Raw genomic sequence first — 47,043 nt, forward strand, 5'->3', positions numbered from 1 at the left:
ACGGCGCAAATTGCTGCCGATCAGCTATGACATCAGCCCGCAACAAGGGCTGCAAGTGCCCTTGCCCATGGTGATGGGGCAATATCAGCTGCGCGGCAGCCGCATGCGCCTGCAGATGGACTTGCTGCACGAAATGGATTTGCTGAACTTGCTGGACGACTTGCGCCAGGCCGGCTATTTCGCCGTGCAGGATTGCACGCTCAAGCGCCATGCGGCGGCCGGGGCCGGGCCGGGCAGCGGGACGGCGCCCACCCTGGGCGCCGAATGCGAGCTGCTGTGGCTGACACTGGGCAGCGCGGCCATACCCGAACTGGGGCGGCCATGAAGCGCACCCTCGTCCTGTGCGCACTGCTGGCCGGCACCGCGCTGGCGGTCCAGGCGCAGCCACCGCAGCTGGGGCGACTGTTCCTGTCACCCGAACAGCGCGCCCAGCTCGACGCGCAGCGCTACGGACCGCCGGCGCCCGATCCGGCCCTGGCGGCGCCCCCACCGCCGCCACCGCCGCCACCCGCCCCGCCCGTGGAATTGAATGGCGTGGTACAGCGCAGCAGCGGCCGCTCCACCGTCTGGTTGAACCAGGAAGCGCAGAACGAGCCGCACAACCGCCTTGCCAGTGGCAAGCCCGGCACCTTGACCCTGCGCCTGTCGAACGGCCAGGTGCTGCTGCTGAAACCCGGCCAGCGCTACGACCCGGCCAGCGGCACGGTCAGCGAAGCGCAGGAGGCGCCGCCATGACGCCATGGCAAGCTCATTGGCAACTTCATCGCCAACCGCCTCGCCAGCGGGGCGCCGCCCTGCTGTTGCTGGTGGCCGTGCTGGGCCTGGGTGCGGCCAGCCTGCTGATCGGCGCCTTCGGCCGCAACACGGGCGAGGCCGAACGCCAGCAGCGCACCCTGGCCACCCTGGCGCAGGCGCGCGACGCCTTGCTGGGCTTTGCGGCGGCCAATGGCCGCCTGCCCCGCCCTGCCGCCTCCGCCCTCGACGGCCGCGAACGCCCCGCCGACTGCGCCGGCGACGCCGAGTGCAGCGGCTTTTTGCCATGGGTCGCCTTGGGCGTGACGGGCGTTGACGCCTGGGGCAAGCTGCTGCGCTACAGCGTCACGCCGGAAATGGCGCGCGCACCCATCGTCTCGTTTTCCGCTGTCGCCAACCGGGTCGTCCTCACGCGCGACGGCGGCGGCAACTTCGCCTACGTGGCGGGACAGGACCTGTGCGACGTCAGCGCCCAGTGCCTGCCCGTCGTGCTGTTCTCGCAAGGCAAGGAGCATTACGGCACGGCCGCCAGCGGCGTGACGCAGATCAATACGGCACGCGGCAATCTCGACGAAGCCACGAACGAGCGCGCCAGCCGCGGTTTCATTGCCCGCCCCGCCACCGACAATGCCGCGCTGCCGGGCGGCGCCTTCGACGACATGCTGACCTGGATTACCTTGCCCGCCCTGTACCAACGCATGCGCGCCGCGCGCAACCTGCCATGAGCCCCCGCCCGCCCCCTTCGCGCCGCCAGCGCGGCTTTTCCCTGATCGAGATCGCCATCGTGCTGGTCATCGTCGGCCTGATGATAGGCGGCCTGGTCACGCCCTTGACGGTGCAGCTGGAGCAGCGCAAGGTGGCCCAGACGCAACAGGCGCTCAATGATGCGAAGGAAGCGCTGACGGGCTACGCGCTGCGCTACGGCTACCTGCCGTGTCCCGCCATCTCCGCCATGAGCGGCCTGGAAGACCGGCGCGGCGCGCGCTGCACGGGCGAGAAACGCGCCGGCTTCCTGCCGTGGGCCACCCTGGGGCTGCTTCCGGGCGACAGCTGGAACAATCTGTTCCGCTACAGCGTGACGCCGGCCTTCAGCGACAGCGGTCAGCAGTTCACCCTGGGCACGCCGCGCGACATCAGCATCGTCACGCGGCAGGGCGGCGCGCTGCTGCAGGCGACGGCCCTGAACGACATCCCCGCCATGATCATGTCGCACGGCAAGAACGGTTTCGGCGCCACGAGCGTGCAGGGCCAGCGCCAGGCTGTGCCTTTCGGCAACAATGTCGACGAGCGCAACAATGCCTCGAACGCCACCACCTTCATCAGCCGCGCCGCCAGCGGCCCGCAGCAGCCGGGCGGCGAGTTCGACGATATCGTCGTCTGGCTGTCGCCGAACATCCTGTTCAACCGCATGGTGGCGGCGCAAAGGCTGCCCCGTTGATGCCCATGTTTTTTCCCGCCCTCACCATCGCCCGCTACACGCTGCTCGAAGCGCTGCGCAGCCGCCTGCCGTGGCTATGCATGCTGGCCGCCTGCGGCGCCGCCGCCCTGGCCGGCTTCCTGCAGCAACTGGCCTTGACGGAAAGCGGCGCCGTACAGGTGGCGCTGCTGGCGGCCACCCTGCGCCTGGCCGGCGTCTTCCTGCTGTCCACCTTCATCATCACCAGCATGGCGCGCGAAGCGGCCGAGCGGGGGCTGGAACTGCTGCTGGCGCTGCCCATGCCGCGCGCCGCCTATCTGCTGGGCAAACTGCTGGGCTATGCGGTGCTGGCGGCCGTGCCCGCCTTGCTGTTCGGTCTGTTGATGGCGCTGTTCGCCGCGCCCGCGCACAGCGCGCTGTGGGCGCTGTCGCTGCTCGGTGAATTGTGGATCGTCGCCGCGTTCAGCCTGCTGTGCGCGGCCAGCCTGCAACAGGCCCTGCCGGCGCTGGCCGCCACGGGCGGCTTCTATGTGCTGGCGCGCATGCTGGGCAGCCTGCAACTGCTGGCGCACGGGCCGCAGGCGGGCGACTCGCTGGCGCAGCGGGCCACGGCCGGCGCCATCGACGTGCTGGCCCTGCTGCTGCCACGCCTCGACGCCTTTGCGCGCACGGACTGGCTGCTGTACGCCACCGGCGACTGGCAAGCCCTGGCCGGGGTGGCGGTGCAAACGGCCATCTATGTGGCCTTGCTGGCCAGCTGCGCGCTGTGCGACTTTTACCGGCGCAACATCTGATGGCCGCCGCCCAGCGCCCCTGGAGCAGCGTGCCGCGCACCCTGTGCTGGCTGCTGGCGGCCTGCCTGCTGCTGCAGCTGGGCTGGCGCCTGGCGCAGCAGCAGGCCCCGGCACAGGCGCGGCCGCTGCCCGCCGCACCACCGGCCGGCGTGGCGCGCCTGGCCAGCCTGGGCGAGCCGCTGGCCATGGCCAAGGCCATGCTGCTGTACCTGCAATCGTTCGAGGATCAGCCCGGCGTCAGCCTGCCGTGGCGCGAACTCGACTATGACCGCCTGGCCGGCTGGCTGGAGACGGCGCAAACGCTCGATCCGCGCAGCAACTACTCGCTGATGGCCGCCAGCGAAATCTATGCCGGCGTGGCCGACCCGCAGCGCGCGCGGCGCATGCTGGCCTTTGTCGCCGCCAGCTTCGCGGCCGACCCGCAGCGCCGCTGGCCCGCCATGGCGCAGGCGGTGCTCGTGGCGAAGCACCAGCTGCGCGACCTGCCGCTGGCCCTGTCATATGCGCGCGCGCTGCGCCGCCTGGCGACGGGGCCGCAGGTGCCACCGTGGGTGCGCGAGATGGAAGCGTTCATCCTGGAAGACATGGACCAGCTCGACAGCGCCCGCCTGGTGATCGGCGGCCTGATCGCCAGCGGCCAGATCAGCGATCCGCGCGAGCTGACTTTCCTGGCGCGCCGGCTCGACGAACTTGCCCAGAAGAAAGCAAAGGCCGCACCATGATCCTGCCATGCGCGCCCGGCATTAAATGCAGTAAACTGCCATCCCAAGTTGTCGCACTTTTTTTCAAGGAAACCCCATGCTCCCACGCCGCCAGCACGGCTTTACGCTCGTAGAAATCGCCATCGTCCTGGTCATCATCGGCCTGCTGCTCGGTGGCGTGCTCAAGGGACAAGGCTTGATCGACAGCGCCAAGGTGAAAAACATCATCCAGCAGTCGAATGCGCTGACGGCCGCCGTCAACGCCTACCAGGACAAGTTCCGCGCCCTGCCCGGCGACGATATCCAGGGCACCACCCACGTGCCCAACTCGGCCGGCAACGGCAATGGCGACGGCCAGATCGGTGACGGCCAGCCGCGCGAATTCACGCTGGCGCCGCAGCACCTGGCGCTGGGCGGCTTCATCACGGGCTCCTACAACGGCACCTCGCAATTCATGACCAGCGCCCAGGGCGGCGCCGTCTACCTGTACAACGATGAAGTGGGCGGGCGCGCCGGCAACGGCATCCGTTTCGACAACCTGCCCGAGAGTTACGCGGAACAGATAGACAGCAAACTCGACGATGGCGTGGCCAGCACGGGCAGCGTCCGGGCGAACATGCCCTATGGCAATACCGGTGCTATCATCCCCCGCACCGCCGTCTTCTTCTGACACGCCAGTCACTATCAAAGGAATACCATGTCATTACACCGCAAACGCATCGTTTCCCTGGCCGCCGCCGGCGCCTTGCTGGCCGGCGGCGCGCAAGCCCAGTACGTGGGACCGACGGCCGGCCCGGCCGCGCCCGTCAACGTGGCCGCCATCCTGAAACATCCCGTCGACGACCAGGCCGTCGTGCTGCGCGGCCATTTGCTGCGCAAGGTCGGCAAGGAAAAATACACGTTCTCCGACGGCACGGCGGAAATCCGCGTGGACATCGACGACAAGGTCTTCATGAACCGCAAGATCGACGCCAAAACCCAGGTGGAAATCCGTGGCGAAGTGGAAAAAGACTTCATGGAAAGCCCGGAAATCGATGTCGACGTGCTGACCGTGCTGCAATAAGCATCGCCGCCTTCCCGCCGCCACGGCGGGAGGGACATCCCCTCCTTTGTATGCCTTGCGCAACCTTTTTTCCATCACGGAAACTAGGCTTGTCAGAACAATCAATTTCGTCTAGCATCTTTTCATTCAAGGTCAGCCAGCGCCAGCGTCAGCCTGCCTGTCGTCTCATCCATTCTGGGAGCTTTCCGGGTGCAAGATTTGCCTTCGATACGCTCAAGAATTTCATGGCTGGTGCTCGCCTGGGTCATGCCGACGGCGCTCGTGTTCCTGCTGCTCGTGGCGCAAAGTTACACGCGCGAACGCGACCATGTCGTCAGCGAAACGGCGCAGGCGGCGCTGGCGGTCGCCGCCGCCATCGAACGCGACTTGAGCGGCGCCCAGATGGCCGCGCGCATCCTGGCCGCCTCGCCCGCCCTGCAAACGGACGATGTCGGCGCCCTGCGGACCCTGGCCGGCAGCCTGCTGCAGCCGGGCCTGGCCGTCAGTGGCTTCATCGTCTCCGACGCCAAGGGCCGCCAGTTGCTCAATACGACATTGCCCGCCGGCCAGGCGCCGCCTCCGCTGCCGCAAAAATGGGTCGCCAGCATGGAGCGCACGCGCGACCAGGGCAAGGCGCGGCTGACCAGCCTGGCAGAGACGCCCGACGGCGTGCCGCAACTGGCCCTGAACCAACCCTTGCCGCGTGACCAAGGTCCCGCCTATGTGCTGACGGCGCTGTATCCGCCAGACTACCTGTCCGTGCTGCTGCGCGAACTGCGCCTGCCGGCCTACCTGGACGCGGTCCTCATCAATGCCGACGGCATCAACGTGGCGCGTACCCTGACGCCGCAGCGCTATGTGGGCCAGCGCAGCGCGGCGCCCCTGCTGGAACGGATACGCCATGCACGCGAAGGCGTGCTGCGCCATGCCACCCTGGAAGGCATCGACGTGTATGCGGGCTTTCGCCGCGCCCCGGACGACGCCTGGACGGTGGCCGTCACCATGCGCACCAGCACGGTGGCGCAAGCCCTGCTGCGCTCCGTGATCACGGCTTCCCTCATCCTGGCGCTGCTGCTGGGCGCAGGCTTTGCCCTGGCCTGGCGCGTGGGCGGCCGCCTGGCCAGCACCCTGCAGGAACTGACGCAGCAGATCCACGCGCTGGCGCAGGGCAAACCGCTGCTCGCGAACCGGCACGCGGACCGCGAATCGGCCGACATGGCCAGCGCGCTGGGCGCGCTGGAACGCGACTTGCGGCGCCACCGCACGCAGCTCGAAAGCCTGGTGGCCGAACGCACGCTGGCCCTGGAAAAATCCACGCGCCTGCTGGAAACCGTGTATGCGACGGCGCCGATCGGCATGCTGTTCGTGGACCTGGACTTGCGCATCGTCATGATCAACCACTATCTGGCCGCCATCAACGGCGCCAGCGTGGCGCAGCACCTGGGCCGTCCCGTCGGCGCCATGCTGTTCGACGACGCCGTGCGCGCGGACGTGGAACGCCGCGTGCGCCAGGTGATCGGGACGGGTCAGCCCATCGTCGACATCGAATTGCAGGGTCATGGCGGCCAGCAGCGCGAGCAATTGAGTCACTGGATCGTCTCGTACCACCCGATCTTCGGCCCGGAACGGCAGTTGCTGGGCGTATCGGGCCTGTGGCTGGACATTAGCGAGCGCAAGCGCAGCGAAGCGGAATTTCGCCGCTCGAAACACCTGTTTGGCACCATCATCGAAAACATCCCGGCCATGGTCTTCGTCAAGCGGGCCGACAAGCTGAGCTTTGAAATGATCAACCGCCACGCGGAACTGACCCTGGGACGCTCGCGCGAGCAATTGCTGGGCAAGACCGACCACGATTTCTTCCCGCCGCAGCAGGCGTCGGCCTTCGTCAGCGCCGACCGCAAGCTGCTGGCCACGGGGCAGATGGTGGAAATCGAACAGGAGGCGATCAACACGGCCGACGGCACCACGCGCCACTTCACCACGCGCAAGGTGGTCTTGCGCGACGATGCGGGGCGCCCCAGCCACGTGCTGGGGGTGTCGATCGACATCACGGAACGCAAGCGCGCCACCGAGGTGCTGCACGCCACCACCTTGCGCCTGGAACAGAGCGAGCGCTTCATCCGCACCGTCACCGACAACCTGCCCGGCATGGTGTCGTACTGGGGTGCCGATTTGCGTTGCCGTTTCGCAAATAATTTCTATAACGAATGGTTTGGCCGCAGCAGCGCCGAGCTGGCCGGCATCCACATGTGCGAATTGCTGGGGCAGGAACTGTTCGACGCGTATGCGCCCCACGTGGAAGGAGTGCTGGCGGGCCGGCCGCAAAGCTTCGAGCGCGACCTGCTCGACCCCGCCGGCCAGGTGTGCCACACGTGGACCAATTACATCCCCGATGTCGACGACGGCGGCGGCGTGCGGGGATTTTTCGTGCTGGCCTCGGACGTCTCCGAGCTCAAGCGCACGGAATTGCGCCTGCATGAACTCAACGAGCAGATGGTGCGCGCGCGCGACAAAGCCGAGGCGGCCAGCATCGCGAAGAGCGAATTCGTCGCCAACATGAGCCATGAAATCCGCACACCGATGAACGCCATCATCGGCCTGGCGCGCCTGCTGGAAGAGTCGCCGCTGGAACGGCGCGAGCGCAGCTATGTCGGCAAGATCCAGATGGCCACGCAATCGCTGCTCAACATCGTCAACGACGTGCTCGATTTTTCCAAGATCGAGGCGGGCCAGCTGGTGCTGGAACAGCGCCGCTTCCAGCTCGAACGCATGCTGGGCAGCGTAGGCGTCTTGCTGGCCAGCAGCGCCTGGGCGCGCGGTGTGGAACCCGTGTTCGTGCTCGGCCCCGGCGTGCCTGACGAACTGATCGGCGACGCCCTGCGCGTGGAACAGATCCTCATCAACCTCGTGGGCAATGCCGTCAAGTTCACCTCGCATGGCGAAGTGGTGCTGACCATCAACAAGGCAGCCGAGGATGCGGCCGGCGTCACGCTGGAGTTTTCCGTGCGCGACACGGGCATCGGCATCGGCGCGGCCGAGCAGGAACGCATCTTCGACGCGTTTTCCCAGGGCGACACCAGCACCAGCCGCAAATACGGCGGCACGGGACTGGGGCTGGCCATCTGCCGGCGCATGGTGGAATTGATGGGAGGCAGCCTCAGCGTCACCAGCGCGCTGGGCCAGGGTTCCGACTTCCGCTTCAGCTGCCGCTTCGACAAGGTCATGCCGCCGTCCGAACCGCCGGGCAGAAGCGCGCCCCGGGAGCTGTCGCTGCTGATCATCGACGACAACGCCAGCGTGCGCGCCATGCTGGAAGACTGGTGCGCGGCGCAGGGCTGGCACAGCCGCAGTGCCGACGGCGGCGCGGCCGGCCTGGCCCTGCTGCGCGCCCACGCCAGCGGCGGGCCGGCGGCGGACATCGTCTTGCTCGACGCGGCCATGCCCGGCATGGATGGCATTTCCATGCTCACCGAGGCGCGCGCCGACGCGCCGCTGCCGCTGCCGCCCGTGATCATGCTGGTGGCCGACCAGGATAGCGAAAACCTCGAACGCCTGGCCGACAGCCTGATGCTGGCCGGCATCGTCTCGAAACCGGCCACCCCGGCGCGCCTGCTGGCGGCCGTGACGGCCGTGCGCGAGGGCCGCGGCACCCCTTCCGCGCTGCCCGTTTCCACGCCCTTGTCGGGTTTGCTCAGCGGCATGCGCGTGCTGCTGGTGGAAGACAATGAAATCAACCAGGAAGTGGCGCAGTACATTTTGCTGCACTCGGGCGCGCGCGTGGCCCTGGCCGCCAACGGCAAGCTGGCCGTCGACTTGCTCACCAACACGCCGGATGCCTGGGACGTGGTGCTGATGGATTTGCAGATGCCCGTCATGAATGGCTATGACGCCACGCTCGCCATCCGCGCCCTGGGCTTGCCGGATCTGCCCATCATCGCCATGACGGCCAACGCCATGGACGAAGACCGCCTGCGCGCCATCGCCAGCGGCATGAACGCGCATGTGGCCAAGCCCATCGATGTCGACGAGATGATCCAGACCCTGACCCGGCTCGTGCCCCTGGGGGGCGGCGACAACGCCATGCAGGCAGGCAACGCCGTCGCGGAAACGCCGGACCTGCCGGACACGGTGCCCGGCATCGACCTGGCGGCGGCCCTGCACCGCTTCGGCGGCGACTACGGCGCCTTCCTGGCCCTGCTCAAGCGCTTTGAAAATTCGCAAGGCGACGCCGTCGAGGAAACCCGGGGGCTGCTGGCCGCTGGCCAGGCGCGGCAGGCGGCGCAGTTGTTGCACCGCGTGTGCGGCGTGGCCGCCAACCTGGGCGCCACGCATGTCGCCAGCCTGGCCGCCGAGACGGAAAAAGCGCTGAAAACGGGGCAATCGCATGCCACGGCCGCCTTGCTGGGCCGCCTGGAACACGCGATGGCCGAAGTCATCGACGCGGCGCGCACCCTGCCCTCGCCCCTGCGGCGCGGGCATGCGGCAGCCCCCGCGCCCGGCGGCGTGCCGGTCGACTTGCGCGCCGGCCTGGCCGAGCTGCTCGTCCTGATCCACAACAATAACCTGAAAGCGCTGGCGCAATTCCACGCCCTGCACCCCGCCCTGCAACAGGCGGACCGGGAAGCGGCCCTGGCGATGGCGGACGCGATTGAAACGCTGGATTTTGCCGAGGCGGAAAAACTCGTGCTCGATCAGCTGAAACGAGAGGAAAACAAGTGAGCTGGACCAACCTTGCCATGAACGGGCGCATCCTCATCGTCGATGACGCCATGGAAAACATCCAGATCCTGCACCAGCTGCTGCGCGAGGAACACGACGTGCTGTTCGCCCTGAGCGGCGACAAGGCGCTGGAGATTGCGCATAATCAATTGCCGGACCTGATACTGCTCGACGCCGTCATGCCCGGCATGGATGGCTATGCCGTCTGCGGCGCGCTGCGCGAGTCGGCCGTCCTGCGCGCCATTCCCGTCATCTTCGTCACGGCCCTGAACCAGCCCGAGGACGAGACGCGGGCGCTGGAGGCGGGCGCCGTCGATTTCATCACGAAGCCGTTCAACGCCGCCGTCGTGCGCGCCCGCGTGCGCAGCCAGCTGACCATCAAGCGGCAGGCCGACGCCATGCGCGAACTGTCGCTGACGGACTCGCTGACGGGCGTGGCCAACCGGCGCAGCTTCAACGAGACGATGGACAGCGAATGGCGGCGCTGCGCGCGCGATGGCGCGCCGATGGCCCTCATCATGGCCGATATCGACCATTTCAAGGATTACAACGACACGTATGGCCACCAGGCGGGCGACCTGTGCCTGCAGCAGGTAAGCGCCGCCCTGCGCCGCTGCGCCGTGCGTCCGCCCGACCTGCTGGCGCGCTACGGCGGCGAGGAATTCATCATCCTGCTGCCGCAGGAAACGCGCGACGGCGCCGAAGTGGTGGCCCAGCGCATCCTCGACGAGGTGCGCGCGCTGGACATTCCCCACGCCCGATCGAGCGTCGGCCCGCACGTCACCGTCAGCCTGGGCATGGCCAGCGTCATGCCCACCGAAGGCATGGACCCCAGCGCCCTGATCCGCGCCGCCGACGCCCTGCTGTACCGCGCCAAGCATACGGGGCGGGACAGGTATTGCGCCTCGGACGGGGAGTGAGCCGGCAGGCTAGCCATCCATGGCGCAACAGCATCCGCCACTGCGTCAAAATGACGCAGCGTTTCCATTTTGACGCAAATCGACCTATACTGAAGATGGAAAACCAGCCGAAAACCAAAAGTTGACATATCGATGCACGCGTTCAGCCGCGAAAGGCACTACCTATGAGCACAACGGAAACCAGCGACAGGATCACCAACCGCATCCCTCAAACCATCACACTGAAGCTGCAGGAGGCGGCGGCATTAACCGGCGCGACACTGAATCAGTTCATGGTGCAAGCCTCCCTTGAAAAGGCCGAAAGGATCATCGATCGGGAAAAGACCATTCATTTCTCGAAGAATGACGCTGCCATGATCATTAGTTTGTTGGATAACCCCTCCCCACCCAATGCTGCGCTGATGCGGGCGTTTGAGAAATTCAAGCAAAGGGAAATTGACAATGGCAATCAGAATAGTCCCGCTGGAAACGGTCCACGAGGTAAGTGACTTTGACTGCGGAAATCCTGAGCTGAACGTCTTTCTGCAGGTGACAGCAGGACAACATCAACGAAAATCCATCTCCAGGACCTATGTCCTGGTTGATGATGGTGCGCCCATGGACGTGATGGGTTTCTATACGCTGGCGGTGAGAAGAATGGTGGCCAAAGATACTTTGCCACCGGAGATTGCCAAAAGAATGCCGCGCGAGGTGCCCGGATTCTCGCTGGCCCGACTGGCGGTACGCAATGACATGAAAGGTCGCGGACACGGCGAGTATCTGCTATGTCATGCGCTGGACCGCGCAGCGCGCGTCGCCGGCGAAATTGGCGGATATGCGCTATTTGTCGATGCCAAGAACGACACAGCGACGGCATTTTACAGAAAATACGGCTTCACGCCCTTTCCGGACAACCCGCTCATTCTATGCATGCCGTTTGCGCAGGTGCCGCGCTAAACCTGGCAAGCCCGTCATTTCCCGTCAGGGATAACAGCGCATCAAAAACTCCGCCACGCACACGGGTTTCACATCGCCTTCGCGTTCCATGGTGACGGCCCAGTTCACCTGCGCGCCTTCCGGTACGTCCTCGACGGAGAGGATGTCGAGCCGCGCGCGCAAACGGCTGCCGACGGGCACGGGCGCGGGGAAGCGCACTTTATTGAGACCATAGTTGATGGCCATGCGGATGCCGGCCATGTGCAGCGCCCCCTGCAGCATGGCCGGCAGCAGGGATAAGGTCAGGAAACCGTGCGCCACAGTGCAGCCGTACGGCGACTCGCGCGCGCAACGCTCGGCGTCCACGTGGATCCACTGATGGTCGTCCGTCGCGTCGGCAAAGGTGTCGATGCGCTGCTGGGTGATGGTGAGCCAGTCGGAAACGGCCACGTGCTGGCCCGCCAGGGCCTGGAAACCGGCGATGCCGGCGATATCACGCATGGCCCTGCTCCTCTTGCTCCACCGGGCGGCGGCCGAACATGCCCATGCCCTCCACCGTGGTGACCACTTCGCCATGCTGGTTGCGCACGCTCCACACGGAAATGACGATGCCGCGGTCCGGTTTCGACGTCGACGGGCGCACTTCCTTGACCTGGTAGCTCAGGTGCAGGGTGTCGCCCGCGCGCACGGGTTTCAACCAGCGGATGCTGTCCAGGCCGGGCGAGCCCATGCTGGACGAATGCTTGAGCAGATTGTCCACCACCAGGCGCATCATCATGCCGCAGGTGTGCCAGCCGCTGGCGATGACGCCCTTGAAGATGGTCTTTTCGGCGGCCGCATGGTCGACGTGAAACGGCTGCGGGTCGAAATCCGTGGCGAAGGCGATGATTTCCTTCTCCGTCACGTGGCGCTGGCCCAGGTCGATTTCCAGGCCTTGCGTGAAGTCTTCGAAATACCAGTGCTTGGGTTTGATTCCGGTCAATGCGGTCATGCGGTCTCCGTCGGCAAGAAGCCCGGCTGGGCGATAAAGCGCGCGATATGGTGATCCACGTCGCCCAGGGTCAGGGCGATCATGCTCAAACGCTTAAAATGGTGGGCGGCAGGCAATTCATCGGTCACGCCCATGCCGCCATGCAATTGCACGGCTTGCTGGCCGACGAAGGTGGCGGCCAGTCCCACCCTCGCCTTGGCGGCGGAGACCGTGCGGCGGCGATCTACCGCGTCGGCGCTGTCGGCCTTGGCGGCGGCCAGCATGGCCATCGAACGGGCCTGCTCCAGGTGGATGAACATGTCGGCCATGCGGTGCTGCAAGGCCTGGAACTTGCCGATGGGCGCGCCGAACTGCTGGCGCGTCTTCAGGTAGTCCAGGGTGGCGGCGAAGATGGCGTCCATGGCGCCCACGGCTTCCGCGCACAACAGGGCGGCGCCATAGTCGAGCGCCGCGTCGAGCACGGGCCAGCCCTGCCCCGCCTGGCCGATGAGCGCGTCGTGGCCCAGCACCACTTGCACGAGGGTGACGGTGGCGGCGCGCTGGCCGTCGATGGTGCGGTAGTCGCGCACGGAAACGCCGGGTGCGTCAACGGGCACGAGGAACAGCGCAATGCCGTCCGTGTCATCTTGGGCGCCGCCGCTGCGCGCCGAGACGATGAGAGAGCCCGCTTGCGCACCGTGGATGACGACGGTTTTCTCGCCGTCCAGCACGAAACCGTCGCCGCTGGCCTTGGCCGTGGTGGCGATGTCGTGCAGATCGTGACGCGACTGCCGCTCGCCCAGCGCGCAAGCGAGCTTCAGGCCGCCGCCGGCGACCTGTTCCAGCACGCCGTCGTGGCCACCCGCCAGAGTCAAAAAGCGCGCCCCCAGCACGGTGGCCAGATACGGTTCGACCACCAGGCCGCGGCCCAGTTCCTGCATCACCAGCAGCATGTCGACGGCCGTGCCGTCGAAGCCGCCCACGGCGGCGGGCAGCGGCAAGGCCGTCATGCCCAGCTCGGCCAGGGTGGCCCAGGCCGCGTCGGACGTCCCCGTGGCCGAGTGGACGATCTGCTTGCGCGTTTCAAACGGGTAATCCTTGTCGACCCAGCGCCTGAGCGCATCGGCGAATTGCTGCTGTTCCTGATTAAAATGGAAGTCCATGTCGTCTCCTTCTGCCTTACAGGCCCAGAATCATCTGCGTGATGATGTTTTTCTGGATTTCATTCGAGCCGCCATAGATCGATGTCTTGCGGTAATTGAAGTAATACGCGGCCAGCGGCGCGGCCAGGTCGTCGCCGCCTGCGCCGTGCGGCGCGCCGCCGTCGAGGTAATCGGGGTCGAAGGGCAAGGCTTGCGGGCCGATGGCTTCGACCATCAGTTCCGTCAACTGCTGCTGCAATTCCGAGCCGCGCACCTTCAGCATCGACGCCTGCGGTCCCGGCCCCTTGCCTTCCTCGCTGATGACGCGCAAGACCGTCATTTCCAGCGCCATCAATTCGATTTCCAGGGTAGCGACCTTGGCCGCGAAGGCGGGATCGTGCAGCAGCAGCGCACCGCGCTTGGTTTGCTGCATGGCCAGTTGCTTGAGGAAAGTCAGTTCGCGCTTCGAGCGTCCCACGGCGGCGATGCCCGTGCGCTCGTGCCCCAGCAGGTACTTGGCGTAGGTCCAGCCCTTGTTTTCCTGGCCCACCAGGTTGCTGACGGGCACACGCACATTGTCGAAGAAGACTTCGTTCACTTCATGTTCTTCATCGAGCATGATGATGGGACGCACGGTGATGCCCGGCGTTTTCATGTCGATCAACAGGAAACTGATGCCTTCCTGCTTGCGCACCGTACCGTCCGTGCGCACCAGGCAAAAGATCATGTCCGCGTGCTGGCCCAAGGTGGTCCAGGTTTTCTGGCCATTGACGATGTAATGGTCGCCGTCGCGCTCAGCCGTGGTTTTCAGGGAAGCGAGGTCGGAACCGGCGCCCGGCTCGGAATAACCCTGGCACCACCAGTCGTCGCAATTCAAAATGCGCGGCAGGTAGTAGGATTTTTGTTCGGCGCTGGCGAACGCCATGATGACGGGCGCCACCATGTTGACGCCAAACGGCAGGATGGGCGGCGTGGCGGCGCGCGCGCACTCGTCTTCCCAGATGTGGCGCTGCACGGACGTCCAGCCCGTGCCGCCATATTCGACGGGCCAGGCCGGCGCGGCCCAGCCTTGCTGCGCGACTATCTTGTGCCAGCGCACGTAATCGTCGCGGTTCAGGCGCAAATGCTGGCGCACCTTGCGCTGCAAGTCCGCCGGCAGATGGGTGTCGAGGAAGGCGCGCACCGTGTCGCGGAACGCCATCTCCTCAGCCGTGTATTGCAGGTCCATGTCTGTCTCCTTGTTCTTATCGGTTGCCGTGATGCCTGCACGCAAGGAAGCTCAGCGCACAAAAAAGCACGACCGTTCTCAAGGATTGTACAACAGATTGGGAGCGGCGCCAGGGGTTTCACGCGGGCTGGCGCGGCAAGGGGGAGTGGCTGGGATAGGCTGGAATCGGTAGGCACCGGCAAAACTCGCCAGTAGATGGCCAGCGGCCGAGGCTAGCAATTTACCGCGCCGGAGTCACAGGATGTCCCCCGAAGTAGCCATCCCGTGCAATGCCAGGCATTCCGTCGCTTCGCCAACGTGGCGGCAACATTGCAAAGGCCGTCGAATCACTGCGAGCACCAAGCCGATTCTTCTTTCTTCAGGGGGCCGGGAATCGCATAAGCATGATCTATTTCACACGCAATTCATCCATGGCCCGATACACCCTCCCCCATACATCGCGATTTTTAGCGATTTGCAATGGGGTCAAACCGTCAATGGCCGGCGCATTGATATCCGCGCCGGATTCAACCAGAAATTTCACGAGCAAGACATTTACTCCGTCCGCGGCGTAGTGGATGGGTTGCCAGCCATTCTTATCCTGGGCATCGATCTTCGCGCCGGCCTCCAGTAATATTTTAACAACCTCCTCATGTCCCATGGTATGGCTGCGTTCATATCCCTTATTCACAGCAAAATGGATAGGCTGGATGCCCTTCTTATCAGCATGATCAATTTGCGCACCGGCTGCCAACAGCACCTTGACCGCCTCTGCATTTCCGCTGTAACAGGCGCCGAATAATGCTGTCTTGCCTTCATTGTCAGTGGCGTTCACATCCGCAGAAGCGCCAATCAGCATCTGCAGAACCTCCAGGTTGCCTTTCCTTTCAGCGGCATGCATGAGGACAGTATTTCCTTGCTTCCCGCTTTTTTGGTTGACATCGGCTCCAGCATCTATGAGCGTCCTTGCCAGCTCGGTGTAGCCGCGCATGGCGGCGAAATCAATGGCGCGCGCCCCGTACTTATTGGCGGCATCGACGTGGGCACCTTGCTGCAGCAGTCGTAGCACTTCTTTGGTGTCACCCTTGTAAGCCGCTTCATTGAGATCATTGTCAAGTGATACGTCTGCATAAACGGCAGACGATACAAACGCCAAGCATGACAGCATTACCGCGACAATTGACCTTATTTTTGACACATTCATATATTTTCGTTTTCCTTGAATTAATATCCGTACGGCAAATCACCGACACTGCCAAAATTATTGCGTCAATAAATTATTGCACTGTGGAATTATTGCATTCTACGCAATACTCACGTGTGTGTCCATCGCCAACATGGCAGGCTCAGTTTGCGTACCCGGAGGTGCGTGACAGGACGGCCTCAGGGGCAGTCCCTGCCTTGCCATCAATGCGCGAAATGAAGCTGCCTCCCTGTCCACAGGGGCGTCGCTTGCCGATATGCGATACGCAGGCCCGAAGTCGGCTTCAGGGCGACAGTGCCTGCCATAGGGACTGGCAAGCTGTTCCCACGCATACGTTTTCCAAGGCTCTGTCATCGGCAAGTAGGGGACATGCCGGAATCTTCGCTTGGCTGTGCTGTCTGACTCTGCATACCCACCACTCCGGGAGCAGATCATGCAGCCAGCCGAATGGATCAGCTTTATCGCGCAGTTTGCGCAGTTGAACCGGCGCCAGCGGCAGGCAGGCATGGCCCTGCTGCGTGGCAGCACGCCACACGACGCGACCGTCGCGCTGCTGGAGGGCGTGGCGCAGCCGCGCTTGGCCTGTCCCGCCTGCCACTCGCCCCATCTGCACCGGCATGGCCATGCGCACGGCTTGCAGCGCTACCGCTGCGTACCTTGCGGGCGCACCTTCAATGCCTTGACGGGGACGCCGCTGGCCCGCCTGCGCCATAAATCGCTGTGGCTCGATTATGCCGACTGCCTGCTTGCATCGGATTCCGTGCGCAAGGCGGCGCTACAACTGGGCGTACACCGCAACACCACATTTCGCTGGCGCCACCGATTTTTATCGTTGGCAAAAACGGACCGGCCGCATGGCTTGCATGGCATCGCCGAGGCCGACGAGCTATATGTGCTGGAATCGGAAAAGGGGGCCAGGCAGATGACGCGTCCGGCCCGCCGCCGGGGCGGCCATGCGCAACGGCGCGGCATCTCGAACGAGCAAGTCTGCATCCTGGTGGCGCGCGACCGCACGGGCCAGACGCTCGATTTCGTCGCCGGCAAAGGCGCGCTGACGAAGGCGCAGCTGCACCGCTGTTTGTTGCCCGTCATCGACAAGGATATCCTGCTCGTCACGGATGGCCATGCCGCCTACCGGGCGTTTGCCAGCGAGGCGGGTATCAGCCATGAGGCCGTCAACCTGCGCGCCGGCATCCGTGTGCAGGGCGCCGCGCATGTGCAGAACGTCAATGCGTATCACAGCCGCCTGCGCGAATGGTTACGGCCGTTTCACGGCGTGGCCACGCGCTACCTGCCAAACTACCTGGGATGGCGCTGGATACTCGACGCCAGACGCATCCGCTCACCCGAAATGTTATTGAAAGCAACGCTGGGGGCATTCCCACATTTGACGGTGGCATAGCCTTTTCCAAAGACCATGGGAATCGCGGAAGATGGGCAAGCCGCTTTCCGCGCTGATGCCCGAACCTGAGCGAACCACAATCTTATCGGGTTGCACTTCTGGCTTCATATCGCCTGAAGAAAAGTATAAAAAAATAACAATCTGGCGCGTTTAGCAGATCCACTCACCGCCGAATCACCCATACAAATGCAGCAGCACCTGCACGGCGACGATCTTGACGATGGTCATGCTGGGGAAAATCATCGCGTAGCCGAGGTTGGGCCGGTCCGACTTGGCCAGGCGGTTGGCGAACACCAGCACGGCCGGGTTACCCGTGGCGCCGGCCGCGATGCCCAGCAACTCGGGGAATGGCAGGCGCAGGAAGACCTTGCCCAGGATTACGACGAGGGCCACCACCACCAGCACCGTGGCGGCGCCCAGCACCAGCATGGGCAAGCCATCGGCGCCCACCTGCTGCACGAAGGGCAAACCGGACGCCATGCCGACGGCGGCGAGGAAGATCGTCAAGCCATAGTTGCGCATGACCAGGTTGGCCGACAGCGGCAAGCGCCAGCTGATCCTGCCCACTCTGCCGAGGCGCCCCAGGATCAGCGCCATCACCAGCGGGCCGCCCGCCAGGCCCAGGCTGAACGAGCCTATCCACGGCAAAGGGATAGGCACCAGACCCAGCAATACGCCCAGCACCATGCCCATGCCCAGCGACACATAGCTGAACTCGGCCGTGGCCGTGATGGAATTGCCGAACAGCTTGCGCACGTCGGCCGCATGTTTCGCCGGCGCGATGGCCATCACCCGGTCGCCGAATTCCAGGGTCAGGAAGGGATGGGGCAGGATCATGGCGTCGCCACGGCGTATGAACGCGATCTGCAGGGGAAAATCCTTGGACAGCTTCAGTTCACCCAGGGGCACGCCGACGATTGCCGCGTCCGACACGAACACTTCCGTGCCGTCGAACACGCTGCGGTCCTTCATCAACCGGCCCGGGTCCAGGTGGCCCAGCGCCGTGCGCGCCGCTTCCACGCCCGCCACCGTGCCCGACACCATCAGCGCATCGCCCACGCCAAGCACCAGGCCAGGATCGGGCAAGCGGTTCTGGTGGCCCTGGCGCACGCCGATCACTTGCACGCCCGCCAGGGGGCCATCGGCCAGTTCGGACAGGGCCGCGCCCGCCAATTTGGCTTCATCGATGGTAATTTCGGACACGACGATGGGCGCCGGCGGCGGCGTCAGCACGGGTTTTAATATCCGCCCGGCCAGGTACAGGCCCAGCATGGGGCCGACGACGCCGAACGGATACGCGACGGCATAGCCGACGGCCGCGTCGCCATTGCCGTGCGACGCTTCCAGCGCCGCCTGCAGGGCGGCCGTGCTGGTCATGGCGCCGGCAAACACGCCGCTGGCCATGCGCAGCGAGATATCGATCCACTGCCCGCCCCAGACGGACACGGCCAGGCCGCCCATGACGGCGGCAAAGGCGATCAGGTTGTGTTTTTGCCCCGCGCCGCGCAAGCCGGCGAAAAACTGCACGCCATACTGCACGCCGATTCCATACAGGAACAGCAGCAAGCCGATGGAGCCGACCATCGGCGGCGGCACGGCAGCGGGAGCGAACGCGCCCAGCGCCAGCCCCGCGAACAGCACGCCGCCCACGCCCAGCGAAAAGCCGAACACGCTGATGCGCCCCAGCGCATACCCAGCGCCGATGACGAGAAACAGGGCGAGGATGGGCGTCGACTCCAGCGTGTGACGAAATAATTGAAGCATCAGGCAACCTTGGTCTGGGGAATGCCCAGTTTAGCATGCACAAAAGCAACACCATGTCTGGATAACAAGCAAGCGTGCGCAGCGACATGCACCGTAAAAAGGCAAAAAAAAGCCCGCTGCGGGAGCGGGCTGAATCTAATTCCTGTGAGGAAGTAGAGGAGACAGGTGCAATCATGCCGCATCGCATCATATAAATCTAATTGTATGTTGTGATGATAGAAATATGCTTTATCAATATCTGACCAGGCAGGGCCAGGTTCCCGAAGCGGATTTCTTTACACTTCCTGCGAACTGGCAGGTTGGGCCGAATAAATAGCCTGAAAAATCAAGCACCTGCGGAGCATGGCACATGACTTGCGTGGCTCTGCCTGGCGCACCAGCCCAGCAGATCGCTAGACCTGACGCCACTTCGATGCCATGCAGCCCGTCCGGAGGATTTATGCCCCGCAATTTCCCACTCAAAGCCAGCATGTTTTCCTGGATGCGGCAGATCTTGCGCACTTTTATCTTGTTGTGGTGGCTGTGCGCGGCATCGCTCGCCGGCGCGGACGAGCCGCCACTGCCAATCAAAGTAATGCCGCTGGGCGATTCGCTAACGGCCGGCTATCCCTTGCGGCCGGAGCGCAGCTACCGGCTGAAGCTGCTCACCGACCTGCTCGCGGTTGGCAAGAAAATCGACTACGTCGGCGCCGGCCATGACCCCGCCGACCCGCCCAATTACCTTGCCCATCAAGGCGCTGTGGGCGCCACGGTTGACAATATTACCGGCACGGCTGCATGGAACACCTACAAGCCGGCCATCATCCTGCTAATGGCCGGCACCAACGACTTCAGGCAGGTCGACATCAGCAGAGGAGGTCTCGGAGGCCTGGGCACGGTCGCCCTGGGCAGCGCGCTTGCTACGCTGATCAATAAAATCAACAAGGACTATCAGGACCGCGGACAGAAGGTGGAAATCTTTATCTCATCCATCCCGCCGATAGGCTATCCCCGCGAAGGCACAGGGCCGACGGTAACGCGTACCCTGCTCGATTACCTGAAAGCACAGGGACTCTCCTTTGAAATAGTCGGCGGCCAAAGCGGCGCGGTCGATCAGGCGAAGTTCACCAGCGCGGTGACCGCCTTCATTGGCCGCAGAAAACTGAACCCTGATCCGGGCAGTATCTTCAAGGCGGCCGATGCGGACGGCGATGGTAGCCTGACGGCGACCGAGTACGAGGCTGCGCTTCGCTTGCTGGGCGAATTCATTGTGAACAAATACATCAACGACTACAACAACGAGGTCCGCATACTGGCAACGGAGCACAGCAACACCCATTTTGTGGACGCCGGCTCGCAACTGACGCTGGCGGACTTCACGGATGGCACCCATCCGGCCACCCAAGAGGGTTATGACAAGCTTGCGCCCGCCTGGTTCGCCTCCCTGCAGGCATTTTTCGCGAGCAATACGCATTACTGGATCAATGGCAGCGGTTTCTGGGAAGACGGCAATAACTGGTCCGACACGCTGGACGGGCCAGGCGGCGCCGGCCAACCGACGGGCGGGACAGTGTATCTGTTGCAGCATGACGATATCGACCGGACCGTAACACGCGACAGCGCCGCCGCGCCGGCCCAACTGCTCGACCTCAGGATCGATGCCACCGGCGCCGGCAACATGACGCTGCGCGCGCACGCGGACCTGAACGCCATTCGGGCCGCCGTCGGCATTGCCGGCAAGGGGCGGCTGGAACAGACCGACGGAACCATGATCACGCCGACCCTGCTGCTCGGTGCAAGGGCGGGCAGTTCCGGCGCCTACGTGCTCGACGGCGTGGACTCCACGCTCAGGGCCGAGACGGAGGACATCGGCTTTAACGGCAGCGGCAGCTTTACGCAAGACAATGGCAGCAACGACGTGCTGCGCCGCTTGACCCTGGGCTACAGCGCTGGCGGTTTCGGCAGCTACACCTTGAACGAGGGTGTCCTGACAAGCAACGAAGCAGTGGTGGGCATGGATGGCACTGGCGTGTTCATCCAGAATGGCGGCACCCACCGGATCGAAGCCAAGGTGCCGATCGCCAGCGGGATGGAAGGCACGCTGAGCATCGGCGCCGGTCATAGCAGCTACACGCTGGCCCGCGGCGCCCTGAGCGCGAACTTTATCATCAACAACGGCACCTTCGACTATACGGGCGGCACACTGGAAGCCTGGTTCGGCAACAGCGGCGTGTTGCGGCTGCGTGGCGTACGCCAGATTATCGGCAATTTTTCCCTGTCGATGTTCGGCCAGATCCAGATGCCGGACGCCTTTACCAGTGGCACTCCGACGCGGCTCGAGGTCGCGAACGGTGCGGAGCTGGAGGGCAAGATCTACGTGACGCTGGCGCCCGGCGTCACGCTCCGGCCGGGCGACAGCACCGAAATCCTGCGCGCGGGCGGTGGCATCTCGCCAGTGCCGGGCGTGCTACGCCTGCCCGTGCTTCCCGGCAAACTCATCTTGCGCGGAGAGTTAGTCGAGCAGAACCACGCGCTGCGCATCACGGTTGGCGAAGTCAACTGTGCCGATGTGGAGCTGGTGCGTCGGATGCTGGGACAGCGCGGCCCCCTGCTGGACGGCGACGTCAACGACGATGGCGTGGTCGACGTGCGGGACCTGGCCATTATGGCGCACAAGTTGCCGGCAGGCGCCGCCTGCCCGTTTTGATCCAAACCGAACCTGAAGAGGAGCACGACATGACCACCCGACTGACATCGATTTGCCTCTGGGCCCTGGGGGCCTTGCTGGCCTGTACCATCCAGGCCAGCGCCGCTCCGCTCATCGACATCGAGCCCGAGACCCTGTTCGTGTCGCATAACCAAAGCTTTGGCGTCTACATCGTGATCCATGGCGCCACCGACCTGTTCGCCTTTCAGTTCGACATGTCGTTCGATCCCAGGCTGCTATCGGCCACCAGTGTCGCCGATGGCGGCCTGCTGTCCGTCGGCGGCCCTACCATCTTCTTTCCCGGCACGATAGACAATGTGGCGGGACGCATCTCGTTCACGCTGGGCACGCTGACCGGCAACCTGCCCGGCGTGAACGGCACCGGCGCCCTGGCGGGCATCGAGTTCCGGTCGCGCAACGCCAGCGGCATTGCGACGCTCAAGCTGTCGGACATCATCCTGCTCGATTCGAACCTGGCCGACCTCGACTTCGTTCCGCCGGTGCCCGCGCCGATCGCGGTGTTGCCGGAACCGGGCACGCTGGCGCTGCTGGCGCCCATGCTTCTGGGCATGGCCTGGGCGCTGAGGCGCCGCCACAATCGCTTATCGGCATGACCCGCTCTGCGGAGCGCCATCCTTTGCTACCGGGCCGGCAAAAAAAAGCCCGCTACGGGAGCGGGCTGAATCTATTTCCTTGGAGGAGATAGAGGAGACAGGTGCAATGATGCCGCATCGCAGCATCCGAATCCAATGGTATGTTGTGATGACAGAAATACGATTGTTCTATATCTGATCCATGCCGGCCTCCCCTGCCCCGCCATCCTCAGGCCGCGTGGTCGGCGCGCAAGGTTTTCGCCGCCGCCACCATGTTCGCCAGCGCAGGAATGACTTCTTTCCAGCCGCGCGTCTTCAGGCCGCAATCGGGGTTGACCCACAGGCGCTGCGCGGGGATGCGCTCGGCCGCCTTGCGCATCAGCATCACCATCTGTTCCTGGCTCGGAATGTTGGGCGAGTGGATGTCGTAGACGCCGGGGCCGATGTCGTTCGGGTAATTAAAATCGTCGAAGGCGTCCAGCAATTCCATGTCCGAGCGCGATGTCTCGATCGTGATGACGTCCGCATCCATGCCGGCGATCTGCGCGATAATGTCGTTGAATTCTGAATAGCACATGTGCGTGTGGATCTGCGTCTCGTCGGCCACGCCATTGGCGGCGATGCGGAACGATTCGACGGCCCAGCGCAGATAGTCGGCCCATTGCGATTTGCGCAGCGGCAAGCCTTCGCGCAGCGCCGCCTCGTCGATCTGGATCACGCGGATACCGGCCTGTTCCAGGTCCAACACTTCGGCGCGCATGGCCAGCGCCAGCTGGTGGCAAGACACGGAACGGGCCTGGTCGTCGCGCACGAAGGACCAGTTCAGGATGGTGACGGGGCCCGTCAGCATGCCTTTCATCGGCTTGTCCGTCAGCGACTGCGCGTAGGTGCTCCACTCGACCGTCATGGCGCGCGGGCGGCTGATGTCGCCGAACAGGATGGGCGGCTTCACGCAGCGCGAACCGTACGATTGCACCCAGCCGAATTGGCTGAAGGCATAGCCGTCGAGCTGTTCGCCGAAGTACTCCACCATGTCATTGCGTTCCGCCTCGCCATGCACGAAGACGTCCAGACCCAGGCTTTCCTGTTCCTGCACGCAATGGGCGATTTCCGCCCGCATCAGCTTTTTATAGCTGGCTTCATCGAGCTGGCCGCTGCGCAACTGGCTGCGCGCCTGGCGGATTGGCGCCGTCTGCGGAAACGAGCCGATGGTTGTCGTCGGGTACAACGGCAGTTGCAGCAGCGCAGCTTGCTTGGCGGCACGCTCGGCAAAGCCGCTGGCGCGCTGGCCCAGGCTGGCGTCGATGCGGGCCACAGCGGCCTTCACGTGCGGATTGTGCACGCGCGGCGACTGGCGGCGCGACTGCACGGCGGCGAGATTCGCGTCCAGCGCCGCCTGCACGGAGGCGCGGCCCTGGTTCAGGGCGCCGGCGAGGACGCGCACTTCATCGAGTTTCTGACGGGCAAAGGCCAGCCAGGAGCGGATCTCCGTATCGAGCTTTTGCTCGCTGTCCAGGTCGACGGGCACGTGCAGCAGCGAGCACGAGGGCGCGATCCACAAGCGCGATCTCAGGCTGGCGTAGACCGGTTCCAGCCAGGCCAGCACCGCGTTCAAGTCCGTCTTCCAGATATTGCGGCCATTCACCACGCCCAGGGACAACACGCTGGCGGCAGGCAACTGGGCGATGACTTGCTCGACTTCCTCGCGGGCGTTGACGGCATCGAGGTGCAAGCCCTGGACCGGCAATGTGCATGCCAGCGCCAGGTTGTCTTGCAGCTTGCCGAAATACGTGGCCAGCAACAGTTTGACGCTGTTGACCTTGCTCAAGGCCTCATAGGCCGTGAGCAGCGCCTGCCGCCAGGCGCCGTCCAGTTCCGTGACGAGGATAGGTTCATCGATCTGCACCCACTCCACGCCTTGCGCGGCCAGTTCCCGCAGCAGTTGCAGGTAGACGGGCAGCAAGCCTTGCAGCAGCGCCAGCTTGTCGGAATCGTCCTTGGCCTTGCCCAGCCACAAATAGGTGACGGGACCGATCAGCACGGGCTTGGCTTGCACACCGAGCTGGCGCGCTTGCGCCAGTTGCCGCAACAGGCGGCTGCTGTCGAGCTTGAATTGCGTGTCGGCCGCGAATTCCGGCACGATATAGTGGTAATTGGTGTCGAACCATTTCGTCATTTCGCCGGCGTGGACGCCGCTGCAATCGCTGTCGCTGGCCGAGCGGCCACGGGCCACGCGGAAATAGTTATCGAGCGCCGCGCCTTCCATGCCACGCACGCGCCGCGGCAGGTTGCCAAGCGCAAAGCTCAGGTCCAGCACCTGGTCGTAGAAGGAAAAGTCGCCCACCGGCGCCAGGTCCAGCGCGTTCTGGTCTTGCCAGTGGCGCTGGCGCAACTCGGCGCCCAGGCCTTCCAGCGCGGCCAAGGTGCTGTTGCCCTTCCAGTAGTCTTCCAGGGCGAATTTCAGTTCGCGTTTGGCGCCGATGCGCGGGTAGCCCAGATTGTGTGTCGTGACGGTCATGAAGGTGCTCCTTATGAAGTATGCACCCATCATAGAAGGTTCCAGCCATTAATAATAATGATGATATTTTATACATCCATGAATAATACTCATGTGAAATCACGTTCGAACGCATCTGGCCGACTTGCGCGGATCACGGGCAAAAAAAAGCCCGCTGCGGGAGCGGGCTGAATCTATTTTCTTGGAGGAAGATAGAGGAGACAGATGCATGATGCCGCATTGCAGCATATAAAACCACTTTATATTCGTGATGTCAGAAATACGCCGTAGTGATATTAGGGGCAACAGATCATTCCATGTAGCAACTTTTATGCCGCCGCTTCCGTTTTCCCGTCGCCGGAACGCAACATATTCTTGATGCCGCGCAAGGCTTGCCGCACCCGCGCCTCGTTTTCGATCAGGGCGAAACGCACGTATTCATCGCCGTATTCGCCGAAACCGATGCCGGGCGACACGCTCACCTTGGCTTTTTGCAGCAGCAGCTTGGCGAACTCCAGCGAACCCAGGTGGCGATACGCTTGCGGGATATGTGCCCAGATATACATCGACGCTTTCGGTTTTTCCACCATCCAGCCCGCCTCATGCAAGCCTTTGACCAGCACGTCGCGGCGTCGCTGGTACTGGGCGCAGATATCCGTCACGCAGCTTTGGTCGCCTTCCAGCGCGGCAATGGCCGCCACTTGCACGGGCGTAAAACTGCCATAGTCGTGGTAACTCTTGATGCGCGCCAGGGCCGCCACCAGTTCCGCATTGCCGACCATGAAACCGATGCGCCAGCCCGCCATGTTGTAGCTTTTCGACATGGTGAAAAACTCGACGGCCACGTCGCGCGCGCCCGGCACCTGCATGATGGACGGCGCCTTCCAGCCATCGAAGGTAATGTCGGCATACGCCAGGTCATGCACCACCAAAATATTGTGCTGCTTCGCCAGCGCCACGACTCTTTCAAAAAATTCCAGCTCCACGCACTGCGCCGTGGGGTTCGAAGGAAAGCCTAGCACCATCATCTTCGGTTTCGGGTAGCTTTCGCGGATGGCCCGTTCCAGTTCGGCAAAGAAATCCACGCCCGGGCCCATGCGCACCGAGCGGATGTCGGCGCCCGCGATCACGGCGCCCCAGATGTGGATCGGGTAGCTGGGGTTCGGCACCAGCACCGTGTCGCCCCGGTCCAACGTTGCCAGCATCAGGTGGGCCAGGCCCTCCTTCGAACCGATGGTGACGATGGCTTCGCTGTCCGGGTCGATGTCGACCTCGTAGCGCTTCTTGTACCAGTGCGCAATCGCGCGGCGCAGCCGGGGGATGCCCTTGGAGGCGGAATAGCCGTGCGTGTCGGGGCGTTTCACCGTCTCGACCAGCTTGTCGACGATGTGGGCCGGCGTGGCGCCATCGGGATTGCCCATCGACATGTCGATGATGTCCTCGCCACGGCGGCGGGCGGCCATCTTGAGCTCGGCGGTGATATTGAACACGTAGGGGGGAAGGCGATTGATGCGCGAAAAGCTGCGCGGAGCTTGGCTGTCGGTCATGATGATCTCTGTACGTAAGCGCCCGGAACCGTCCGAGCGACGTTGGCGCAGTGGCTGCGCCTGGGAAAATACTAACCCGGCTTTGTCGACATTGGCAAGGCCGATTCGGACAGGCTACAATACGCGCTGATCGAAAATGAGCGCACCGGTTGGTAACCCGGCAAGTGCCCGGCACCGTCCGGCATGCTCCCACCCACGCGGACCCACGGCGCTGACCCTTGGCTGCTACACCAGCCGGTGAGGTGTTCTGGTTCGTGCATTTTCCCGCCGCGCCATCCCTCCCCTGCGTCACTTTAGGAATGAGACGGATGGCAACACACGACACCGCAGCAACCGGCATGACCCTGGACCGCGCCGGCATCGAGCGGCAGCTGGCCCTGCCCGTGCGCCACTTCATCGATTGCGCCTTCGACGGCGAAGACCTGTCGCGCCTCGACTTGCAGGGTTGCACCTTCGAGCGCTGCACCTTTGCCGACACCAATATGTTCGCCAGCAAGCTGGCGCGCAGCACCTGGCGCCGCTGCCGCGCGGGCAGCGCCGATTTCGAATCCGTCGACGCCGTCGACGCCACGTTTGAAGGCTGCGACCTGAACAACACAAAATGGCGGCGCGCCAAGCTGGCCTCGGTCACCTACCGCGGCTGCAAGCTGACGGGCGCCTCGTTCGAGGAAGTGACGCACCTGGGCCTCACCTTCGAAGACAGCCTGCTGGTGGGCGCCGACTTGCGCGGCTTCTCCTTCCGCAAAGCCATACTCAAGCAACTCGATTTTTCCGACGCCTACCTGGCCGGCTGCGACTTCCGCGAAGCCGTCTTCGAAGGCGGCAGCCTGCGCAACGCCACCATCAAGCTGGCGAAGTTCCAGGGCGCGGACTTGCGCGGCGCCGATATCGACGGGTTCAAATTGAGCGAAGCGTCCTTGCTGAAAGGCGCCGTCATCACGCATGCGCAGGCGGCCAACTTCATGCGCGCGCTCGATCTCGTGGTGATTTGATGTAAAAAGGCAAAAAAAAGCCCGCTGCGAGAGCGGGCTGAATCTATTTCCTTGGAGGAGATAGAGGAGACAGGTGCATCTTGCGGCATCGCGGCATATCACGCCACTTTATATTCATGATGATAGAAATTCCTGTCAGTGATAATGAGCCGCCATCAGGGTTTCACGCCGTGCGACGCGTGGCTTGCGGCAAAAACTCTCCCAGCCACACCAGCAGGGCCATGCCTGGAAACGCCATGCCGGCCAGCAAGGTTGCTTGCCAGCCGTAGCTGGCATACACCCAGGCGCCGATGGCCGAGCCGGCCGCGCCGCCGGCGAAGAACAGGGCGAAATACAGGCCGTTCAGGCGACCCCGCACTTCCGCGCCCAGGCTGAAGATGGCGCGCTGGCCCAGCACCAGATTCGCCGCCACGCCCATGTCGAGCACGATGGAGGCCACCACCAGCAAGCCCAGCGCCACGTGCTTCGATGTTGGTACGAACATCGGCAAGGCAAACGCGACGATGCCCAGCGCCAGCGCGGCGGCCGTGGCAGGCAAGGTGTGGCCCGCATCGGCCAGGCGGCCGGCGATCGGCGAAGCGACGGCGCCGGCCATGCCCACCAGGGCGAAGATGGCGATGCCCGTTTGCGACAGGCCGAACGCGGGGCTGGCCAGCACCAGCGGCGTGACGGTCCAGAACAGGCTGAAGGCGCCAAACAGGCCTGCGTGATAGGCGGCCCGGCGGCGCAGCACGGGCGTGCCCAGCAGCAAATGCCACAGCGAAGCCATCAAGGCCGGATAGCGCATGCTCGACACCGGCTGGCGCACGGGCAAGGCGCGGCGCAGGACGGCAGCCAGCGCCAGCATCAGCACGGCGGCGCCGCCGAACACCACATGCCAGCTGGCGTGGGCCGCCACCAGCGATGCCACGGGACGGGCCAGCATGATGCCCAGCAACAAGCCGCTGACGACCTTGCCCACCGTTTGCCCCCGCGTCGCTTCCTGCGACAGGTGGGCGGCAAACGGCACGATCACCTGCGCCGCCACGGAGCCAAGGCCGATGGCCAGCGCGGCGGCCAGGAACACGATGGCGCCCGTGGAGAGGGCCGCCACCACCAGGGCCGTGGCCGTCACCAGCAAGGCGGTGACGATCAGGCGGCGGTTTTCCAGCAAGTCGCCCAGGGGCACGACGAACAGCAGGCCCAGGGTATAGCCCACTTGTGTCAGGGTGACGATCAGCCCGGCCGCCTTGGCCGACAGGCCCGTCGAGGCGCTGATGGGCCCGACGAGGGTTTGCGCGTAATACAGGTTGGCCACGATCAGGCCGGAAGCGATGGCCAGCAGCAGCACCATGGCGGGTGCAATGTCGTGGGGAGCGGAAGGTGAGGCCTTGTTCATGTTGTTTCCTCGGTTCGGTAGGGATGCAGCCATTCTAGGCAAAACCGGGCCCAAGATAATTAGGGCATAATCGACCTACACTTTTCACATAATATGAACAATGAAAGCTATCCCATGGACAAGATCAAGGCCATGCAGACCTTCGTGCGCATCGTTGAAGCCAACAGTTTTTCCAAGGCGGCCGAAACCTTGAATTTGCCGCGCGCCGCGCTGACGGCCACCCTGCAAAAGCTGGAAGCCTACCTGGGCACGCAATTGCTGCAGCGAACCACGCGCCGTTTGTCGCTGACGCCGGAAGGGGCCGAGTACTTTCGCGATTGCCTCGACATTTTGAAAGCCGTCGACACGGCGGAACTGGCCTTCCGTGGGCCCGAGGCGAAAAAACCGCGTGGCTTGCTGCGCATCAACCTGCCCAATACGGTAGGCCGGCGCCTCATCATTCCCCATATCGCGCAATTTCACGCCGCCTGGCCGGACGTGCAACTGCAGCTGAGCCTGACGGACCGCCTGGTCGACCTGACGCAGGAAGGCATCGATTGCGCCTTGCGTGTGGGTACCTTGCAAGATTCCGCCTTCATCGGCAAGCAGGTCGGCCTGATGCGCTTCGTCACCTGCGCGTCCCCTGCCTACCTGGCGCGCCACGGCACGCCGCACACCCTGACCGACCTGGCCAGGCACCGGGCTATCATGCATTTTTCAGGGCGCACGGGACGCGCCTTCGATTGGGATTTTCTACAGGGAAGTGAAGTGCTGCGCGTGCAGATGGCCGGCCCCATCGCCGTCAACGACGCCGACGCCAGCGTCGCCTGCGCGCTGCAGGGGCTGGGCCTGGCGCAGGCGGCCATGTACCAGGTGCGCGCCCACCTCGACAGCGGCGCCCTGGTGGCCGTGCTGGCCGATAACCCGCCCACGCCCATGCCCATGTCCCTGCTGATGCCGCAAGGCCGCCTGGCCACGCCCAAGCTGCAGGCGTTCGCCGGCTGGATCACGGCCCTGCTGGCCGCCCAGCCCGACGTACAACTGCCCGCGCACAAAATCCGAGGCAAAAAAAAGCCCGCTGCGAGAGCGGGCTGAATCTATTTTCTTGGAGGAGAATAGAGGAGACAAGTGCATTATGCTGCGTCGCGGCATATCAATCCAATTGATTGTTGGAATGATAGAAATACACCAAACGGATAACTGATGAAAAAAAAAGCCGGCTCCGCAGGGAACCGGCTTTCTGCTGCGTGCACAGCTTTACTTCGCTGCCGTCACCGGCGTGCCCTTGATGTCGGCGCCATAGGGCAAGACCTTGGACGCCATGCGGGTATCGGCCTTGATCAGCGCCACTTCGTCGGCCAGGATGCGCGCCGCCTCGTTCAACAGCACGTCCTTGGCGCTCTTGGCGGCCGTTTCGGCGTCCAGTTCGGCGCTCAGGGCCCGTTCGTCGCCCTGCAAGCCGTCGTCGGTACGCAAGGCGCCCTTCACGGCGGCGATCTGCTTGGCCGTCTTGTTGGCCGCTTTCGCGCCCTTCAGCACGTCTTTCGGATCGGGAATCACCACCAGGTCGTCGGCAGGATTCGCAATCTGCGCGATCAGGCGTTTTTCACGCGCCTTGGCGCGCGCTTCCTGGGCGTCGCGCTCCTTGCGGCGCACGGTTTCATTGAGCGAGATCTGGTTTTCCTTGCGCTGCTTGACGACCAGGGCTATGTCATCGAGCAAGTACTGGAAATCCTTGTCCTTGGCCACGCGCGCCTCATGTTTCTTGTCCAGCAGCGGCACGATGTCCTTCAGGTCGCCCGTCGGCATGTACGGCGCCGGCTTGATGGCCACCCACGGCAAGGCATTGTCATAGCTCGATTCGCCGAAGTTTTCCGCGTCCGACATGGCCGGCAGCTTGATGTCGGGAGTGACGCCGCGCAACTGCGTGGTGCCGCCATTGACGCGGAAGAACTGGGCGATGGTCATTTTCAGCTCGCCGAAACGGGCTTTCTCGCTGCCGCCGAAACGGTCGAGGTTGAACAGGGTCTGCACCGTGCCCTTGCCGAAGCTGCCTTCGCCGATGATGACGCCACGGCCGTAGTCCTGCACGGCGGCGGCGAAGATTTCAGAGGCGGAAGCCGAGCCGCGGTTGATCAGCACGCCCATCGGGCCATCCCAGGCCAGGCCGGCATTCGTATCGCTTTCCACTTCGACCTTGCCTTCGGCATTGCGCTGCATCACGACAGGTCCCTTGTCGATGAACAGGCCCGTCAGTTCGACGGCTTCGTTCAGCGAACCGCCGCCGTTGTTGCGCAAGTCGATCAGGACGTTGTCGACCTTGTCCTTCTTCAACTCGGCCAGCAAGCGGCTGACGTCGCGCGTGGCGCTCTTGAAGTCCTTGTCGCCGCGGCGGCGCGCTTCGAAGTCCTGGTAGAACGTCGGCAGGGAAATGACGCCGATGCGGCGCTTGACGCCGTTGTCGCGCACTTCGATGATCGATTTCTTCGCCGCCTGCTCTTCCATGCTGATTTTCTTGCGCACCAGCGGCAAGACCACGTGCTTGGCGTCGGGGCCGGCGTCGGCCGGCAGGATGTCGAGGCGCACCACGGAATCCTTGGCGCCGCGGATCAGCTGCACCACGTCGTCGATGCGCATGCCCAGCACTTCGGTGATGGGGCCGCTTTCGCCCTGCCCCACGCCGACGATGCGATCGCCCACTTTCAGCTTGCCCGACAAGCCGGCCGGGCTGCCCGGCACGACTTCGCGCACCACCGTATATTCGTCGCGCGTCTGCAGCACGGCGCCGATGCCTTCAAGCGACAGCCGCATGGCGATGTCGAAGTTATCCGAGGCGCGCGGGCCCAGGTAATTGGTATGCGGCTCGATCGACATGGCGTACGCGTTCATGAAGATCTGGAACACGTCTTCGCTGTTGAGCTTGCGCGCGCGGGTCGTGTAGCCTTCATAGCGCTTGTCCAGCGTCTCGCGGATGGCCTTGTCTTCCTTGCCCGCCAGCTTCAGGCGCAGCCAGTCGTTCTTGACGCGCTTGCGCCACAGGTCGCGCACTTCCTCGTCGTTCTTCGGCCAGGCGGCTTTTTCGCGGTCGAGCTGGTAGCTCTCGTCGGCCGTGAAGTCGAATTTGGTTTTCAGCAATTCACGCGCATACGCCATGCGCTCGTCGAAACGTTGCTGGTACAGGTTGTAGATGGCAAACGGCGCCGTCAGGTCTTCATTGATGATGGCGTCATCGAGCTTGGTGCGCAGCGGCGCGAAACGGTCGACGTCGGCCTGCACGAAAAACAGTTTTTCCGCGTCCAGGGACTTGAAGTAACGGTCGAAGATCTTCTCCGACATGGCGTCGTCGAGCGGCATGGCCTTGTAATGGACGCGCGTCAATACGCGCGATGCCCACAAGGCGGCCTGCGTTTGCTGGGCCAGCGGCTTCATGGGGGGCGGAGGAGCGGCGCTCTTGTCCGTCTGGGCTGCGCCAGCGTGTGCTGACAGGGCAAGCACCAGGGTGACCAGCATCATTTGCTTCTTCATCGGCTTCTCCGAAAATTAGTTGAATCAATTCCAGGCGGCGCAGGGAGGCATGCGCCAGCCAGCAAGACAGTAAGGGGGATACACGACTGGTCTGCATATTATTCTACAGGATACGGCCTGGCAGTCTCCCATGGAATATCAGTTTCTTCCTGGAAGCTTAAACGCGGATTAAAGGCGGCGTCTCATTCATTACAAAGTGAAACATTCGTGAGAAAAATCGCATCTTCCGCCAGCGATGGAGTTCAGCATGTGCCATTGAAATCAAAAAAGTCAATGACCCATTCTTGAAAATCTTGATGTGGATGATGTTTTTACGCGAAAAAAATGATTCCTGCGGGAAACACTTAGTAACAAAACGCAAGCAACATGCTATCATCGCGCCCTGAAATCCAGCTTGCCTGTGCGCGGCCCGCAAGCCGGCGCGCCTCCGTTTCAACAGCATTCCCCACCAGATCCCCTCCCCGCGTGTCATGTCATGACCAGGAATGGCCGAGCTGATTACCCTTTGCCAGACTCACACTATGCCTACAAAATCGTTCTCCCCCCGCCACTGTAGTGTCGGCGGCAAGATCACCATTTTCACCTTTGCCCTGGTCAGTCTGATCCTCGCCAGCCTGACGGCCTTGACCAGCATCCGCACCTCAAACGCGCTGGAACAGCGCGCCGAAGCGGCCGTCACCAGCGAACTCAATAGCGTCATGACGACCACGGAAGTGTTTCATACGGCCATGGTCAACGAGGCGGCCAGCTTTGCGCGCCTGTTCGCGGCCGAGTTTCCCGGCCCGTTCACGGTCGATGCGGGCGCCATGGTGGCCGTCGCCGGCAAGGCCACGCCCGCCCTGGCCAACGGTGGCAAGGTGCTCAACCTCGACACGAGCGTGGTCGACCGCTACACGGCGCAGACGGGCGTGATCGCCACCATCTTCGCCGCCAACGGCGATGAATTCGTGCGCATCAGCACCTCGCTGAAAAAGCAGGATGGCGAACGGGCCATCGGCACCCAGCTCGACCACAACCACCCCAGCTATGCGCCGCTGCGCGCCGGCCAGCGCTTCGTCGGCATGGCAACCCTGTTTGGCAAGCAATACATCACCCAGTACGACCCCGTGCGCGATGCGGGCGGCAAGGTGGTGGGCGTGCTGTTCATCGGCCTGGACATCAGCAAGAATCTGGCCATGTTGAAAGAGAAGATTCGCCAGGTCAAGATCGGCCAGACGGGCTATATCTATATCGTCGACACGGCGCCCGGCGCCAACTACGGCCACCTGGTGCTGCACCCGAACAGCGAAGGCAAGAGCGCGCTCGACTTCAAGGCCAGCGACGGCCGTTTGTTCATCCAGGACATGCTGGCGCAAAAAAACGGCGCCATGCGCTACACGTGGACGGCGCCCGGCGAAACGGCTGGCCTCGCGCGCGAAAAGCAGCTGTATTACCGTCAGTTCAAGGATTGGCAATGGATCATCGCGGGCGGCACGTTCACGGACGAGATCACCCTGGAAGCGCGCCAGATGCGCAACCAGCTGGCCATTTCCGGCTTCATCGCCCTGCTCGTCTTCACCCTGCTGCTGTACTGGCTGGTGCGCGCGCTCGTCTCGCGCCCGCTGGCCGCCGCCGAGACGGCCGCCGCGCAAATCGCCGCCGGCGACCTGACGGTGCACCTCGATACCAGCAGCCTGGACGAAATCGGCCGCCTGCTGCTTGCCATGAACCGCATCAGCGACAAGCTGTCGCACGTGGTCGGCAATGTGCGCGACAGCGCCGGGCAGATCGCCACGGCGTCCGGCGAGATCGCCAGCGGCAACCTGGATCTGTCGAGCCGCACGGAGCAGCAAGCCAGTTCGCTGGAAGAGACGGCCGCCTCGATGGAAGAACTGAGTTCCACCGTGCGCCAGAACGTCGACCATGCGCAGCAGGCAAGCCGGCTGGCGCGCGATTCGTCCAGCCTGGCAGCCGAAGGCGGCGCGGCCGTGGCGCAGGTGGCCAGCACCATGGACGCCATCCGCAGTTCCTCCGGCAAGATCGCCGACATCATCGGCGTCATCGATGGCATCGCCTTCCAGACGAATATCCTGGCCTTGAACGCGGCCGTGGAAGCGGCCCGCGCCGGCGAACAGGGACGCGGCTTTGCCGTCGTCGCCACCGAGGTGCGCACCCTGGCGCAGCGCTCGACGGCCGCGGCGAAAGACATCAAGGACTTGATCCAGGCGTCGGCCGGCACGGTGGACCTGGGCCATGCGCAAGTGAGCCAGGCCAGCGCCACCATGGACACGGTGGTGGCCAGCGTGCGGCAAGTGAGCAGCATCATGGCCGAGATCGCCCAGGCGAGCGAAGAACAGCGCAGCGGCATCGAGCAAGTCAATCAGGCCATCGCCCAGATGGACCAGGTGACCCAGCAGAACGCGGCCCTGGTGGAAGAAGCGGCCGCGGCGGCCGACGCCCTGCAGGAGCAGGCGCAGGAACTGAACCAGGTGGTGGGCGTGTTCAAGCTGTAAGGACCAGCCGGGTGCTAAGATGACGTAATATTCACCGCGCCAGGAGGCACCCATGCACGACGACTACGTTTTGATCGCCCGGCTGATGATCCCCACGGATGCGCACGTCATCCGCGGCTGCCTCGCGGCCGCCGGCATCGACGTGCTGCTGACGGACGACCAGCACATGCAGGCCGACATGCTGCTGGCGGCCGCCATCGGCGGCGCCCGCGTGATGGTGCGCGAGCACGACGTGGCGCGCGCGAATGACATCCTGGCCGCCTTCGAGCGGGGCGACCTGGCGCTGGCGGATGATGCCGACGTAGGCGCGCCCGTCGCCGAATAACGAACAAGCTTACGAGTAGAAACAGCGCCCGCACGCCTGGCGGTAACTCTCGTTGCCGCCAATACTGATCTGCTCGCCTTCCTTGATGCGGCGTCCCTGCTCATCCACGCGGATGTTCATCGTGGCCTTCTTGCCGCAGGTACAGATATTCTTCAATTCCTCGATATCGTCGGCCAGCGCCAGCAGATAGGCCGAGCCGGGGAACGGTTCGCCCTTGAAATCCGTGCGCAAGCCGTAGCAGATGACGGGCACGCCCTTCACTTGCGCCAGCTGGTGCAGTTGCTGCACCTGGGCCGTGCTGAGAAATTGCGCCTCGTCCACCAGCAGGCAGGCGACCTGGGGAATATCGTCGAGGAAATTCGTGTCGGCGTGGAAGATATCGACCTGGCGCTGCGGGCCCAGGCGCGAAGTGACCCTTCCCACGCCATAGCGGCTGTCGATGGCGGCCGTGTACAGGCGCACCTGCTGGCCCTGCTCTTCATAGTTGTGCGCGACCTGCAACAAGGCCGTCGACTTGCCCGCGTTCATTGCGGAATACCGGAAATAAAGTTTTGCCACTGCCGCCTGCCCTGTCTGAGTAATTTCAATACTATTTAGTATCTTTTCGAGGCGTGATTATAAATCGCAATGGCCAGCTTGCGGCAGCTTAATCCATGCGCCCATGCCGAGGCAAAGCGCGGAAAAACGGTGCATACTGGGAGGATGCAGATCGCCAGGCATATGCGAAAGCCGCATATGCAAGCATGCAAACATTCGTTCGCCGCCCCCGTCCACCCGCCTACACTGCGCGGCACGGAAGGCGGCTCGGGACATAATCCGGAGCGGCTGTTTCTCTGACAGGAGCCACCATGAATGATCGAATGCCATCCCCATCCCGGCCGCCAGCGCTATACAGGCTGATCGGCAATACCCCGCTGGTCGAAGTGACCCGGCTCGACACGGGCCTGTGCCAGCTGTTCCTGAAACTGGAATCGCAAAATCCCGGCGGTTCCATCAAGGACCGCATCGGCCTGTCCATCATCGAAGCGGCCGAAGCCGACGGCCGTTTGCAGCCGGGCGGCACCATCGTCGAGGCGACGGCCGGCAACACCGGCATCGGCCTGGCCCTGGTCGGCCGCATCAAGGGCTACCGCGTGATTCTCGTCGTGCCCGACAAGATGTCGACGGAAAAAGTGCTGCATTTGAAGGCCCTGGGCGCGGAAGTACACACCACGCGCTCGGACGTGGGCAAGGGCCATCCCGAGTACTACCAGGATTACGCGGCGCGCCTGGCGCGCGACCTGCCGGGCGCCTTCTTCGCCGACCAGTTCAACAATCCCGCCAATCCGCTGGCCCACGAAACGACGACGGCGCCCGAAATCTGGGAGCAGAGCGGCCATGACGTGGACGCCATCGTCGTCGGCGTCGGCTCGTCCGGCACCCTGACGGGCCTGACGCGCTACTTCCGCAAGGCGCAGCCGAATCTCGAATTCGTGCTGGCCGACCCGCAAGGCTCCATCCTCACCGAATACATCGAATCAGGGAAAGTATCGGACACCAGCGGCTCGTGGGCCGTGGAAGGCATCGGCGAAGATTTCATCCCGGCTATCGCCGACATGGGCAGCGTCACCCAGGCCTACACCATCAGCGACCAGGAGAGTTTTGATTCCGCGCGCGCCCTGCTGCGCGCCGAAGGCATCCTCGGCGGTTCGTCCACCGGCACCCTGCTGGCCGCCGCCCTCAAATACTGCCGCGAACAGACTAGCCCGAAGCGCGTCGTCACGTTCGTCTGCGACACGGGCACGCGCTACCTGTCGAAGGTCTACAACGACGGCTGGATGCGCGACCAGGGCCTGCTGCAGCGGGCGCCGTCGGGGGACTTGCGCGACCTGATCGGGCGCCGCTACGACGAGGGCGACGTCGTCAGCGTGGCGCCGGGCGACACCCTGCTGACGGCATTCAACCGCATGCGCGCCAGCGACCTGGCCCAGCTGCCCGTCATCGACGGCGGCCGGCTGGTCGGCATCATCGACGAGTCGGACCTGCTGCTGCACGTATCAAGCGACGCCGCGCATTTCGCGGGTCTGGTGGGCGCCACCATGACGACGCAGATCGAAACCCTGGCGCCATCGAGCGGCCTGCCCGCCCTGCGCGCCACCCTGGACCGGGGCTTGACGGCCGTCGTCGCCGACGCTGACGCCTTCTATGGCTTGATCACCCGCTTCGACCTTCTCAACCACTTACGCAGGACACTATCTTGAGCCAGCACATTCCCCGCAAGAGCCGCCTCGCCACCCGCGTCATCCACGCCGGCCAGTCGCCCGACCCCTCGACGGGCGCCATCATGCCGCCCATTTACGCCACCTCCACCTTCGTGCAGGACAGCCCCGGCGTGCACAAGGGGCTCGATTACGGCCGCTCGCACAATCCCACGCGCTGGGCGCTCGAGCGCTGCGTGGCCGACCTGGAAGGCGGCAGCGCGGCCTTCGCATTCGCCTCGGGCCTGGCCGCCATCTCGTCCGTGCTGGAATTGCTGGACGCGGGCAGCCACATCGTCGCCGGCGACGACATGTACGGCGGCACCTACCGCTTATTCGAGCGCGTGCGGCGGCGCTCGGCCGGGCACGAATTTAGCTATGTCGATCTGACCAATCCCGAGAACCTGCTGGCCGCGCTGCGTCCGGAAACGAAGATGGTGTGGGTGGAGACGCCGACCAACCCGATGCTGAAACTGGCCGACCTGCGGGCGATTGCCGACATCTGCCGCGCGCGCGGCATCATCGCCGTGGCGGACAACACGTTTGCCAGCCCGCTGGTGCAGCGCCCCCTGGAACAGGGTTTCGACATCGTCGTGCACTCGACCACCAAGTACCTGAACGGCCACTCGGACATCATCGGCGGCATCGCCATCGTCGGCGCGGAAGAGCGCCAGGCGGAATGGCGCGCGCAGCTGGGCTTTTTGCAAAATTCCGTGGGCGCGATCGCCGGGCCGTTCGACAGTTTCCTGGCCCTGCGCGGCGTGAAAACCCTGGCCATCCGCATGCAGCGCCATTGCGAAAGCGCCCTGGCGCTGGCGCAGTGGCTGGAGCAGCAAAAGGAAGTGCGCAAGGTCTTTTATCCGGGCCTGGCATCGCACCCGCAGCACGCGCTGGCGCGGCGCCAGATGGACGGTTTCGGCGGTATCATCTCGATCGACCTCGATACGGACCTGGCGGGCGCGCGGCGCTTCCTCGAACGCTGCGAGGTGTTCGCCCTGGCCGAAAGCCTGGGCGGCGTGGAAAGCCTGATCGAACACCCGGCCCTGATGACGCACGCCAGCATCCCGGCCGGGCAGCGGGCCAAACTGGGCATCGGCGACGGCTTGATCCGGCTGTCGGTGGGGATCGAGGATATCGAGGATTTGCGCCATGATCTGCGCATGGCGCTCGACGCGATTTGATACGCCCGGCGGCTATTTTCCGGGGTGGTATCTGCGCGCCAGGTGCTTCGCCACGTCCTCGGGATAAAACAGCACGTCCTTGAATTCGCCGCGCGCATACATGGCCGCCTGGTCCCGGAAGTGCGGCGATGCCGGGTCGCCGCTCTGGCCACCCGCGAGGATGCTTTTCGCCCTGATGCGGGGGCCGAATTCCACGGCCGCCACAAAGCTGTTGCCGCGCTCGCCGTAGATCCTGCGCGTGGTGCTCTTGCTGCTCTGTCCATACGCGGCCAGCGCGCCCCAGTTGCCCGAGGCGTAAGGCACGGGCAAGCTGGGCTGCGCATCGTCGAACGGCTGAACCATATCTCCCGTCAGGCGCTGGAAGCGGTTGATCTCGCCCCACGGCGTTTGCCAGTGGCCAAAATCGCGCTGTAGCTTGTCCGCCGCCGTCGTCAGGGCCGCCAGCCGCTGCGCCGCCGTGACCTTGTCCGTCGCCAGAAAATCGACCACGGGCACGCCCTGCTCGCGCGCCTGTTTTCCAACCACTTCGGCCAGTTCCTGGCCCCAGAACACGGCCAGCGATGTCGCCGTCGACGTGAGCGAATAGCGCCAGTCCCAGGAGCGCAGCAAGGCCACCTTGTCGGCCAGCGCCAGCTTGCGCGCGTCGCCCGCCGGCAGCGCATCGTACGCCGCGAACAGCGGCGGCAGCAGCGCCTCGAAGGCCGTCAGCTCGCTGTCGTAGGACGCGGCGATCAGTTTGTCGAGCGTGAAATCCTTCTGGTTCTGGAAGACCTTGACGGCGTGCAGGCCGCGCGCGTTTTCGCCGTACACGGACATGTAGGCGGGATAGTCCTGCTGGCGCGGGCTGTTGGCGCCGGCCGCCGAATACGGCCAGTTGTTCGTATTCTGTATCCAGCCATTTTTCGGATTGAACAGGGTGATGGTTTGCGCCACCGTATGCAGCCCTTGCCATTCCGTGGCCGGGTCGCTGCCGTCGACGGGCTGCTTCCAGTTGAAGCGCGGATCGCGCACGGGGATGAAATTGCCGTGAAAGTAGGCGATGTTACCGTCCGCATCCGCATACACGGTGTTGTTCGAGGAATTCGTGCGCAGTTCCATGGTCTTGTAAAAGGCCGCGTAATCGCGCGCCTTGGTGCGCGTGTACGACTGCATGAGCGCCTTCAACGGTTCATGCATCAGGCGCACGGCCACCCAGCGTCCATCCTGCGCGCGCACGATGGGGCCGTGGTGGCTGTAGTAGACGGTGATGGTTTTCGATCCCATGGCGCCGTCGGCCAGTTTATATGGCAAGGTGACGGGCACGGCTTTCAAGGGACGCAAGCCGCCGTCATAGCGGTAGCACCATGCGCCATCCTTGTCGACGATGCTTTCCAGGTATTCGTCGATGACGTCGCCGCCGCCCGAGGTATGCATCCAGCCCAGGCGGTCGTTAAAACCCTGGTAGACGAAGAACTGGCCCCAGGTGACGGCGCCATACGCGTTCAAGCCTTCGCCGCTGGTGACCTGCACTTCAGGGCGGAAGTAGAACGAGGTGTGCGGGTTGATCATCAGCAGCGCATGGCCATTTTTCGTGATCGCGGGCGCGATGGCGAAACCGTTCGAGCCGCTGGGCTCCGGGTCCAGGCCCGTCTCCACGCTGGCCAGCGCCACAGCCACGGTTTGCTGGCCGTAAAACGCTTCGAGTTGCGCCAGGTTGATCGATTCGATATCGCCGCCGATGCTGCCCTCGCTGAAGCTGAGGGCCATCCACGGCTCGAAATGCGTGATCAGCTTTGGTTTCACCTGCGGATGCGTGACCAGGTAAAAATTCAGGCCGTCGGCAAACGCATCCATCAGCTTGCGCAGCCACGCCGGGCTGGCGCGGTACTGCGCCTGCAACTCCTGCGGGTCGATGAAAAGCTTCATGCGCAGGTCGCGGTACAGCTCCCGTTCGCCCTCCACTTCCGCCAGCCGTCCCATGGCGTTGATGTAATTGCGTTCCACGCGGGGGAAATCGTCTTCCGCCTGCGCATACATCAGGCCAAAGACGGCATCCGCATCGCTCTTGCCCGTCACATGGGGAATGCCCCACGTATCGCGCGCGATGCTGACGTTGGCGGCCTGCGCCCGCCAGCGGGACATGTCCGTGACAGAAACAGCGGGCGCGGCCAGCACGGGAGGGACGGCGACGGCGCCGCAGGCGATGGCGGCAAACAAAGCACTGCGATGTGGCATGTACGGCTCCCCAAATACATTCACGGCACCTGACAAAACCGTAGCGAGCGGCGATGATTTGTGGCTAAGAAGCGCAACCGTGCTAGAGCACGGTGAGCATCGCAGGCCGCAAAGCGCGACGCGCAGTAGGTTTGGTCAGGCGCCTTACGACGCGTCGATCAAGGCTGCTATGCGCTGGTTGAGTTCCACATTTTCAGCCTGCAGCTGCGCCACCTTCTGTTTCAGGCTGGCGATCTCGCCGCGCAGGCGTTCCGCTTCCGACGGCGCCTGGGCCGCGTTGTCCGCCCACGGTTCGTTGCCCGTTTCCGGCGTATCCTGCGACACGTGGGGCGCCTTCGGTTCGCGCGGCGTGCGCGTGGCAGCGCGCTGTTCGCGGATTTCCTTGGCCGCCTGGCGCAGCAGTTTTTTGCCGCCGGCGACGGCCGCCACCTGCTCTTCCGGCGGCAGGGACGCCACGGTGGCCGCCGCGTTGATGGAGATCGTGCCCGAGCGGACGGCTTGCACCAATTCCGGCGACGCGGCCTTCTGGATCTTCTCGATCTGGCTGATCTGGTTGCTGCTCAATCTCGCCGCCTTGGCCACCTCTTCGCGCGTGCTCATGGGGGGCTTCGGCGCGTTTTCGCCTTCCGGCGCATCCTGGGCGCTGACGGGCGCGGGACTGCGCGCGGCGACGATTTCCTTCTTGCGCAGGGCCAGCACGCCGCGCTGGAAGTCCGACACGCTGCGGCGCGCCAGGTGATTGTCGATCATCCACAGCATGACGTCGTCGAGCGAGGTAAAGCTGGTGTTCTGGATGGTCTTGAATTCGATGCCGTGCTGGCGGCAGATGGCGTAGCGGTTATGCCCGTCGATCAGCACGTCGTTCCACAGCACCAGCGCGTCGCGGCAGCCTTCGGCCAGCAGGCTGCGTTCGAGCGCCGCGTATTCGCTGGCGGTGAGCGGATCGATATACGACTGCAGCACCTGATTGATAGTGATATTCATGGTTGTCCTCAATATTGCGGCGCGATGGTCCGCGCCGGCACGAATGCTACACCATCCGCCACCCGTGGCCGGGTAAAATCACGGCGGCATAGCTCATACAAAAACACGGACCATGAAAAGAAAGTACGCCACCGCGATCATTTTTGCCGTTGCCGCCATCGGCTTCACCTGGGTCAGCCCCTATATCGCCATGTACCGCATCAGCATCGCGGCGAAATCCGTGCGCCTGGAAACCCTGGCGCAACAGGCCGACCTGCCCGCCATACGCGCCAGCGTGACGCGCCAGCTGCGGGCGGCCGGCGAAACGGCCAACGAGGACGATTTCAAGGAAATGCTCGACACCATCGTCTCGCCGCCCGGCATCACGGTGCTGATCCTGCACGGCAAGCAGGGGGCGGACGGCAAGCGCCACGACTTCGGCATGGCATACCGCTCGTGGAACGAAGTGGTGCTGCGGCGCAGTGGGGCCGGCCCCGCCGCCAGCCAGTTTTTGCTGCGCCGCCATGGCATCTGGGACTGGAAACTGACGGACATCACCTTGCCGCCAGAATTACTCTGACGAAACTTGATCTAAAACAACACTTACCTAAACCGCTATATTGATTTTGAGAAATATTATGTAGAATGCCAGCACTTCAGGCGCACCGGATCGCCAGGCATCCGAGAGATTGCACGATGAAAAGAATGATGCTTCTCGCTGTAGTGGCACTGGTCGCGCTGGCCGGCGTCTTCTATGGCAGCCCGTATTTCACCATGAACAAGATCCGCGCGGCGACCATGGACGAGGATAGCCAGGCGCTGGCTGCGCAGATCGACCTGGCCCAGCTGCGCGGCAGCCTCGGGCAGCAACTGCACACCCTGTTCTCGGCGCCGGAAGTGGCCGACGACATCAGTCCCGACGTCATCGATCCTTTGCTCGATACCATGCTGATGCCCGAAGGCATCGTCGCCTTGATGAAGCTCAATGACCGCTACGAAAATCCGGTCGCCAAGGTCAGCGACATCAGCGGCCGCAAGCGCAACACCAAGCCCGACTACAAACTGCGCTACACCTCCTGGAACAGCGTCGTGGTGCAGCGCGCCCACAGCAAAAGCCACATCGGCGAACTGACCCTGACGCGCGACGGCCTGTGGCACTGGAAACTGGTGTCGGTGGCCCTGCCAAAGAATCTGCTGGCCGACGCCTAAGGCGCCCGCCCTTCGTGTCGTCAATCCAGCGGCTATCCGACACCGTACACTGCTATCATCGGGTTTTGATTTCCATCGGAGGCAACATGTCAGACTTGGTACAACACGCCTTGAACCACGCGGGCAAACCGGCCACCACGCCCTGGGTGGTGACCCTGGTCAGCGGTGAAAAACTCACCGGCCCCATTTCCCCGCTCAGTGACGGCTGCTACGCCATCGGCCTGGGACAAATCAAGTATTTTTCCAGCGACAAGGTCGCCTGCCTGAATGTCTCGGGCGCGGGCGCATTTCCCATTTGAACACCTTGGCAACGATCATACGCACAGGGGATAGCCGCAGGTAGAGCCGCCCCTGTCGCGCAGCAACAACACGCCCCCTTCCGAAAAAAATCCGCGACAGCTGTTGTATTTCCAGTGCCCGCAAGCGGCGAGCACGGCAACCGCCATCGCTCTTTTTGCGCTCCCGCAGGAAACCCCATCGCCATGCGCGGCCACTTTTGCGCTCGCACAAGCCTGCCGGCACTCCACTATGCACCCGTCGGATATTGACGACAAATACGATTTTATTCACGTATTCAGTCGAAACGGATATGAATAGCCATTGCTGGAAAATGGCATGAATACCAAAACTTTCCGTGCTAGCATGATTTTTCGTTCAGCTGGCCAGCGCCAGCCTGCATGCCTCAACAACCTCGACCGACAGGAGCCGTTACATGATGACACCGCATGCCAGCACAGTACGCCACACCCTGATTGCCCTGGCAATCACCGCCGCCTTTCCTCTGCAGGCGATGGCGCAAGTCCAGGACAGCGTCCCGGCGCCTGCCGCCGTCGCCCCTGCCGCTGCGGCGGCGCAGGCCGGTCCTGGCCAGCTGGAAACGGTGATCGTGACGGCGCAGCGGCGCGCGGAAAACATCAAGGACGTGCCCATGTCCATCGCCACCCTGAAAGGCGACAAGCTCGACACCCTGACGGCCGGCGGCGCCGACATCCGCTTCCTCAACAGCCGCTCGCCCAGCGTGTCCGTCGAATCCGATTACGGCCGCACCTTCCCCCGCTTTTACATTCGCGGCCTGGGCAATACCGACTTCGACCTGAACGCCTCGCAGCCCGTGGGCCTGGTGATGGACGACGTGGTGCAGGAAAACGCCATGCTGAAGGGTTTTCCCGTGTTCGACGTGGACCAGGTCGAGGTGCTGCGCGGCCCGCAAGGCACGCTGTTCGGACGCAACTCGCCGGCCGGCGTGATCAAGTTCGATTCCGCCAAGCCCGTCTTCAAGACGGAAGGCTACCTGAGCGGCGGCTTCGGCAAGGATGGCATGAAGAACCTGGAAGGCGCCTACAACGTGCCCGTCAGCGACACGGTGGCCCTGCGCTTCTCCGGCCAGACGCAGCGCCGCGACGACCGCGTGCACAATCCGCGCCCCACCGGCACGCGCGACTTCGAAGGCTATGAAGACAGCGCCGCCCGGCTGCAGGTGCTGGTCAAGCCCACGCGCGACTTCAGCGCCCTGTTCAATGTGCACGCGCGCAACCTCGACGGCACGGCCACCTTGTTCCGCGCCAACATCCTGAAACAGGGCACGAATGACCTGGTCGACAATTTCGATTACGGCTCCTACCCGACCGACGGCATCAACCGCCAGCACCTGAAAACCAAGGGCGGCAGCATGCGCCTGAAATGGGACTTGCCCGGCATCACCCTGCATTCGATCACCGGCTACGAAAAACTCGATTTCTTCAGCCGCGCCGACGTCGATGGCGGCTATGGCGCCGTGTACGCCCCGCCGATGGGCCCGGGCTTCATCCCCTTCGTCGTGGAAACGGCCGACGTGATCCCCAACCACAAGCAGATTTCGCAGGAATTCCGCGCCGAATCGAGCGCCAAGGGGCCCCTGCAATGGATCGCCGGCCTGTTCTATTTCAAGGAAGATATCCAGATCGACAGCATCAGCTTTGACAGCCTGGCGCCCGGCAATCCACAGAACAGCGCCTACGCCACGCAAAACCAGAGCTCGAAATCGTATGCGGCCTTCGGCTCGCTCAACTACACGGTCTCGGACGCGCTGAAACTGCGCGCCGGCCTGCGCTACACGAGCGACAAGAAGGATTTCTCGGCCAAGCGCGTGGAAGCGACCACGGCCGGCCCCTTCAACCTGAACGACACCTCGCACAACATCAGCTGGGACCTGAGCGGCACCTACGTGCTCACGCCGGCAACCAATGCCTACGCGCGCATCGCCACCGGCTACCGCGCGCCATCGATGCAGGGGCGCCTGAACGGCCTGGCCGACCGCCCCTCGTTTGCCGGCGCCGAAAAGGCGCTGTCCATCGAGGCCGGCATCAAGCAGGACCTGTTCGACAAGCGCGCGCGCCTGAGCCTGGCCGTGTTCCAGTACCGCGTCAAGGACAAGCAGCTGACGGCCGGCAGCGGCGCCGTCAACATGAACCAGCTGATCAATGCCGACAAGGCCACGGGCCGTGGCGTGGAGCTCGATTTCCAGGCGAACCTCAGCGACTCGCTCAGCATGACCCTGGGCGGCAGCTACAACCACACGGAAATCCAGGACAAGAAGCTGTTCGTGCAAAGCTGCGGCAACGCGCAAAACAACCCGGCCAGCGGCTGCACCGTCACCGACCCGCTGGGCCCGTTCAAGGGCACGGCCTACATCGACGGCAACCCGCTGCCGCGCGCCCCGGAATGGCAAACCAACTTCACCCTGAAATACAGCATCCCCGTCGCCAATGGCGAGTTCTACGCCTACACGGACTGGGCCTACCGCACCAGCTACAACTTTTTCCTGTATGAAGCGAAGGAATACAAGGCCAAGGAACTGCTCGAAGGCGGCTTGCGCGTCGGCTACAAATGGGACCGCTATGAGCTCTCCGCGTACGGACGCAACATCACCAACCAGATCCAGTCGCTGGGCGCCATCGATTTCGACAACCTGACCGGCATCGTCAACGAACCGCGCACGTATGGGGTGCAGTTCAAGGCGACGTTTTAAGGGTGGGTAGATAAAACCATGCTGTCCGGCACACGCTGGACAGCGTGGCTCAGGCACAAGATGGCATTATGGGCATCACCTGTGCTAGAATCTCGCCGCGCTGCCCGGATGGTGAAACTGGTAGACACTGGAGACTTAAAATCTCCCGCCTGTAAGGGCGTGCCGGTTCGATTCCGGCTCCGGGCACTCAGAACAAAAAACGCATAGTGGTACAAAACCCGCTTTCTCTATTTTCATAGGGGAAAGCGGTTTTTTTTCGTCTGTAGAAAAAGCAAAATGCGGCATAGGGCACCGAAATGCTGCTACCATTTGCCAAAATTCACCAATGGATTTACCAAATAGCAACTCCGATCAAGGATGGCAAGATTTGGCACATCGCCTCATGGTCAAGGGAAAGCCGCAAAGCCGGGGTCTGAAATTTGAACACGATCTAAGTTTTGAAATGGTGTCGTGACATTCGCCCTACTTTAAAGCACGAACTGTTAAGCTTTTGTCGGATTGTCAGCCCCTCGCTCGCCTCGCTAATGGGGCTTTCATGCATCAAGCAAAAACTGTACCTACTTAACTACCTACGCCTCGGCATCCCTACAAAAAGGTCTTTACTGACCAAACCAGCTACGCTGATGTGACAATGTGTGACTCTTCTCATCCGACAATTTGTTAGTCTCATCCGCAGAGATCTCTTTTACCTAAAACCGAAACTACTCAAATACTGTTGTGTGCGTAGTTGATTGGGGCAGCAACTACACATCCCATTGCCCCCCGCTTCAACATCACCATTGGAGATTGAAATGAGAATTAAGCCATCCCACATCGCTGCCGCGCTGGCTCTCATGTCAGCACTCGGTATTGCATATGCCGCACAGTTCTGGCTGGCCTATTGCACTACCGAGAAAAAGGAACTCGGCTCCTGGACCAGTGAAGAAAAAGTTGCAAATATCAACATGGATTATCACCTAAGAAACAACCCAAACCACAGCGTCTACGTCAAGAGCAAGTAGCCGAACGTACAGCAGAATTCGTTGGCTAACTTTGCCATTAAATAAACGGCACTTACAGGCGCGAGGGTCAGGTCTGCCATTCGGACACGGGCTGATGCGTTCAGGCGCGAGGGTCAGGTCTGCCATTCGGACACGGGCTGATGCGTTGGGTGCTGTAGAAGCTGGCTCAGTTGAATACCTAATTAGTACCACTAACGCGCGCCCTCGGCGCGCGGGGCTGCCGCGCAGCGGCAGCAGGTGGAGGATTCGGGGCGGGCCGGGCCGGTA

At 63.5% G+C, this 47,043-nt stretch carries 40 protein-coding genes and 1 tRNA gene (1 of these 41 only partly in view); 27 read left to right on the forward strand and 14 right to left on the reverse strand.

Features of this window, described 5'->3' with window-relative positions:
• The 12 genes from J0O65_RS05230 to J0O65_RS05285 form a co-directional block, all read left to right on the forward strand.
• Positions 1-325 carry the 3' portion of a hypothetical protein gene (locus J0O65_RS05230; RefSeq protein WP_251373453.1) on the forward strand. Its footprint begins 365 nt before the window's first position, so the window shows 325 of its 690 coding nt (coding positions 366-690); its start codon lies off the left edge, out of view; it ends in the stop codon at positions 323-325.
• The gene (locus J0O65_RS05235) at positions 322-735 is read left to right on the forward strand and encodes a hypothetical protein (RefSeq protein ID WP_215404741.1); all 414 of its coding nucleotides are present in this window, start codon (positions 322-324) and stop codon (positions 733-735) included. The genes J0O65_RS05230 and J0O65_RS05235 overlap by 4 nt, the downstream gene beginning before the upstream one ends.
• Complete coding sequence (locus tag J0O65_RS05240; RefSeq protein ID WP_215404743.1) at positions 732-1,478, forward strand: hypothetical protein; 747 nt, start codon at positions 732-734, stop codon at positions 1,476-1,478. Before J0O65_RS05235 ends, J0O65_RS05240 begins: the two co-directional genes overlap by 4 nt.
• Positions 1,475-2,191, forward strand: a complete 717-nt coding sequence (locus J0O65_RS05245) for a prepilin-type N-terminal cleavage/methylation domain-containing protein (protein ID WP_215404745.1) — start codon at positions 1,475-1,477, stop codon at positions 2,189-2,191. Before J0O65_RS05240 ends, J0O65_RS05245 begins: the two co-directional genes overlap by 4 nt.
• Positions 2,192-2,196: 5 nt before the next feature.
• Positions 2,197-2,964 (forward strand): ABC transporter permease, encoded by a 768-nt coding sequence (locus J0O65_RS05250; protein ID WP_251373455.1) that lies wholly within the window; start codon positions 2,197-2,199, stop codon positions 2,962-2,964.
• A complete protein-coding gene (locus J0O65_RS05255) occupies positions 2,964-3,686 on the forward strand; it encodes a hypothetical protein (RefSeq protein ID WP_215404749.1) in 723 nt (240 codons plus the stop codon). The genes J0O65_RS05250 and J0O65_RS05255 overlap by 1 nt, the downstream gene beginning before the upstream one ends.
• A 76-nt stretch (positions 3,687-3,762) precedes the next feature.
• Complete coding sequence (locus tag J0O65_RS05260) at positions 3,763-4,335, forward strand: prepilin-type N-terminal cleavage/methylation domain-containing protein (protein WP_215404750.1); 573 nt, start codon at positions 3,763-3,765, stop codon at positions 4,333-4,335.
• A gap of 27 nt (positions 4,336-4,362) precedes the next feature.
• Complete coding sequence (locus J0O65_RS05265) at positions 4,363-4,728, forward strand: YgiW/YdeI family stress tolerance OB fold protein (RefSeq protein ID WP_215404752.1); 366 nt, start codon at positions 4,363-4,365, stop codon at positions 4,726-4,728.
• A 231-nt stretch (positions 4,729-4,959) separates the two neighbouring features.
• On the forward strand, positions 4,960-9,426 hold the full coding sequence (locus tag J0O65_RS05270; RefSeq protein ID WP_353056155.1) for a PAS domain-containing protein: 4,467 nt from the start codon (positions 4,960-4,962) through the stop codon (positions 9,424-9,426).
• Complete coding sequence (locus J0O65_RS05275) at positions 9,423-10,346, forward strand: diguanylate cyclase domain-containing protein (RefSeq protein WP_215404764.1); 924 nt, start codon at positions 9,423-9,425, stop codon at positions 10,344-10,346. The genes J0O65_RS05270 and J0O65_RS05275 overlap by 4 nt, the downstream gene beginning before the upstream one ends.
• A gap of 164 nt (positions 10,347-10,510) precedes the next feature.
• Positions 10,511-10,834 carry a type II toxin-antitoxin system TacA family antitoxin gene (locus tag J0O65_RS05280; protein WP_215404766.1) on the forward strand — a complete coding sequence of 108 codons (324 nt, stop codon included), beginning with the start codon at positions 10,511-10,513 and terminating at the stop codon, positions 10,832-10,834.
• On the forward strand, positions 10,788-11,282 hold the full coding sequence (locus J0O65_RS05285) for a GNAT family N-acetyltransferase (protein WP_215404768.1): 495 nt from the start codon (positions 10,788-10,790) through the stop codon (positions 11,280-11,282). Before J0O65_RS05280 ends, J0O65_RS05285 begins: the two co-directional genes overlap by 47 nt.
• Before the next feature lie 24 nt (positions 11,283-11,306).
• On the opposite strand, the gene J0O65_RS05290 is transcribed toward J0O65_RS05285, so the two are convergent.
• From J0O65_RS05290 to J0O65_RS05310, 5 genes are all read right to left on the reverse strand, one after another.
• Positions 11,307-11,762 carry a MaoC family dehydratase gene (locus J0O65_RS05290; RefSeq protein ID WP_215404770.1) on the reverse strand — a complete coding sequence of 152 codons (456 nt, stop codon included), beginning with the start codon at positions 11,760-11,762 and terminating at the stop codon, positions 11,307-11,309.
• Positions 11,755-12,252 carry a MaoC family dehydratase gene (locus J0O65_RS05295; RefSeq protein WP_215404771.1) on the reverse strand — a complete coding sequence of 166 codons (498 nt, stop codon included), beginning with the start codon at positions 12,250-12,252 and terminating at the stop codon, positions 11,755-11,757. Before J0O65_RS05295 ends, J0O65_RS05290 begins: the two co-directional genes overlap by 8 nt.
• Positions 12,249-13,394, reverse strand: a complete 1,146-nt coding sequence (locus J0O65_RS05300; protein ID WP_215404773.1) for an acyl-CoA dehydrogenase family protein — start codon at positions 13,392-13,394, stop codon at positions 12,249-12,251. Before J0O65_RS05300 ends, J0O65_RS05295 begins: the two co-directional genes overlap by 4 nt.
• 16 nt (positions 13,395-13,410) lie before the next feature.
• On the reverse strand, positions 13,411-14,601 hold the full coding sequence (locus J0O65_RS05305; RefSeq protein ID WP_215404775.1) for an acyl-CoA dehydrogenase family protein: 1,191 nt from the start codon (positions 14,599-14,601) through the stop codon (positions 13,411-13,413).
• A 388-nt stretch (positions 14,602-14,989) separates the two neighbouring features.
• A complete protein-coding gene (locus tag J0O65_RS05310) occupies positions 14,990-15,784 on the reverse strand; it encodes an ankyrin repeat domain-containing protein (protein WP_215404777.1) in 795 nt (264 codons plus the stop codon).
• Positions 15,785-16,217: 433 nt separating this feature from the next.
• Between J0O65_RS05310 and J0O65_RS05315 the strand changes: the two genes are divergently transcribed.
• Positions 16,218-17,186, forward strand: coding sequence for an IS1595 family transposase (locus tag J0O65_RS05315; protein WP_215404779.1), 969 nt, complete (start codon positions 16,218-16,220; stop codon positions 17,184-17,186).
• Here the strand turns inward: J0O65_RS05315 and J0O65_RS05320 are convergent.
• Both J0O65_RS05320 and J0O65_RS05325 read right to left on the reverse strand, forming a co-directional pair.
• Positions 17,139-17,294 carry a Sir2 family NAD-dependent protein deacetylase gene (locus J0O65_RS05320; RefSeq protein WP_215404781.1) on the reverse strand — a complete coding sequence of 52 codons (156 nt, stop codon included), beginning with the start codon at positions 17,292-17,294 and terminating at the stop codon, positions 17,139-17,141. The genes J0O65_RS05315 and J0O65_RS05320 overlap by 48 nt on opposite strands.
• A 66-nt stretch (positions 17,295-17,360) precedes the next feature.
• A complete protein-coding gene (locus J0O65_RS05325; protein ID WP_215404783.1) occupies positions 17,361-18,950 on the reverse strand; it encodes an aspartate:alanine exchanger family transporter in 1,590 nt (529 codons plus the stop codon).
• Positions 18,951-19,389: 439 nt separating this feature from the next.
• Between J0O65_RS05325 and J0O65_RS05330 the strand changes: the two genes are divergently transcribed.
• Both J0O65_RS05330 and J0O65_RS05335 read left to right on the forward strand, forming a co-directional pair.
• Positions 19,390-21,636, forward strand: a complete 2,247-nt coding sequence (locus tag J0O65_RS05330; RefSeq protein WP_215404785.1) for an SGNH/GDSL hydrolase family protein — start codon at positions 19,390-19,392, stop codon at positions 21,634-21,636.
• A 29-nt stretch (positions 21,637-21,665) separates the two neighbouring features.
• Complete coding sequence (locus J0O65_RS05335; RefSeq protein WP_215404787.1) at positions 21,666-22,250, forward strand: cohesin domain-containing protein; 585 nt, start codon at positions 21,666-21,668, stop codon at positions 22,248-22,250.
• 208 nt (positions 22,251-22,458) lie between these two features.
• On the opposite strand, the gene metE is transcribed toward J0O65_RS05335, so the two are convergent.
• Positions 22,459-24,747 (reverse strand): 5-methyltetrahydropteroyltriglutamate--homocysteine S-methyltransferase, encoded by a 2,289-nt coding sequence (metE, locus tag J0O65_RS05340; RefSeq protein ID WP_215404789.1) that lies wholly within the window; start codon positions 24,745-24,747, stop codon positions 22,459-22,461.
• 308 nt (positions 24,748-25,055) lie between these two features.
• Positions 25,056-26,273, reverse strand: a complete 1,218-nt coding sequence (alaC, locus tag J0O65_RS05345; RefSeq protein ID WP_215404791.1) for an alanine transaminase — start codon at positions 26,271-26,273, stop codon at positions 25,056-25,058.
• 308 nt (positions 26,274-26,581) lie between these two features.
• Between alaC and J0O65_RS05350 the strand changes: the two genes are divergently transcribed.
• Positions 26,582-27,265 carry a pentapeptide repeat-containing protein gene (locus J0O65_RS05350; RefSeq protein ID WP_502793537.1) on the forward strand — a complete coding sequence of 228 codons (684 nt, stop codon included), beginning with the start codon at positions 26,582-26,584 and terminating at the stop codon, positions 27,263-27,265.
• Between the two features lie 163 nt (positions 27,266-27,428).
• Here J0O65_RS05350 and J0O65_RS05355 read toward each other — a convergent pair whose 3' ends face one another.
• Positions 27,429-28,643, reverse strand: a complete 1,215-nt coding sequence (locus J0O65_RS05355) for an MFS transporter (RefSeq protein WP_215404793.1) — start codon at positions 28,641-28,643, stop codon at positions 27,429-27,431.
• A gap of 114 nt (positions 28,644-28,757) precedes the next feature.
• Between J0O65_RS05355 and J0O65_RS05360 the strand changes: the two genes are divergently transcribed.
• On the forward strand, positions 28,758-29,717 hold the full coding sequence (locus tag J0O65_RS05360; RefSeq protein WP_215404795.1) for a LysR family transcriptional regulator: 960 nt from the start codon (positions 28,758-28,760) through the stop codon (positions 29,715-29,717).
• Between the two features lie 162 nt (positions 29,718-29,879).
• Here the strand turns inward: J0O65_RS05360 and J0O65_RS05365 are convergent, their stop codons facing one another.
• The gene (locus J0O65_RS05365) at positions 29,880-32,147 is read right to left on the reverse strand and encodes a carboxy terminal-processing peptidase (protein WP_215404797.1); all 2,268 of its coding nucleotides are present in this window, start codon (positions 32,145-32,147) and stop codon (positions 29,880-29,882) included.
• A 521-nt stretch (positions 32,148-32,668) separates the two neighbouring features.
• On the opposite strand from J0O65_RS05365, the gene J0O65_RS05370 reads away from it, so the two are divergent.
• Positions 32,669-34,639 carry a methyl-accepting chemotaxis protein gene (locus J0O65_RS05370; RefSeq protein WP_215404799.1) on the forward strand — a complete coding sequence of 657 codons (1,971 nt, stop codon included), beginning with the start codon at positions 32,669-32,671 and terminating at the stop codon, positions 34,637-34,639.
• 52 nt (positions 34,640-34,691) lie between these two features.
• Positions 34,692-34,964 carry a putative signal transducing protein gene (locus J0O65_RS05375; RefSeq protein WP_099667473.1) on the forward strand — a complete coding sequence of 91 codons (273 nt, stop codon included), beginning with the start codon at positions 34,692-34,694 and terminating at the stop codon, positions 34,962-34,964.
• 9 nt (positions 34,965-34,973) lie between these two features.
• On the opposite strand, the gene J0O65_RS05380 is transcribed toward J0O65_RS05375, so the two are convergent.
• A complete protein-coding gene (locus J0O65_RS05380) occupies positions 34,974-35,522 on the reverse strand; it encodes a thymidine kinase (protein WP_034755172.1) in 549 nt (182 codons plus the stop codon).
• A gap of 290 nt (positions 35,523-35,812) precedes the next feature.
• Here J0O65_RS05380 and J0O65_RS05385 point away from each other — a divergent pair, with 290 nt between their 5' ends.
• The gene (locus J0O65_RS05385) at positions 35,813-37,204 is read left to right on the forward strand and encodes a pyridoxal-phosphate dependent enzyme (protein ID WP_502793538.1); all 1,392 of its coding nucleotides are present in this window, start codon (positions 35,813-35,815) and stop codon (positions 37,202-37,204) included.
• Positions 37,201-38,382: a trans-sulfuration enzyme family protein gene (locus tag J0O65_RS05390; RefSeq protein WP_215404801.1), complete on the forward strand. Its 1,182-nt coding sequence runs from the start codon at positions 37,201-37,203 to the stop codon at positions 38,380-38,382. The genes J0O65_RS05385 and J0O65_RS05390 overlap by 4 nt, the downstream gene beginning before the upstream one ends.
• A 12-nt stretch (positions 38,383-38,394) precedes the next feature.
• Here J0O65_RS05390 and J0O65_RS05395 read toward each other — a convergent pair whose 3' ends face one another.
• Complete coding sequence (locus tag J0O65_RS05395; protein WP_215404802.1) at positions 38,395-40,596, reverse strand: acylase; 2,202 nt, start codon at positions 40,594-40,596, stop codon at positions 38,395-38,397.
• Positions 40,597-40,740: 144 nt separating this feature from the next.
• The gene (locus tag J0O65_RS05400; protein WP_215404804.1) at positions 40,741-41,580 is read right to left on the reverse strand and encodes a hypothetical protein; all 840 of its coding nucleotides are present in this window, start codon (positions 41,578-41,580) and stop codon (positions 40,741-40,743) included.
• 112 nt (positions 41,581-41,692) lie between these two features.
• Between J0O65_RS05400 and J0O65_RS05405 the strand changes: the two genes are divergently transcribed.
• The 6 genes from J0O65_RS05405 to J0O65_RS05430 all read left to right on the forward strand — a co-directional run bounded on the left by J0O65_RS05405 (position 41,693) and on the right by J0O65_RS05430 (position 46,776).
• Positions 41,693-42,139 carry a DUF2939 domain-containing protein gene (locus tag J0O65_RS05405; RefSeq protein WP_215404806.1) on the forward strand — a complete coding sequence of 149 codons (447 nt, stop codon included), beginning with the start codon at positions 41,693-41,695 and terminating at the stop codon, positions 42,137-42,139.
• 128 nt (positions 42,140-42,267) lie between these two features.
• Positions 42,268-42,768, forward strand: a complete 501-nt coding sequence (locus J0O65_RS05410) for a DUF2939 domain-containing protein (protein WP_215404808.1) — start codon at positions 42,268-42,270, stop codon at positions 42,766-42,768.
• Positions 42,769-42,854: 86 nt separating this feature from the next.
• Entirely contained in the window at positions 42,855-43,067 is a 213-nt protein-coding gene (locus tag J0O65_RS05415; protein ID WP_215404810.1) for a hypothetical protein, read from the forward strand.
• A gap of 416 nt (positions 43,068-43,483) precedes the next feature.
• Positions 43,484-45,775, forward strand: coding sequence for a TonB-dependent receptor (locus J0O65_RS05420; RefSeq protein ID WP_215404891.1), 2,292 nt, complete (start codon positions 43,484-43,486; stop codon positions 45,773-45,775).
• A 102-nt stretch (positions 45,776-45,877) separates the two neighbouring features.
• Positions 45,878-45,961: transfer RNA gene (locus tag J0O65_RS05425), tRNA-Leu, on the forward strand.
• A 605-nt stretch (positions 45,962-46,566) separates the two neighbouring features.
• Entirely contained in the window at positions 46,567-46,776 is a 210-nt protein-coding gene (locus J0O65_RS05430; RefSeq protein WP_215404812.1) for a hypothetical protein, read from the forward strand.
• Positions 46,777-47,043: the final 267 nt, after the last annotated feature.

Origin of the sequence: Janthinobacterium sp. JC611 (assembly GCF_018682595.1) — a bacterium.
Lineage (GTDB): Bacteria > Pseudomonadota > Gammaproteobacteria > Burkholderiales > Burkholderiaceae_D > Janthinobacterium.

Coding starts and splice junctions, on each gene's coding strand:
- J0O65_RS05375 (WP_099667473.1), top strand. CDS start 34,692: ATGCACGACGACTACGTTTTGATCGCCCGGCTGATGATCCCCACGGAT.
- J0O65_RS05350 (WP_502793537.1), top strand. CDS start 26,582: ATGGCAACACACGACACCGCAGCAACCGGCATGACCCTGGACCGCGCC.
- J0O65_RS05365 (WP_215404797.1), bottom strand. CDS start 32,147: ATGAAGAAGCAAATGATGCTGGTCACCCTGGTGCTTGCCCTGTCAGCA.
- J0O65_RS05295 (WP_215404771.1), bottom strand. CDS start 12,252: ATGACCGCATTGACCGGAATCAAACCCAAGCACTGGTATTTCGAAGAC.
- J0O65_RS05355 (WP_215404793.1), bottom strand. CDS start 28,643: ATGAACAAGGCCTCACCTTCCGCTCCCCACGACATTGCACCCGCCATG.
- J0O65_RS05265 (WP_215404752.1), top strand. CDS start 4,363: ATGTCATTACACCGCAAACGCATCGTTTCCCTGGCCGCCGCCGGCGCC.
- J0O65_RS05320 (WP_215404781.1), bottom strand. CDS start 17,294: ATGAAGCCAGAAGTGCAACCCGATAAGATTGTGGTTCGCTCAGGTTCG.
- J0O65_RS05360 (WP_215404795.1), top strand. CDS start 28,758: ATGGACAAGATCAAGGCCATGCAGACCTTCGTGCGCATCGTTGAAGCC.
- J0O65_RS05245 (WP_215404745.1), top strand. CDS start 1,475: ATGAGCCCCCGCCCGCCCCCTTCGCGCCGCCAGCGCGGCTTTTCCCTG.
- J0O65_RS05250 (WP_251373455.1), top strand. CDS start 2,197: ATGTTTTTTCCCGCCCTCACCATCGCCCGCTACACGCTGCTCGAAGCG.
- J0O65_RS05315 (WP_215404779.1), top strand. CDS start 16,218: ATGCAGCCAGCCGAATGGATCAGCTTTATCGCGCAGTTTGCGCAGTTG.
- J0O65_RS05280 (WP_215404766.1), top strand. CDS start 10,511: ATGAGCACAACGGAAACCAGCGACAGGATCACCAACCGCATCCCTCAA.
- J0O65_RS05300 (WP_215404773.1), bottom strand. CDS start 13,394: ATGGACTTCCATTTTAATCAGGAACAGCAGCAATTCGCCGATGCGCTC.
- J0O65_RS05330 (WP_215404785.1), top strand. CDS start 19,390: ATGCCCCGCAATTTCCCACTCAAAGCCAGCATGTTTTCCTGGATGCGG.
- J0O65_RS05395 (WP_215404802.1), bottom strand. CDS start 40,596: ATGCCACATCGCAGTGCTTTGTTTGCCGCCATCGCCTGCGGCGCCGTC.
- J0O65_RS05415 (WP_215404810.1), top strand. CDS start 42,855: ATGTCAGACTTGGTACAACACGCCTTGAACCACGCGGGCAAACCGGCC.
- J0O65_RS05370 (WP_215404799.1), top strand. CDS start 32,669: ATGCCTACAAAATCGTTCTCCCCCCGCCACTGTAGTGTCGGCGGCAAG.
- J0O65_RS05335 (WP_215404787.1), top strand. CDS start 21,666: ATGACCACCCGACTGACATCGATTTGCCTCTGGGCCCTGGGGGCCTTG.
- metE (WP_215404789.1), bottom strand. CDS start 24,747: ATGACCGTCACGACACACAATCTGGGCTACCCGCGCATCGGCGCCAAA.
- J0O65_RS05305 (WP_215404775.1), bottom strand. CDS start 14,601: ATGGACCTGCAATACACGGCTGAGGAGATGGCGTTCCGCGACACGGTG.
- J0O65_RS05325 (WP_215404783.1), bottom strand. CDS start 18,950: ATGCTTCAATTATTTCGTCACACGCTGGAGTCGACGCCCATCCTCGCC.
- J0O65_RS05420 (WP_215404891.1), top strand. CDS start 43,484: ATGACACCGCATGCCAGCACAGTACGCCACACCCTGATTGCCCTGGCA.
- J0O65_RS05260 (WP_215404750.1), top strand. CDS start 3,763: ATGCTCCCACGCCGCCAGCACGGCTTTACGCTCGTAGAAATCGCCATC.
- J0O65_RS05255 (WP_215404749.1), top strand. CDS start 2,964: ATGGCCGCCGCCCAGCGCCCCTGGAGCAGCGTGCCGCGCACCCTGTGC.
- J0O65_RS05385 (WP_502793538.1), top strand. CDS start 35,813: ATGAATGATCGAATGCCATCCCCATCCCGGCCGCCAGCGCTATACAGG.
- alaC (WP_215404791.1), bottom strand. CDS start 26,273: ATGACCGACAGCCAAGCTCCGCGCAGCTTTTCGCGCATCAATCGCCTT.
- J0O65_RS05405 (WP_215404806.1), top strand. CDS start 41,693: ATGAAAAGAAAGTACGCCACCGCGATCATTTTTGCCGTTGCCGCCATC.
- J0O65_RS05290 (WP_215404770.1), bottom strand. CDS start 11,762: ATGCGTGATATCGCCGGCATCGCCGGTTTCCAGGCCCTGGCGGGCCAG.
- J0O65_RS05430 (WP_215404812.1), top strand. CDS start 46,567: ATGAGAATTAAGCCATCCCACATCGCTGCCGCGCTGGCTCTCATGTCA.
- J0O65_RS05400 (WP_215404804.1), bottom strand. CDS start 41,580: ATGAATATCACTATCAATCAGGTGCTGCAGTCGTATATCGATCCGCTC.
- J0O65_RS05410 (WP_215404808.1), top strand. CDS start 42,268: ATGCTTCTCGCTGTAGTGGCACTGGTCGCGCTGGCCGGCGTCTTCTAT.
- J0O65_RS05240 (WP_215404743.1), top strand. CDS start 732: ATGACGCCATGGCAAGCTCATTGGCAACTTCATCGCCAACCGCCTCGC.
- J0O65_RS05310 (WP_215404777.1), bottom strand. CDS start 15,784: ATGAATGTGTCAAAAATAAGGTCAATTGTCGCGGTAATGCTGTCATGC.
- J0O65_RS05235 (WP_215404741.1), top strand. CDS start 322: ATGAAGCGCACCCTCGTCCTGTGCGCACTGCTGGCCGGCACCGCGCTG.
- J0O65_RS05285 (WP_215404768.1), top strand. CDS start 10,788: ATGGCAATCAGAATAGTCCCGCTGGAAACGGTCCACGAGGTAAGTGAC.